The sequence below is a fragment of the Micromonospora sp. II genome (assembly GCF_001709195.1).
In the GTDB taxonomy this organism is placed as follows: Bacteria; Actinomycetota; Actinomycetes; order Mycobacteriales; family Micromonosporaceae; genus Micromonospora; species Micromonospora chalcea.
On sequence record NZ_LYXF01000024.1, the window covers coordinates 1 to 57,671 of the forward strand.

Genomic DNA, 57,671 nt, shown 5'->3' on the forward strand with positions numbered 1-57,671 from the left:
CCGGCTCTCCCTGACCACGCACCCGTGGCTGGCCGACCACACGGTCTCCGGGCTGACGCTCGTACCCGGCACGGCCCTGGTCGAGCTGGCCGTACGGGCCGGCGACGAGGTGGGCCTCTCCCGGCTGCGGGAGCTGACCATGGCCGCCCCGCTGGTGCTCCCCGAATCCGGCGGCGTACGCATTCAGGTGCGGGTGTCCACGTCGGAGTCGCCGCAACGTCCCGTCGCCGTCTACTCCCGCCCCGACGACGATCCCGAGTCGGGCTGGACCCGGCACGCGGAGGGTGTGCTGGAGGCGTCCACCGCCGACGAGCCCGACACGATCACCTGGCCCCCCGCCCCGACGTCGGAGGTGGACCTCGCGGGGTGGTACGCGACGCTGGCGGAGCACGGCCTGGCGTACGGGCCGGTCTTCCAGGGACTCCAGCGCGCCTGGGTCGGCCGCGACGAACTGTTCGCCGAGGTGGCCCTGCCGGAGGCCGCCGCCATGGAGAGCGCCGGATTCGGCGTGCACCCGGCGCTGCTGGACGCCGCCCTGCACCCGATCGGGCTGCTGCTCGGTGGCGAGGAATCGAGCGGACCACGGGTGCCGTTCGCCTTCGAGGGCGTGCAGGTCCACGCCGCAGGCGCGGGGACGCTGCGGGTGCGCCTGACCCGCGACGGCTCCGGGCTGCGGCTGGCCGCGTACGACGAGGTGGGCGCGCCGGTCGTGTCGATGGACTCCCTCGTCCTGCGAGAGCTGACCGGCGCGGCCGCGCCGGGCGTGGCCTCGCGGTCGCTGTTCGAGCTGCGGTGGCCGGCCGTGCAGACCGCACCCGCCGGGGAGCTTTCCGGATGGGCGCTGGTGACCGGCGGCCTGGAGCTGCCGGCACCGGTAGGAATGCCCACGTACGCCGACGTGGCGACGGTCACGGGGGAGGAGTCCGTCCCCCGGACGCTGCTGCTGCCGGTGTTCCCCGCGCCCGGCGCGGCGACGCCGGAGTCGGTCCGGGCAGTGACCTCGGACGTGCTGGCGACGGTGCAGTCCTGGCTCGCGGCGGATGCCCTGGCGGACTCGCGGCTCGTGGTCGTGACCCGGGGTGCGGTGTCGATCGGCGACGGCGACCGGGTGACCGACCTGGCGAGCGCTGCGGTATGGGGTCTACTGCGTTCGGCGCAGTCGGAGCACCCGGGCCGCATGGTCCTCGCGGACGTCGACGGCGACCTGGACGCCGCGCTGGTTGCCCTGCTGGACGGCGTCCTGCGGGAACCGGCCACGACCGGCGGCCAGCTCGCCGTCCGCGAGGGCGCGGTGTACTCGCCGCGCCTGGTCCGGGCCGGCGTCACGGCCGCGCAGACGCCCAGCTTGGGTGACGGCGCGGTGCTGGTGACCGGCGGTACGGGTGCGCTCGGGGCGCTGGTCGCGGAGCACCTGGTGTCGGTGCACGGCGTGCGGTCGCTGGTGCTCGTGTCGCGGCGCGGTCCGGAGGCCGCCGGTGCGGGCGAGCTGTCGGAGCGGCTGTCCGCGCTGGGCGCGTCCGTGCGGATCGCCGCCTGTGACGTGACCGACCGGGACCAGGTCGGCGCTTTGGTTGCCGAGGTCATCGCCGAGGGTCGGCTGGCGGGTGTCGTGCACACCGCCGGCGTCCTGGACGACGGTGTCCTGGAGGGGCTGACGGCGGCGCGGCTGGCCGGGGTGTTGGCGCCGAAGGTGTCGGCGGGTTGGTTCCTGCACGAGGCGACGGCGGGTCTGGATCTGGATCTGTTCGTGGTGTTCTCGTCGGTGGCGGGTGTGCTCGGCTCGCCCGGTCAGTCGGCGTACGCGGCGGGCAACGCCTTCCTCGACGGGCTTGCGGTCCACCGGCGGCAGTTGGGTCTGCCGGCCGTCAGTCTCGCGTGGGGCATGTGGGACACCGCCGGCATGGCCGCCTCGATCGAGGAGGCGGACCGGGCGCGGTCCGCGCGGGCGGGTCTGACGCCGATGAGCGCCGAGGTCGGGCTGGAACTCTTCGACGCCGCCCTGCGTGCCGACCGTCCGGCCCTCGTACCGGCCGTGATCGACGTGCCCGCGCTGCGGGCGGCGACCTCCGGCGGCCCCGTGCCGGCCGTGCTGCGCACCCTGATCGGCGTGACCGGCACCCGCCGCCAGGCGGGGCAGGGCGGTAGCGGCTGGGCCGACCGGCTCGCCGGGCTCACCGAGGACGAGGGCCGCGCCCAGGTCGACGTGCTGGTGCGGGGCCTGGTGGCGCAGGTGTTGGGGCACGGTGGTGCGGAGTCGGTGCCGGCGGACCGGGCGTTCCGGGAGCTGGGCTTCGACTCGCTGACGGCGGTGGACCTGCGTAACCGGTTGAACGCGGCCACCGGGCTGCGGCTGGCCTCGACGCTGGTGTTCGACTATCCGACCCCGGCCGTGCTCGCCGACCACCTGTGGTCGGAGCTGGCCGGCGTCAGCGCGTCGGCCAGCGCACAGGTCGCCGGCACGGTCGTCGGCGCCGACGAGCCGATCGCGATCGTGGGCATGGCCTGCCGTTACCCGGGCGGGGTGGAATCCCCCGACGAACTGTGGGAGTTGCTGGCCGGCGGCGGTGAGGGGATCGGGGAGTTCCCGGCGGATCGCGGCTGGGACCTGGAGTCGCTCTTCGACCCGGACCCGAACCGCAGCGGTACGTCGTACACGCGCCACGGCGGTTTCCTGTACGGGGCGGCAGAGTTCGACCCCGGTTTCTTCGGTATCTCGCCGCGTGAGGCCCTGGCGATGGATCCGCAGCAGCGGTTGCTGTTGGAGGCGTCGTGGGAGTCGTTCGAGTCGGCGGGGCTTGATCCGCAGCGGTTGCGGGGCAGCCGGACGGGTGTGTTCGCCGGTGTCATGTACCACGACTACGCCTCCCGGCTCATGGACCTGCCGACCGAGGTGGAGGGCTACGTCGGGACCGGCACCTCCGGCAGCGTGCTGTCCGGTCGGGTCGCCTACACCTTCGGGTTGGAGGGGCCGGCGGTCACCGTGGACACGGCGTGCTCGTCGTCGCTGGTGGCGCTGCACCTCGCCGCGCAGGCGCTGCGTTCCGGCGAGTGCGATCTGGCGTTGGCCGGTGGTGTGACGGTGATGGCGACGCCGGGCACGTTCATCGAGTTCTCCCGGCAGCGCGGCCTGTCGGCCGACGGCCGCTGCAAGTCGTTCGCGGCGTCGGCCGACGGCACCGGCTGGTCCGAGGGCGTCGGCGTGCTGCTGGTGCAGCGGCTCTCCGACGCCCAGCGCGAGGGCCGGAAGATCTACGCCGTGGTGCGGGGCACGGCCGTGAACCAGGACGGTGCGTCGAACGGGCTGACCGCGCCGAACGGTCCGTCGCAGCAGCGGGTGATCCGGCAGGCCCTCGCGAACGCGCGGCTCACTGCGGCCGACGTGGACGCCGTGGAGGCGCACGGCACGGGTACGACGCTGGGTGACCCGATCGAGGCGCAGGCCGTCCTGGCCACGTACGGGCAGGACCGGCAGGGGCGGGAGCCGTTGTGGCTCGGCTCGGTCAAGTCGAACATCGGGCACACGCAGGCCGCCGCCGGTGTGGCTGGTGTGATCAAGATGGTCATGGCGATGCGCCACGGCGTCGTCCCGCCGACCCTGCACGTGGATGAGCCGTCCCCACACATCGACTGGACGGCCGGGGCGGTAGCCCTCGCGACCGAGCCCACCCCGTGGCCGCGGGTGGACCGGCCGCGTCGGGCGGCGGTGTCGTCGTTCGGGATCTCCGGCACGAACGCGCACGTGATCATCGAGCAGCCGCCGGCTGAGACGATCGAGGGTGAGGTCGTCGCCCGCGACGTGCCGCCGGTCGTGCCGGTGCTGCTCTCCGCGCGCTCCGACGCGGCCCTGGCCGGCCAAGCGGGCCGGTGGGCGCGCTGGCTCGCCGCCGACGAGGCCCCGCGTCCGCTGGACGTGGCCTGGTCCTCCGTCACCACCCGGCCCGCGCTGGAACAGCGCGCCGTCGCCGTGGTGGCCGACGGCAACGACCTGCTCACCGCGCTTCGGGCCCTCGATGCGGGCGAGCCCTCCGGGACCGTCGTGACCGGCTCCACCGCCGCGCGCGGCCAGCTGGCGCTGCTGTTCTCCGGCCAGGGTGCGCAGCGTGCGGGGATGGGCCGGGAGTTGTCCGCTCTGTTCCCGGTGTTCGCCGCCGCGCTGGACGAGGTGTGTGCGCACCTCGATCCGCTGCTGCCGCGCCCGCTGCGGGAGGTGCTGTTCGCGTCGCCGGGGTCCGCCGAGGCGGAACTGCTGGACCAGACCGTGTTCACGCAGGCCGGGTTGTTCGCGGTCGAGGTGGCGCTGTTCCGCCTGGTGGAGTCGTTCGGGGTCGTGCCGGACATGCTGGCCGGTCACTCGATCGGTGAGGTGACGGCGGCGCATGTCGCGGGCGTGTTGTCCCTGGCCGACGCGTGTCAGCTCGTCGCCGCGCGGGGTCGGTTGATGCAGGCGTTGCCCACGGGCGGCGGCATGCTGGCCGTGGCCGCCGACGAGGCTGCGGTGGTCGAGTCGATCGCCGGGCTCGCCGACCGGGTGGGCGTCGCTGCGGTCAACGGACCCACCGCGGTGGTGGTGTCCGGTGGCGTCGAGGCCCTGGACGAGGTGGAGCGGCACTGGCGCGACCGGGGCGTGCGGACCCGTCGGCTGACGGTGAGCCATGCGTTCCACAGTCCGTTGATGGAGCCGATGCTGGCCGAGTTCCGCACGGTCCTGCACGGCCTCACCTTTGCCACGCCGCTGCTGCCGGTCGTGTCCAACGTGACCGGTGCCCTGGCCGGCGACGAGATCCGCACGGCCGACTACTGGGTGCGGCACGTCCGCGAGGCCGTCCGGTACGCCGACGGGATCGCCGCTCTGCGGGCTGCCGGTGTGGACACGTTCCTGGAGGTCGGGCCGCAGAGCGTCCTGACCGCGATGACCGCCGACGTGCTGCCCGACGACGACGGTGTGCTGGCGGTGGCTGTGCAGCGCCGGGACCGTCCGGAGGCGCACGCGCTGCTGCACGCCCTGGCCGAGTTGCACGTGCACGGGATGCCGGTGACCTGGACGCAGTGGTTCGCCGAGACCGGCGCACGCCGCGTCGACCTGCCCACGTACGCCTTCCAGCACCAGCGCTACTGGCCCGAGGGCACGGCCGAGAAGCGGGCCGCCCCGGACGGCGGCGACGTCGAGTTCTGGACCGCCGTCGAGCGTGGCGACCTGGCCGCCCTCGCCGCCGAACTCGGCGACGACCCCGACGCCCTGGACACGCTCGGCCCGGCCCTGCCGGTCCTCTCGCGCTGGCGTCGTCACCGGTCCCGGGACACCGCGCTGGACGGGTGGTCGTACCGGATCGGGTGGGAGCCGGTCCGGCCGAACCCGAAGACCAGGCTGTCCGGGCGGTGGCTGATCGTCACCGTCGACAGCGGCGCCGACGCGGGCGTGGCGAAGACCCTCACCCAGGCCGGCGCCCGGGTGGACACGCTCACCGTGTCGTCCACCCTCGACCGCGCCGACCTGGGCGAGCGGCTGCGCCGGATCAGCGGGGACGGCTGGGCCGGGGTGCTCTGCGTCCTGCCCCGCCAGGACCGGCCCCCGGCGCACACGCCGGTGCTGCCCGCTGGCACGGCCGCCCTGCTCACCCTCGTCCGGGCGCTCACCGACACCGGCCTGGCCGGACGGGTGTGGGCGCTCAGTCGGACCGCGATGCCCGTCACGGCCGGCGAACGGGTCGACGACGTCTGGGCGGCCCTGGCCTGGGGCCTGGGCCGGGTCGTCGCCCTCGAACAGCCGGACCGCTGGGGCGGCCTGGTCGACCTGCCCGCCCGCGCCGACCGCGGCGCCCGCGCCGGGCTCGTCGCGGTCCTCGCCGACGGCACCCTGGACCAGGTGGCCGTCCGGCGCAGCGGCATCTTCGGCCGGCGGCTGGTGCCGGCCGCGCCGCCCGCCGGGTCAGGTTGGCGGCCCGCCGGGACGGTGCTGGTGACCGGTGGTACAGGAGCGTTGGGTCGGCACGTGGCCCGCTGGTTGCTGGCGAACGGGGCCGGTGAGGTGGTCCTCGCCTCGCGGCGGGGTCCGGGGGCTCCGGGTGCGGCGGAGCTGGTGGCCGAGTTGGGTGCGGTGCGGGTCGTGGCGTGCGACGTCACCGACCGGGCCGCCGTCGACGCCCTCGTGGCGGACCTGCCGGAGCTGACCGCCGTCGTGCACACCGCCGGAGCGTCCGGCGGCACCACCCCGGCGTACGAGGTGACCGACGGCGAGCTGTCGGAGACCCTGGCCGGCAAGGTGCTCGGCGCCCTGCACCTCGACGCCGCCTGCCGGGGTCGCGACCTCGACGCGTTCGTGGTCTTCTCCTCGGTCGCCGGTGTCTGGGGCGGCGGCGGGCAGGCCGGCTACGCGGCCGGCAACGCCCTGCTCGACACCCTCGTCGCAGCCCGCCGGGCGAAGGGCCTGCCCGCCACCGCGCTGGCGTACGGCCCGTGGGCGGAGGACGGCATGGCCGCCGGGGAGACCGCCGACGGCCTGCGCCGCCGCGGGTTCAGCCCGCTCGCGCCCGACGCCGCCGTCGCGGCGCTCGGCCGCTGGGTGAACGCCCCCGAGGCGGCCCCGGTGATCGTGGACGTCGACTGGTCCCGGTTCGTCACGGCGTTCACCGCCGCACGGCCGAGCCACCTCTTCGACCGGGTCGCCCCCGCCGTCGCCGAGGAGCCGCAGCGGCCGGAGAGCGCCGCCGCCACCGACGGGCTGCGCAACCGGCTCGCCACGCTGCCGGCGACCGGCCAGGAGGCGCTGCTGGTCGACCTCGTCCGCGCGGAGGCGGCGGCCGTGCTCGGCCACCCCACCACCGACCAGGTGCCCGCCGGCCGGGCGTTCCGGGAACTGGGCTTCGACTCCCTCGCCGCCGTGCAACTGCGGGACCGGCTGGGCCGGGTCACCGGCCTGACCCTGCCGTCGACAGTGGTCTTCGACCACCCGTCGGCGGCGGAACTGGCCCGCTTCCTGCGTACCGAAATCGTCGTCGGCGCGGACGGCGGCCCGGTCACCGGCGGCGTGGCCTCTACCCGGCCGGCGGCCGACGAGCCGATCGCGATCGTCTCCATGGCCTGCCGCTTCCCGGGCGGCGTGTCGTCGCCGCAGGAGCTGTGGCGCCTGCTGGCCGAGGGGGTGGACGCGGTCACGCCGATGCCGGCCGACCGGGGCTGGGACCTCGACGGCCTGTTCGACAGCGACCCGGAGCGGGTCGGCACCAGCTACACCCGCAGCGGCGGCTTCCTGCACGACGTCGTCGGCTTCGACGCCGCGTTCTTCGGGATCAACCCGCGCGAGGCCCTCGCCATGGACCCGCAGCAGCGGCTGCTGCTGCACACCACCTGGGAGGTCTTCGAACGCGCCGGCATCGACCCGCACCGGGTACGCGGCTCCGCCACCGGCGTCTTCATGGGCACCAACGGGCAGGACTACGCCACGCTGCTGCTGGGCGCCCGCTCGCAGGTGGAGGGCTACCAGGCGACCGGCAACGGCGCGTCCGTGGTCTCGGGTCGCCTGGCGTACTCGTTCGGGCTGCACGGCCCGGCGGTCACCGTCGACACGGCCTGCTCGTCGTCGCTGGTGGCGCTGCACCTGGCCGCGCAGGCGCTGCGCAGCGGCGAGTGCGACCTCGCCCTCGCCGGCGGCGTGACGGTGATGTCGACCCCGGGCGCGTTCCTGGAGTTCTCCCGGCAGCGCGGCCTCGCGGCCGACGGGCGGGTCAAGGCGTTCGCCGAGGCCGCCGACGGCACGGGCTGGGGCGAGGGCGTCGGCGTCCTGCTGCTCCAGCGGCTCTCCGACGCCCAGCGCGACGGCAACCGGATCCTCGCCGTCGTACGGGGCAGCGCCGTCAACTCCGACGGCGCGAGCAACGGCCTCACCGCCCCGAACGGGCCCGCCCAGCAGCGGGTCATCCGGCACGCGCTGGACAACGCCGGCCTCACCCCCGCAGACGTGGACGTCGTCGAGGCACACGGCACCGGCACCACCCTCGGCGACCCGATCGAGGCGCAGGCGCTGCTGGCCACGTACGGCAGGGACCGGACCGCCGAGCGGCCGCTGTGGCTCGGGTCGGTGAAGTCGAACATCGGCCACACCCAGGCCGCGGCGGGCGCGGCGAGCCTGATGAAGATCGTGCTGGCCCTGCAACACGAGGTGCTGCCGAAGACCCTGCACGTCGACGCGCCGACCCCGCACGTCGACTGGTCCTCCGGCACGCTGGCGCTGCTCACCGAAGCACGACCGTGGGCCGCCACGGACGGACCCCGCCGGGCCGGCGTCTCCTCGTTCGGCATCAGCGGCACCAACGCCCACGTGATCATCGAGGAGGCCCCGGCGCCGGTCGCCGCCGCCGACACCGCAGCGTTCGACGTGACCGCGGGGCACGGCGAAGCGCGACGCGACCACCGCGCCGTGGCCCTGCCGTGGCCGGTCTCCGCCGCCGATCTGCCCGCCCTGCGCGAGCAGGCCGGGAGGCTGGCTGACCACGTCGCGACCGGCGACGACCCGGCCGGCTCGGTCGCCTGGGCGCTCGCCGACGGCCGCGCCCACCTCGGCCGGCGGGCCACCGTGATCGCCGCCGACCGGGAGACCCGGCTGGCCGCGCTGCGCGCCCTGGCCGCCGGGGAGGAGCACCCAGCGGTGGTCACCGCCCGGCGACGCGCCGGCGGCCTCGCCGTCCAGTTCTCCGGCCAGGGCGCCCAGCGCCCCGGCGCCGGCCGCCAGCTGTACGACACGTTCCCCGTCTTCGCGGCGGCCCTCGACGAGGTCTGCGCGGCCCTGGACCACCAGCTGCCGCAGCCGCTGAAGCCGGTGCTGTTCGCGGCCGAAGGCAGCGCCGAGGCGGCGCTGCTCGACGAGACGGTCTTCACCCAGGCGGGGCTGTTCGCGCTGGAGGTGGCCCTGTTCCGGCTGGTCGAGTCGTTCGGGGTGGTGCCCGGGCACGTCGCCGGGCACTCCATCGGCGAGATCACCGCCGCGCACGTCGCCGGCGTGCTGTCCCTCGCCGACGCCGCCACGCTGGTGGCCGCCCGGGGAAGGCTCATGCAGGCCCTGCCCGCCGGGGGCGGGATGCTCGCCGTCGCCGCCGACGAGGCTGCCGTCGTCGAGTCCCTGGCCGGGCTGGGTGACCGGGTCGGCGTCGCCGCCGTCAACGGCCCCACCGCCGTGGTGCTCGCCGGGGCCGTCGACTCCCTCGACGGGCTGGAGCGGCTCTGGCGGGAACGCGGGGTGCGCACCCGCCGGCTGCGGGTCAGCCACGCCTTCCACAGCCCGCTGATGGAGCCGATGCTGGCCGAGTTCCGGGCCGTCCTCGACGGGCTGGCGTTCGCCGCGCCGCTGCTGCCGATCGTGTCGAACCTGACCGGGCGGCTCGCCGAGCCCGACGAGATCCGTACGCCCGACTACTGGGTGCGCCACGTCCGCGAGGCCGTCCGGTACGCCGACGGGATCGCCGCGCTGCGCGACGCGGGCGTGGACACCTTCCTGGAGCTCGGACCGCAGGCGGTGCTGACGGCGGTGGCCGCCGGCCTGCTGCCCGGCGACGAGGACGGCACTGCCGTGGCGGCGCTGCGCGCCGGCGCCGACGAGCCGGCCGCCCTGCTCGCCGCGCTGGCCGTCGTGGACGGCACCGGGCGGGACGTCGACTGGGCGGCGGTGCTCGCCGCGCTGGCCGGCCCCCGCCCGGATCCCCGCCTGCTGCCCGAGCTGCCGACGTACGCGTTCCGGCCGCAGCGCTACTGGCCGACCCTCGACACGTCGCCGGCACCGGCCGCCGACCCGGTCGACGACGCGTTCTGGCGGGCCGTCACCGACGGCGACCTGGGCCGCCTCGGCCTCGACCCGGACCAGCCGATGCGCGAGCTGCTGCCGGAACTGGAGTCGTGGCGGCGTCGCCAGCAGCTCGACGGCACCCTGGCCGGCTGGCGGTACCGGGTCACCTGGGAACGCCGGGCGCTGACCGGCGCCGACCCGGGCACGTGGCTGGTCGTGGCCCCGCCGCACCAGGTCACCGACCGGGTGCTCGCCGCCCTCACGGCCGGCGCCGCGGCGGTGCACCTGCTGACCGTCGACCCGGCCACCGCCACCCGCGACGGTCTGGCCGCCGACCTCGACCGGCTCGCCGCCGCGCACCAGCCGACGGCGCTGCTGTCCCTGCTGGCGTTGGACGAGGCGCCGCACCCGGAGCAGACCGCACTGCCGACCGGCCTGGCGGCGAACCTGCTGCTGGTGCAGGCGCACACCGGCCGCTCCGGCCCGGCCGTACCGCTGTGGCTGGCCACCACCGGCGCCGTCGCCGTCGACGGGGAAGCGGTCGCGCACCCGGCGCAGGCCACCACGTGGGGCCTCGGCCTCGTCGCCGCGCTGGAACACCCCCGGCACGTCGGCGGAGTCGTCGACCTGCCGGCGGGCCCGGCCGAGGCGGCGTACGCGGCCCTGGTCGGGGCGCTGGTCAACGTCGACGGTGAGGACCAGCTCGCCGTCCGGGAGGCCGGCGTGCACACCCGGCGGCTGGTCCGCGACACCGGGCTGCCGGCGGCGGGCGACGGCTACCGGCCGAACGGAACCGTCCTGCTCACCGGCGGGACCGGCGCCCTCGCCCGGCACACCACCGACTGGCTGGGACGCCACGGCGCCGAGGTGCTCCCGCTGGCCGAGCCGGCCACGGGCAAGCTCGGCGACCTGATGGAGCAGCTCGCCGCCGAGGAACGGTCGGTGACCGCGCTCGTGCACGTCCCGGCCGAGACCGGCTCGGTGCCGCTCGCCGAGCTGACCCTCGCCGGCCTGGCCGCCGACCTGGCCGCCACCGTCGGCGACGTCCCCAGGTACGCCGACGAGCTGGCGCACCGCCCACTCGACGCGTTCGTGCTGTGCACCTCGACCACGGGGGTGTGGGGCGCGGGCGGCCGGGCCGGCCAGTCCGCCGGCGATGCGCTGCTGCACGCGCTCGCGGCGAACCGGCGGCACGGGGGACTGGCGGCCACCGCCGTGGCGTGGGGTCCGTGGAGCGACGACCCCGAGTCGCCCGAGCAGGCGCAGCTGCGTCGGCGGGGCCTGCCGGGGCTGCCCCCGGAGCTGGCCCTCGAGGCGTTCGGTCAGGCGCTGCGGGCGGAGGCGGGGCTGATCGTCGCCGACGTGCGCTGGGACCGGTTCGTGCCGACGTTCGCGTCGATGCGGCCGTGCCCGCTGCTGACGGGGGTCCCGGAGGCGGGCGCGGCGATGCCCGCCGACGACGAGCGTCAGCCGGCGGACGACGAGGCGGCGACCGCGCTGCGGGAGCGGCTGCGGCCGCTGAGCCCCGCCGAACGCGAAGGCGTCCTCGTCGACCTCGTGGGCGGCCTGGCGGCGACCGTGCTCGGCCACGGCGGGGACGCGGGGCTGGAGCCCGACCGGGCGTTCCGCGAGGTCGGGTTCGACTCGATGACGGCCGTGGAGCTGCGCAACCGGCTCCGCGCCGCCACCGGCGTCCAACTGCCCGCCGCCGTGGTGTTCGACTACCCCACGCCGGCGGCCCTCGCCCGGCACCTGCGCGACCGGCTCGCGGAGGACGGCGCCGCCGCGGCGGCCCCGCTGCTCGCCGAGCTGGAACGGCTCGACGGTGTCTTCGCGGCCGACGCGCCGGACCGGCTGACCCGGCAGAAGCTGCTGGTGCAGCTGCAGGCGTTCGTCGCCCGGTGGGGCGACGACCGTGGTCCCGTCGAGGAGAAATCGGCCACGCACACCCTCGACGACGCCACCGATGCCGAGATCTTCGATTTCATCCACCGCGAGCTGGGTGGCCCCGGCGGCAATTTGCCGGGGATCTAGGAATGGTGTCGTACGACCGTTGTCGACGGTCGTGACACGCTGGGCCGGGCGGGTCCGCGCACCCGCCCGGCCGCACCCCGCGAGGGCGGTGCGCCACACCGGTCGCGGGGCGGGTCGGCCCAGCCTGCGCCCCCGCCACCTAGGGGCACCCGTAGGGGCACGCTAGGGGTTGTGACCGCCGTCCGGCGACAATTACCTTTCGTCCGGCGCGTAAGACCTGGTGGGGGGCTGAAACGCCATTTTGTCTGGCAATTCGTGGTCGGCTGAATGGGTTTGGATCTTCGCGGCTTGTGGCGTCCGTGGACGGTATTGGGTCGCTGTTTCTCTCCGACCCGAAGAGGTGGCGTCAATGGCGACTGAAGATACGCTCCGGGAGTACCTGAAATGGGTGACGGCGGACCTTCACCAGACCCGGAGGAAGCTCGGCGAGCTTGAGGCGGCCAACCGCGAGCCGATCGCCATCGTCGGCATGGCCTGCCGCTTCCCGGGCGGGGTGGCCTCGCCCGAGGAACTGTGGGAGCTCGTCGACTCCCGCCGCGACGCCTACTCCGCGTTCCCCGCCGACCGCGGCTGGGACCTGGCCCGGCTGTTCCACCCGGACCCCGACCACCCCGGCACGTCGTACGTGGCCGAGGGCGGCTTCGTCGACTCCGCCACCGAGTTCGACGCCGCGTTCTTCGGCATCTCGCCGCGCGAGGCGCTGGCCATGGACCCCCAGCAGCGGCTGCTGCTGGAGACGTCGTGGGAGGCGTTCGAGCACGCCGGCATCGACCCCTCGACGCTGCGCGGCCACCAGGTCGGGGTGTTCGCCAGCACCACCGGCCAGGACTATGTGGGGCTGCTCCAGCAGCCGCCGCCCGGCACCGAGGGCTACATCCTCACCGGCACCGCGGCCAGCGTCGTGTCCGGCCGGATCTCGTACGCGCTCGGCATCGAGGGCCCCGCCGTCACCGTCGACACCGCCTGCTCGTCGTCGCTGGTCGCGCTGCACCTGGCCTGCCAGGCGCTGCGGCAGGGCGAGTGCACCCTGGCACTGGCCGGTGGGGCCACCGTCATGTCCACCCCGTCCGCCTTCATCGGCTTCAGCCGCCAGCGTGGCCTGGCCATGGACGGCCGGGTCAAGTCGTTCGCGGCCGCCGCCGACGGCACCGCCTGGGGCGAGGGGGCCGGCCTTCTGCTCGTCGAGCGGCTCTCCGACGCCCGCCGCAACGGCCACCCCGTCCTCGCGGTCGTACGCGGCAGCGCGGTCAATCAGGACGGCGCGAGCAACGGTCTGACCGCTCCCAACGGCCCGTCCCAGCAGCGGGTCGTGCTCCAGGCGCTGGCCAGCGCCCGGCTCGCGCCCGAGCAGGTCGACGTGGTGGAGGCGCACGGCACCGGCACCACCCTCGGCGACCCGATCGAGGCGCAGGCGCTGCTGTCGACGTACGGGCAGGGCCGGCCGGCCGACCGGCCGCTCTGGCTCGGCTCGGTGAAGTCGAACATCGGCCACACCCAGGCCGCCGCCGGCGTGGCCGGCGTGATCAAGATGGTGATGGCGTTGCGGCACGACACCGTGCCCGCCACCCTGCACGTCGACGAGCCGACGCCCAACGTGGACTGGACGGCCGGCGCGGTGTCGCTGGCGACCGAGCCGCAGCCGTGGCCCGCCGGGGAACAGCCCCGCCGCGCGGGCATCTCCTCCTTCGGCATGAGCGGCACCAACGCCCACGTGATCATCGAGGAGGCGCCCGCCGCCGACCCGGCGGACGCCCCGGACGGCCCCGCCGCCACGACCGACCCGGTCACCGCGCCCGTCACCGCCCCGGTCGACGGTGCCGGCCTGGTGCCGGTGCTGGTCTCCGCCCGCGACGCCGCGTCCCTGACCGTGCAGGCCACCCGCTGGGCCGACTGGCTCGACGAGCGCCCCGAGCCGCGGCTGACCGATGTCGGCTGGTCCTCGGCGAGCACCCGGGCCGGCCTGGAGCACCGCGCCGTGCTGCTCGCCGGCGACCGCGCCGACCTGGCCGCCGCCCTGCGCGCGCTGGCCACCGGCGGCGACGCCCCGGGCCTGGTCACCGGTGCGGGCCCGCGCGGCGGCAAGCTCGCGTTCCTCTTCTCCGGCCAGGGCGCGCAGCGCAGCGGCATGGGCCGCGAGCTGGCCGCCGCGTTCCCCGTCTTCGACCGGGCGCTGGCCGAGGTCTGCGCCGAGCTGGACCGGCACCTGCCCCGCCCGCTCGCCCCGGTGCTCTTCGCGCCCGAGGGCGACGAGGCGGCCGGGCTGCTCAACCAGACCCTCTACACCCAGGCCGGTCTGTTCGCCGTCGAGGTCGCGCTGTTCCGGCTCCTGGAGAGCTGGGGGGTCGTCCCGGACGTGCTGCTCGGCCACTCGATCGGCGAGCTCTCCGCCGCGCACGCGGCCGGTGTGCTGTCGCTGCCCGACGCCGCCACGCTGGTGGCCGCCCGGGGCCGGCTGATGCAGGCCCTGCCGGCCGGCGGCGCGATGCTGGCCGTCCAGCTCCCCGCCGACGCCGTCCGAGCCGCCCTGGCCGGCGTCGAGGACGCCGTCGCCGTGGCCGCCGTCAACGGGCCCACCGCCGTCGTCGTCTCCGGCTCCGCAGTCGTCGTCGAGGAACTCGAACGCCGCTGGGCCGACCAGGGCGTACGTACCAGGCCGCTGCGGGTCAGCCACGCCTTCCACAGCCCGCTGATGGAACCGATGCTCGCCGAGTTCGCCGCCGTGGTGCGCCGGCTGGAGCTGCAACCGCCGGCGCTGCCGATCGTGTCGAACCTGACCGGCGCCGTCGCCGACGCCGACGAGATCCGTACCGCCGAGTACTGGGTGCGGCACGTGCGGGAGGCGGTCCGCTTCGCCGACGGCGTCGAGCAGCTGCGGGCCCTGGGCGTGCGTACGTTCCTGGAGGTCGGCCCCAGCGGGGTGCTCACCGCGCTGGCCCGCGACGTCCTGGCCGACGACGAGACCGCCGCCGTGGCGCTGCTGCGCCGCGACCGCCCCGAGCCCACGTCGGCGCTCACCGCCCTCGCCGAGCTGCACGTCGGCGGGGTGGAGGTCGCCTGGACGCGGCTGTACGCGGGCGCCGAGACCGCGCGGGTGCCGCTGCCCGGGTACGCCTTCCGCCGCCAGCGCTTCTGGCCCGAGCCGCCGCCCGCCGGCCCCGACACCGCCTCCGCCGCCGGCGACGACGAGTTCTGGGCCGCCCTGGAGCAGGCGGACGTCGACACGCTGCGCGGCGAACTGGGCGACGACGACGAGCAGGTGCGGGCGCTGCTGCCGGCCCTGCCCGTGCTGTCCTCCTGGCGCCGGTCCCGGCGGGAACGCTCCCTCGTGGACGGCTGGTCGTACCAGGTGAGCTGGCAGCCCGTGCCGGTCGGGGACGGCGACGCCCCGGCGGGCCGCTGGCTGGTCGTGCTGCCCGCCGAGGACGCGCCGGCGTGGGCCGACGGCCTGGCCGGGCTCTTCGGCGACGCCGAGCCGCTGGTGCTGCGCGTCGGCGCCGCGGACCTGGACCGCGCGGCGCTCGCCGCCCGGCTCCGAGTGCTGACCGGCGGCCGCGCTGTCGACGGCGTGCTCGCCGTCGTCGCCGGCCAGGACCGGCTGCTGCCCGAGCACCCCGGCGTGACCCTCGCCGCCGCCGGCACCCTCGCCCTCGTCCAGGCGATGACCGACCTGGACCTGGTGGCGCCGCTGTGGTGCGTCACCAGCGGCGCGGTGGCGGCGGCCCCGGGCGACCGGGTCACGCACCCGCTGCAGACCGAGGTCTGGGGCCTCGGCCGCGCGGCGGCTGTCGAGCAACCGCACCGCTGGGGCGGCCTGGTCGACGTGCCGGCCACCGTCGACGCCGCCACCACCCGGCGGCTCGCCGCCGTGCTGGCCGGCCACGGCGGCGAGGACCAGGTGGCCGTGCGCCCCGGCGGCACCTGGGCCCGCAGGCTCACCCCGGCCCCGCCGCCGACCGACGAGAACCCGGCCGGTGACTGGTGGTCCGGCGCCGTCCTGGTCACCGGCGGCACCGGCGCCCTCGGCGGCCACGTCACCCGCTGGCTGCTCGACCGGGGCGCCGGGCGGGTGGTCCTGGCCAGCCGCCGGGGCGCCGCCGCCCCCGCCGTGGCGGACCTGCTCGACCGGTACGGCGCCGACGGGCGGGTCACCGCCGCCACCTGCGACGTCACCGACCGGCGGTCCGTGGCGGACCTGGTCGGCTCGCTGCCCGACCTGACGGCGGTCGTGCACGCCGCCGGCACCGACCAGCTCACCCCGATCACCGACACCACCCTCGACGAGTTCTCCCACGTCGTCGCGGGCAAGGTACTCGGCGCCCTGCACCTCGACGCCTGCCTCGCCGAGCGCGACCTCGCCGCGTTCGTCATGTTCTCCTCCATCTCCGGCGTGTGGGGCAGCGCCGGGCAGTGCGCGTACGGCGCCGGCAACTCCCTGCTGGACGCCCTGGCCGTCAACCGGCGCGACCGGGGCCGGCCGGCCACCGCCGTCTCCTGGACGGCCTGGGGCGGCGCGCACGGCATGGCCGCCGAGAACGTCGCCACCGAGCAGCTCAACCGGATGGGCCTGCCGCCCGTCGATCCGGAGAAGGCGCTCGTCGCCCTCGACCGGGCGCTGCGGCGGCCCACGCCCTGCGTGACCGTCGCCGACGTCGACTGGAGCCGGTTCCACCCCGCGTTCACGGTGGCCCGGCCCAGCCCGTTCCTCGGCGACCTGCCGCAGGTGCGGGCGCTCGTCGCGCAGGAGGAGGCCGCCGCGCCGGCGGACGGGGTCGCGGCGCCGCTGCGCCACCTCGCGGCGCTCCCGGCGGCGGAGCAGGAGCGGGAGCTGCTGCGGCTGGTCAACGAGCAGACCGCGGCGGTGCTGGGCCACGCCACCCCCGACGAGCTGCGCGGGCGCCCGTTCAAGGACCTCGGCTTCGACTCGCTGACCGCCGTGGACTTCCGGGGGCGGCTCAACGCGGCCACCGGCCTGCGGCTGCCCACCACGCTGGTCTTCGACTACCCGACCCCCGCCGAGCTGGCCGCGCACCTGCGCGAGCTGGTCTCCGGCGCCGCCCCGGCCGACGCCCCGCAGGCCGTCGTCGTCGACGCCGACGAGCCCGTCGCGATCGTCGGCATGGCCTGCCGCTACCCCGGGGGCGTCGACGGGCCGGAGGCGTTCTGGCGGCTGGTCGCCGACGGCGTGGACGCCATCTCGCCGTTCCCCACCGACCGGGGCTGGGAGATCCCCGAGCCGGCCGAGGGGACGCACCCGCCGGCGGGCGGCTTCCTCCACGACGTGGCGGACTTCGACCCCGCGTTCTTCGAGATCTCGCCCCGCGAGGCCCTCGCCATGGACCCGCAGCAGCGGCTCACCCTGGAGACGTCCTGGGAGGCGCTGGAGCGGGCCGGGGTGGACCCGGCGTCGCTGCGGGGCACCCGTACGGGCGTCTTCGTGGGCGCCTCCACCTCCGGCTACGGCACGGGGCTGACCGAGGTACCCGAGGGCGTCGAGGGCTATCTGATGACGGGCGCCGCGCACAGCGTCATCTCCGGCCGGGTCGCGTACGCCCTCGGGCTGGAGGGCCCCGCCGTCACCGTCGACACGGCCTGCTCCTCGTCCCTGGTGGCGCTGCACCTCGCCGGGGCGGCGCTGCGGCGCGGCGAGTGCGACCTGGCGCTGGCCGGCGGCGTGGCCGTGATGGCCACCCCGACGGCGTTCCAGGAGTTCTCCCGCCAGGGCGGACTCGCCTCCGACGGGCGGTGCAAGTCCTTCGCCGCGACGGCGGACGGCACCGGCTGGTCCGAGGGCGTCGGCATGCTGCTCGTGCAGCGGCTCTCCGACGCCCGGCGGCAGGGCCGCCGCGTCCTCGCCGTGGTACGCGGCTCCGCCGTCAACTCCGACGGCGCGTCGAACGGGCTGACCGCCCCCAACGGCCCCTCCCAGCAGCGGGTGATCCGGCAGGCGCTGGCCGGCGCCGGGCTGGCGGTCACCGACGTGGACGTCGTCGAGGCGCACGGTACCGGCACCGTCCTCGGTGACCCGATCGAGGCGCAGGCGCTGCTGGCGACGTACGGGCAGGACCGGGGCGACGCCGGCCCGCTGCTGCTGGGCTCGGTCAAGTCGAACATGGGCCACGCGCAGGCCGCCGCCGGCGTGGCCGGCGTGATCAAGATGGTGCTGGCGATGCGGGAGGGCACCGTACCGGCGACGCTGCACGTGGACGAGCCGTCGCCGCACATCGACTGGTCGGCCGGCGACGTGGAGCTGGTGACCCGGTCCCGGCCGTGGCCGGCCGCCGACCGGCCCCGCCGCGCGGCGGTCTCCTCGTTCGGTATCTCCGGCACGAACGCCCACGTGGTCGTCGAGCTGCCCGCCGACGCGCCCGCCGGCGCCGAGGCGGCCGACGCACCGATGCCGCCGCCAGCCGCTGCGGCGGGGGAACGCCCCGCCGGGCTGCTCACCGCCGACGTGGTGGCCTGGCCCGTCTCGGCCCGCTCCGCCTCGGCCCTGGCCGCGCAGGCGTCCCGGCTGGCCCGGCACCTGCGCGCGCACCCCGGCCTCGCCCCGGCAGCGGTCGGCTGGTCGCTCGCCGCGACCCGCTCGGCGTTCGACCGGCGCGCCGCCGTGCTCGGCGCGACCCCCGGCGAGCTGCTGGCCGGCCTGGACGCGCTCGCCGCCGGCACCCCGGCCGGCAACGTCGTGACCGGCACCGTCGCCAACCACGGGGCGGGACCGGTGTTCGTCTTCCCGGGCGCCGCCCCGGCGGGCGCGGTGGCCGAACTGGTGGGCCGCTGCCCGGTCTTCGACGACACCCTCGCCGAGTGCCGGCAGGCCCTCGCGCCCTGGGTCGACGTCGATCCGGCCGCCCTGCTCACCGGCGCGGACGCTGCCTGGGCCGACCGGCCGGAGCTGGCCCGGCCCGTCCGGTTCGCCGTCGGCGTGGCACTCGCCGCCGTCTGGCGGCACGCCGGTGTCACTCCCGCCGCTGTCGTCGGCACCGGCGACGGCGAGGTCGTGGCCGCGTACGTGGCGGGCCTGCTGTCCCTGCCCGACGCCGCCCGCACGGTGGCGATGCGGGCCCGCGCCGCCGCCGGCGGCCTGGACCACGACGGCCTCCGCGCCGCCCTGGCGGGGCTCGCGCCGCAGCCCGGGACCGCCCGGCTGGCCTCCACTGTCACCGGGGACTGGGCCGACGCGGCGGGCCTCGGCGTCGACCACTGGACCGACCCGGCCACCCCGGGCACCGACCCGGCCACCCCGGGCACCGACCCGGCCACCCCGGGCACCGACCCGGCCGTCCCCGGCGCCGGGGACGGGGGGCCGGAGCGGCTCGACGCCGCCCTGCGTGCCGCCGTCGCGGCCGGCCACCTGACCTTCGTGGAGGTCTCACCGGAGCCGGCACTGGCCGCCGGGATCGCCGCCGCGCTCGACGCCGCCGGCACCCCCGGACACGTCCTGGACACCCTCGGCGGCTCGGCCGACGCCGCCACCCGGCTGCTGACCGGCCTCGCCACCGCGCATGCCCTCGGTCTGCCGGTGGAGCACCGCCGGCTGCTGCCCGAGTCCGAACCGGTCGACCTGCCCACGTACGCCTTCGACCGGCACCGCTACTGGCTGGAGCGCACCGGCGCGCACCGCTCCGTCCTGCCCGCCGTGGGCCTCGACGTGGTGGACCACCCGCTGCTCAGCGCGGTGGCCGACCTGCCCGGCGACGAGGGCCTGCTGTTCACCGGCCGGATCACCCTCACCACCCACCCCTGGCTCGCCGACCACGCCGTGCTGGGCACGGTGCTGCTGCCCGGGACGGCCCTGGTGGAGCTCGCGTCCTGGACCGGCCGGCAGGCCGGCGCGGCGACCGTCGCCGAGCTGAACCTGGAGGCGCCCCTGGCGATCCCCACCGAGGGAGGAATCGACCTGCGGGTACGCGTCGGCCCGCCGGACGAGACCGGGCACCGGCCCGTCGCCATTCACACCCGGCGCGACGACGACACCGCGGCCGACGGTTCCCGGCCCTGGCAGCGGCACGCCTCCGGGCAACTCGCCGACACCGCCGACCCGGACCCCGCGCCGGCCGCCGTGTGGCCGCCGGCCGACGCCGAGCCGATCGCCCTCGACGGGCTCTACGCCCGGCTCGCCGCCCAGGGCTACCACTACGGCCCCACCTTCCGGGCGCTGCGTGCCGCCTGGCGCTCGGGCCCGGACATCCTCGCCGAGGTCGCACTGGACGCCGACGCGTCCACCGACACCACGGCGTTCTCGGTGCACCCGGCCCTGATGGACGCGGCGCTGCACGCCATCGGCGCCAGCGCCACGGCCGACGACCCGGCCGGCGACCCCGCCGGCGGCGCGTCGGGCACCGACGGCGGCCCCGGCATCCGCCCGGGCCTGCCGTTCACCTGGTCGGGCGTCACCATCCGGCCCACCCGTGCCCGCGAGCTGCGGATCCGGCTGCGCGCCACCGACGCCGGCTCCGTGGCCCTGACCGTCACCGACACGGGCGCGACCCCGGTCGCCTCCGTCGACGGTCTGGTCCTGCGGCCCATCTCCGGCGAGCAGCTCAGCGCCGCCCGCCGCTCCGCCAGCCGGTCCCTGCACCGCCTCGACTGGCTCGCCCCCACCACCGGCCGCGCGGACACCGCCTTCCGGCTGGTCGTCCTCGGCGCCGACTGGTCCGGCGCCGACCGGTACCCGGACCTGTCGACGCTGGTCGCCGACGTACGCGCCGGCGCCGCCGCGCCCGACGCGGTGGTGGTGACCTGCGCCGGAGCCGCCGCCGACGAGCCGCACCCGGCCGCCCAGGCGCACCGGGTCGCCCACCGGATGCTCGCACTGGCCCAGCAGTGGCTCGCCGAGGAGGCCCTGACCGCCGCCCGGCTGGTGGTGGTCACCCGCGGCGCGGTCCGGGTCGACCCGGACGAGCGGATCGCCGACGTGCCGGCCGCCACCGCCTGGGGCCTGCTGCGCTCCGCCCAGTCGGAGAACCCCGACCGGATCGTGCTCCTCGACGTCGACGACGACGCCCCGGCCGCCGCGCTGCTGCCGGCCGCCCTCGCCACGGGCGAACCCCAGCTCGCCGTACGCGCCGGGCAGCTCCGGGTGCCCCGGCTGACCCGCCTCGGGCCGCCCCCGGCCGAGGCGTCCGGCCCCGACCTGGCCGCCGGCACCGTCCTGGTGACCGGGGCGACCGGCCTGCTCGGGCGGCTCGTGGCCCGCCGGCTCGTCACCCGGCACGACGTACGGCACCTGCTGCTGGTCAGCCGCAGCGGAGCGGACGCCCCGGGCGTCGCCGCGCTGGTCGACGAGCTGGCCGGACTGGGAGCCACCGTCCGGGTCGCCGCCTGCGACGTCACCGACCGCGAGGCGCTCGCCCTGCTGGTCGACCAGCTCCCCGCCGACCTGCCACTGACCGGCGTGGTGCACGCCGCCGGGGTGCTCGACGACGGTGTCCTGCCGGCGCTCACCCCGGAGCGCTTCGACACCGTGCTGCGACCCAAGGTCGACGCGGCCTGGCACCTGCACGAGCTGACCGAGAAGCTGGACCTGGCCGCGTTCGTGCTCTTCTCCTCGGCGGCCGGCCTCTTCGGCGGCCCCGGGCAGGCCAACCACGCGGCGGCGAACTGCTTCCTCGACGCCCTCGCCCAGCACCGGCACGACCGGGGACTCCCGGCGCTCTCGCTGGCGTGGGGCCCGTGGGTCAACGACACCGGCGACGGGCAGACCGGGCACGTCGACGAGGCCCGGATGAACCGGGGCGGCTTCGTGCCGCTCGGCGCCGAGGAGGGCATGGACCTGTTCAGCGAGGCCCTGCGCTTCGCCGAGCCGGTGGTCGTACCGGTCGACCTGGACCTCGCGTTGATCGGCCGGCACGGGCCGGCGGCGGTGCCGCCGGTGCTGCGGTCGCTGGTGCGGCCGGCGACCGGCGCGGCCCGGGCCGCCGAGCGGAACCCGGCCGAGGCGCTGCGGGAGACCCTCGCCGCCACGGCGGAGGCCGACCGCGACCAGGTGCTCTCCGACCTGGTGCGGACCCACGCCGCGGCCGTCCTCGGCTACGCGTCGATCCGCTCGATCGACGCCGAGCGCGGCTTCGTCGAGCTGGGCTTCGACTCGCTGACCGCTGTCGAGTTCCGCAACCGGCTCAACGCGGCCACCGGCCTGCGGCTGCCCTCCACGCTGATCTACGACCGGCCGACCACGGCCGCGCTCGTCGAGTACCTGCGCGGCGCGCTGCTGGCGGAGCGCAGCACGTCCGCGCTGACGGTGCTCGGCGAGCTGAACAAGCTGGAGCACGCCATGCGCGCGGTGTCCACCGGCGACACCGACCGGGCCGCCGTCGGCGTCCGGTTGCGCGAACTGCTCTCCCTGTGGACCTACACCGAGGCCGGTGCGGACTCCGCCGCCGACGAGGGCACCAGCCTCGAGTCGGCCTCCGCCGAGGAGATCTTCAGCCTGCTGGACGAAGAGTTCGGCTCGGCCTGATCCGGCATGTCGCACACCTCGAACCCCGATACGGAGTGGCCCGATGCCCACTGAGGCAGAGTTCCTCGACTACCTCCGGCGTGCCACTGCCGACCTGCGCGACGCGCGCCGGCGGGTACGCGAGGTGGAGGCCAAGGACCGCGAGCCGATGGCCGTCATCGGCATGGCGTGCCGGTTCCCGGGCGGGGTGTCCAGCCCGGCCGAGCTGTGGGACCTCGTCGACCGGGGCGGCGACGGGGTGGGCGACTTCCCGACCGACCGGGGCTGGGACCTGGAGCGGCTCTTCAACGTCGACCCGGACAACCCGGGCACGTCGACCAGCAACCAGGGCGGCTTCCTCTACGACGCGCCACAGTTCGACCCGGGCTTCTTCGGCATCAGCCCCCGCGAGGCCCTGGCGATGGACCCGCACCAGCGGCTGCTGCTGGAGACCTCCTGGGAGGCGTTCGAGCACGCCGGCATCGACCCGCAGGCGCTGCGTGGCAGCCGGACCGGCGTCTTCGCCGGGGTCATGTACCACGACTACGCGTCGCGGGTGCTGGACCTGCCCGACGGCGTCGAGGGCTACATCGGCACCGGCAACTCCGGCAGCGTGGTGTCCGGCCGGGTGGCGTACACCTTCGGGCTGGAGGGCCCGGCCGTCACTGTGGACACGGCATGCTCGTCGTCGCTGGTCGCCGTGCACCTCGCGACGCAGGCGCTGCGCCAGCGGGACTGCGACTTCGCGCTCGCCGGCGGTGTGACGGTCATGTCCACCCCGGGCACCTTCGCCGACTTCTCCCGCCAGCGGGGCCTGGCCTCCGACGGCCGGTGCAAGTCGTTCGCCGCCGCCGCCGACGGCACCGGCTGGTCCGAAGGCGTCGGCGTGCTGCTCCTGCAACGGCTCTCCGACGCCCGCCGCGACGGCCGGCGCATCCTCGCCGTCGTCCGGGGCAGCGCGGTCAACCAGGACGGCGCCAGCAGCGGACTCACCGCCCCCAACGGCCCGTCGCAGGAGCGGGTGATCCGGCAGGCCCTCGCCAACGCCCGGCTCTCGCCGGCCGACGTCGACGTGGTCGAGGCGCACGGTACCGGCACCACCCTCGGCGACCCCATCGAGGCGCAGGCGCTGCTGGCCACGTACGGGCAGGACCGGGGCGACGGCGGGCCGCTCTGGCTGGGCTCGGTCAAGTCGAACCTGGGTCACACCCAGGCCGCCGCGGGCGCCGCCGGCCTGATCAAGATGATCGAGGCGATCCGCCACCGCACCATGCCCGCCACCCTGCACGTCGACGAGCCGTCCCCGCACATCGACTGGTCCGCCGGGCAGGTCTCGCTGCTGACCGAGGCGCGCGCGTGGTCGGCCACCGACCGGCCGCGCCGGGCCGCCGTGTCGTCCTTCGGCATCAGCGGTACGAACGCGCACGTCATCCTGGAGGAGGCGCCCGGCGACGACGCCCCGTCCACCGACGAGGCACCCCCCGCCGTCGACGCGCCGGTCGCGCTCCCGCTCGCCCCGGTGTTCCTCTCCGCCCGTACGCCAGAGGCGCTCGCGGGGCAGGCCGGCCGCTGGGCCGACCACCTCGCCCGCATCGACGCCCCACGTCCGGTGGACGTCGCGGTCTCCTCGGTCAGCCGCGCGGGGCTCGAACACCGCGCGGTCGTCCTGGCCGGCGACGCCGACGACCTGCTCGCCGGGCTGCGGGCCCTCGCCGCGGGCGAGCCGACCGGCGCCGTCATCACCGGCGCGTCGGCCCCGCGTGGCCGGGTGGCCTTCCTCTTCTCCGGCCAGGGCGCGCAGCGCGCCGGCATGGGTCGCGGGTTGTACGCGGCGTTCCCGGTCTTCGCCGCCGCGCTGGACGAGGTGTGCGGTCACCTGGATCCGCTGCTGTCGCGTCCGTTGCGGGAGGTGCTCTTCGCCGGGGCGGGCACGCCCGGGGCGGAGCTGCTGGACCAGACGGTGTTCACCCAGGCGGGCCTGTTCGCCGTCGAGGTGGCGTTGTTCCGCCTGATCGAGTCGTTCGGTGTGGTGCCGGACCTGGTGGCCGGGCACTCCATCGGCGAGATCGCGGCGGCGCATGTGGCGGGCGTGCTCTCCCTGGCCGACGCGTGCGCGCTGGTCGCCGCGCGGGGCAGGCTCATGCAGGCCCTGCCGGCGGGCGGCGGCATGCTCGCCGTGGCCGCCGACGAGGCCGCGGTGGCCGCCTCCCTGGCGGGGCTGCCCGGCCGGCTGGACGTGGCCGCCGTGAACGGCCCCGCCGCCGTGGTGGTCGCGGGCGACGTCGAGGCGCTCGACGAGGTGCAGCGGGTGTGGTCCGAGCGGGGTGTGCAGACCCGCCGCCTGCGGGTGAGCCACGCCTTCCACAGCGCCCGGATGGACCCGATGCTGGCCGAGTTCGCGGCCGTCGCCGAGGGACTGACGTTCCGGCCGCCGACTATCCCGGTGGTGTCGAACCTGACCGGCCGCGTCGCCGACGCCGACCAGCTCTGCGACCCGGGCTACTGGGTGCGCCACGTACGCGGCACCGTTCGCTTCGCCGACGCCGTCGACTGCCTGCGCGCCGAGGAGGTCGACACCTACCTGGAGGTGGGACCGAACGGCGTCCTCACCGCCATGACGCAGAACTGCCTCGCCGAGCGCGCGGAGGACGAGCCGGCGCCCCTGCTGGTGCCGGTGTCGCGCCACGACCGGCCTGAGCCGCAGGCCCTCCTGGAGGCCCTCGCGTCGCTGCACGTGCACGGCCGCGCCGTCGGCTGGGCGGGCCTGCTCGACCGGGCCGGCGGCCGGCACGTCGACCTGCCGACGTACGCCTTCGAGCACCAGCGCTACTGGCTGGAGCCGGCGGGCCGCTGGACGGACGTCTCCGGTGCCGGCCTCGGCGCGGCCGGGCACCCGCTGCTCGGCGCGGCGGTCTCCGTGGCCGGCGAGGACATGGTGGTGCTGACCGGCCGTCTCTCGACATCGACGCACGCGTGGCTCGCCGACCACGTCGTCTCCGGCGCGGTGATCGTGCCGGGCGCTGCCCTGGTGGAGTTGGCGGTGCGGGCGGGTGACGAGGTGGGTGCGTCGCGGGTGCGGGAGCTGACCGTGGSCGCGCCGCTGGTGCTGCCGGAGTCCGGCGCGGTGCGGGTGCAGGTGCGCGTCGGTGCGGCCGACGAGACCGGCACCCGGGTCGTGGCGGTGCACTCGCAGCCCGAGGGTGATCCCGAGGCGGAGTGGGTTTCGCACGCGGAGGGTGTGCTGGAGCCGGCGTCGGCCGACGAGCCGGGCGTGGGGGAGTGGCCGCCGGTCGACGGTGTCGAGGTGGACGTGGCGGGCTGGTATCCGGCCCTGGCCGAGCGCGGCCTGTCGTACGGGCCGGTGTTCCGAGGGCTGCGCCGGGTGTGGGCGTGCGGTGACGAGGTGTTCGCCGAGGTGGTGTTGCCGGACGAGGTGGCCGGTGACGCTGCGGGGTTCGGCGTGCACCCGGCGCTGCTGGACGCCGCCCTGCACCCGATCGGGCTGCTGTCCGGCTCGGAGGGCTCGGGCGGGGCGCGGGTGCCGTTCGCGTTCGAGGGTGTGCAGGTGTGGGCCTCGGGTGCGCGGGTGCTGCGGGTGCGGTTGACCCGCAACGGTTCGGCGGTGCGCCTGGTCGCGTGCGACGAGTCGGGCGCGGCCGTGGTGTCGGTGGACACCCTCGCCCTGCGCGAGCTGACCGGGGTGTCGGCGTCCCCGGACGCGTCGGCCCGGTCGCTGTTCGAGGTCGCCTGGCAGGCCCAGGAGGTCGCCCCGGCCGGGGACGCCTCCGGGTGGGCGCTGCTCGGCTCGCCCGCCGCCGACCTGCCGGCCGTCGCTGAGCTGCCGGTGTACGCCGACGTCGAGGCGGTCGCCGTGGCGTCGGGTGTGGCGCCGCGTCTGTTGCTGGTGCCGGCGGGTGGCCTGCGCCGGGCCCTGCACGTCGAGACGGAACCTGCTTCGGTCCCCGGTGAGATGCACGCCGCCGCCGTCGACAATGGCCCCGAGTCGGTGCGGGCGGCGACGTCGCAGGTGCTGGCGACGGTGCGGTCCTGGCTGGCGGCCGACGCGCTGGCGGAGTCGCGGTTGGTCGTGGTGACCCGGGGTGCGGTGTCGATCGGGGACGGAGACCGGGTCACCGACCTGGCCGCGGCGGCGGTCTGGGGTCTGCTGCGGTCGGCGCAGTCGGAGCATCCGGGCCGCATCGTGCTGGCGGACGTCGACGGTGACGCGGACGCCGGGCTGCTGGCTGTGCTGGGTTCCGTGGCCGACGAGCCGGTGACGTTCGGTGGTCAGGTCGCGGTGCGCTCGGGTGAGGTGTTCGTGCCGCGTCTGGTGCGCGCGGTAGCGCCCTCGTCGGCGGACGGCGCCGTGGTGGGTGACGGCGCGGTGCTGGTGACCGGCGGTACGGGCGCGTTGGGCGCGCTGGCGGCGGAGCATCTGGTGTTGGCGCACGGGGTGCGGTCTCTCGTGCTGGTGTCTCGGCGTGGCCCGGCGGCTGCGGGTGCGGGTGAGTTGTCGGAGCGGTTGTCCGCGCTGGGTGCGTCGGTGCGGGTGGTCGCCTGCGACGTGACGGACCGGGACCAGGTGTTCGGGCTGGTCGGTGAGGTTTCCGCCGGTGGCCGGCTGGCGGGTGTGGTGCACACGGCTGGTGTCCTGGATGACGGGGTGATCGAGCGGGTCACCGAGGAGCGTCTGGCGGGGGTGTTGGCGCCGAAGGTGTCGGCGGGTTGGTTGTTGCACGAGGCGACGGCGGGTCTGGGTCTCGACTTGTTCGTGGTGTTCTCGTCGGTGGCGGGTGTGTTGGGTTCGCCGGGTCAGTCGGCGTACGCGGCGGGTAACGCGTTCCTGGACGGGCTGGCGGTGTACCGGCGGCAGCTCGGGTTGCCTGCGGTCAGCCTCGCCTGGGGCATGTGGGACACCCCCGGCATGGCCGCGTCCCTCGACGAGGCGGACCGGGCGCGATCGACCCGGGGTGGCATCACCGCGATGAGCGCCGAGACCGGGCTGCGGCTGTTCGACGCCGCCCTGACCGCCGGCCGGCCGGCCCTGGTGCCCGCCGTGATCGACCTGGCCGCCCTCCGGGCCGCTGCCGGCGCCGGCCTGGTGCCGCCGATGCTTCGTAACCTGGTCGGTACGACCACGACCCGCCGCCAGGCGGGACAGGGCACCACCTGGGCGACCCGCATCGGCGGCCTGACCGCCGACGAGGCGCGCGCCCAGCTCGACGTGCTGGTACGCGGCCTCGTCGCGCAGGTGCTCGGGCACGGCGGGGCGGAAGCCGTGCCCGCCGACCGGGCGTTCCGGGAGCTGGGCTTCGACTCGCTGACCGCCGTCGACCTGCGTAACCGCGTGAACGCGGCCACCGGCCTGCGGCTGCCCTCGACGCTCGTGTTCGACTACCCGACGCCGCAGGCGCTCACCGCCCATGTGCACGCCGAACTTGCCGGCGCCGCAGGTCGCCCCGCCGCGCCGGGCGCGCGGACCACCACCCGCGCCGACGAGCCGCTCGCGATCGTGGGCATGGCCTGCCGTTACCCGGGCGGCGTCGAGACGCCCGACCAGCTGTGGGCGCTGCTGGCCGCCGGCGGGGAGGGGATCGGGGAGTTCCCCACCGACCGCGGGTGGGACCTGGAGAGCCTGTTCGACCCCGACCCCGACCACCCCGGCACGTCGTACACCCGCCACGGCGGTTTCCTGTACGACGCCGGCGCGTTCGACCCCGCCTTCTTCGGCATCTCGCCCCGCGAGGCCCTCGCCATGGACCCCCAGCAGCGGCTGCTGCTGGAGGCGTCGTGGGAGACGTTCGAGTCCGCCGGGCTGGACCCGCAGCGGCTGCGGGGCAGCCGGACCGGTGTCTTCGCCGGCGTCATGTACCACGACTACGCCTCCCAGCTGATGGAGCTTGCCGACGAGGTCGAGGGCTACGTCGGCACCGGCAACTCGGGCAGCGTGCTGTCCGGCCGGGTCGCGTACACGTTCGGCCTCGAAGGCCCGGCGGTCACCGTCGACACGGCGTGCTCGTCGTCGCTGGTGGCGTTGCACCTCGCGGTGCAGGCGTTGCGGTCGGGTGAGTGTGATTTGGCGTTGGCCGGTGGTGTGACGGTGATGGCGACGCCCGGCACGTTCGTGGAGTTCTCGCGGCAGCGGGGTCTGTCGGCCGACGGCCGCTGCAGGTCGTTCGCCGCGTCGGCCGACGGCACGGGCTGGTCCGAGGGCGTCGGCGTGCTGCTCGTGCAACGACTCTCCGACGCGCAGCGGGAGGGCCGGCGTATCCACGCCGTCCTGCGCGGCACGGCCGTCAACCAGGACGGCGCGTCGAACGGGCTCACCGCCCCGAACGGCCCGTCGCAGCAGCGCGTGATCCACCAAGCCCTCGCGAACGCCCGCCTGACCCCGGCCGACGTGGACGCCGTCGAGGCGCACGGCACCGGCACGACGCTGGGTGATCCGATCGAGGCGCAGGCTCTGCTGGCCACGTACGGGCAGGAGCGTCCCGTCGACCGGCCGCTGCTGTTGGGGTCGGTGAAGTCGAACATCGGGCACACGCAGGCCGCCGCCGGTGTCGCTGGTGTGATCAAGATGGTCATGGCGATGCGGCACGGCCTCGTCCCGCCGACCCTGCACGTGGACGAGCCCTCCCCGCACGTCGACTGGACCGCCGGGGCGGTCGCACTCGCCACCGAGCCCACCCCCTGGCCGGCCGTGGACCGGCCGCGTCGGGCGGCGGTGTCGTCGTTCGGGATCTCCGGCACCAACGCGCACGTCATCATCGAGCAGCCGCCCGCCGAGACGGTCGGCGCGCGGCCCACCGACCGGCCGCGCGCCGACGTCGTACCCCTCGTGCTCTCCGCCGTGGACGCCCCCGCGCTGCGCGACCAGGCGGCCCGGCTGAAGGCGCACCTCGCGGCACACCCGGAGCTGGCGCCGGCCGACGTCGCGCACGCCCTGGTCACCACCCGGGCCACGTTCGACCACCGCGCCGTCGTCCTCGGCCGCGACACCGTCGACCTGATGCGGGCCCTGGAGTCGTTCCACCTCGGCGAGGCCACCGCCGCCGTCACCGGCGTCGCGGCGCGCGCCGCCGACCCGGTCCTCGTCTTCCCCGGCCACGGCGACCCGTGGCCCGCCGCGACCGTCGAGCTGCTGGACCGGGCACCGGAGTTCGCCACCGCGATCGCCGCCTGCGAGGCGGCCCTCGCCCCCCACGTGGACTGGTCGCTCGCCGCCGTGCTGCGCGGCGCGGACGGCGCTCCCACCCCGGCCGACCCCGGGGTGGCGCCGGCCGTCCGGTGGGCCGTGGCCGTCTCGCTGGGACGCTGGTGGCGCTCCCTCGGCGTACGACCCGCCGCCGTGCTCGGGCACGCTCACGGCGCGCTCGCGGCCGCCTGCGTGGCCGGCGCGCTGTCGCTGGAGGACGCGGCGAGGACGATCGCCCTCGCCAGCCCGGCGGAGGACGGCCCGGACGCGCTGGCCGGGATCACCCTCCGGGCGGCCGACGTGCCGCTGTACTCGGCGACGACCGGCGGCCCGGTCGACACCGACGGCCTCGACGCCGCCCGGTGGTATCGGGACCTGACCACCGACGCCGACGCCGAACCGGCCGTACGCGCCCTGCTCGACCAGGGCCACCGGGTCCTCCTCGAGGCTGCCCCGGCGACCGTGCTCGCCGCCGGCATCCGCGAGAGCGCGCGGGCCGACGACGCCGTCGTGGTGGCCGCCGACGACACCGTGGCCGGCGGCTGGCAGCGCATGCTGACGGTCCTCGCCGGACTGCACGTGCACGGCGTGCCCGTCGACTGGACGGCGATCCTGGGCGCCCCCACCGGCCCGCCGCCCCCGCTGCCCACGTACGCCTTCCAGCGCCGGCGCTACTGGCCGCAGCCGACGGCGGTGACCGCCCCCGCCCCCGCCGGCACCGACGAGGCGGACCGGCGCTTCTGGGAGGCCGTGGAACGCGCCGACGCGTCTGCGCTGGCCGCCGCCATGCGCATCGACGAGGCCACGGTCAGCTCCCTCGACCCCGCGCTGCCGCTGCTCTCCTCCTGGCGCCGGCGCCGCCGCGACGAGTCCACCGTGGACTCGTGGCGCTACCGGGTGACCTGGAAGCCGCTGGCCGTCGCGCCGGAGGCCACCCTCGCCGGTACGTGGCTGCTGGTCGTGCCGGCCGCCGAAGCCGAGCACCCCCTGGTCGACGGCGTCGCCCGGACGCTGGGCGAGGGCGGGGCCGAGGTCATCCGGATCGACGTGCCGGAGACGGGCCGGCCGGTGCTGGCCGAGCGGCTGGCGCGTACCGGCGGGCCCGTCGCCGGGGTGCTCTCCCTGCTCGGCCTGGACGACGCGCCGCACCCGGCCCACCCGGTCGTCCCGGCGGGTCTCGCCGCCACGTACGCCCTGGTCCAGGCCCTCGGCGACACCGGCGTCACCGCCCCGCTGTGGTGCGCCACCGCCGGCGCGGTCTCGACCGGCCGCGCCGACCAGCTCGACCGCCCCCGCCAGGCGATGCTCTGGGGGCTCGGCCGGGTGGTCGCCCTGGAGCACCCGGACCGCTGGGGCGGACTGCTGGACCTGCCCGCCGAGCTGGACCCCCGGGACCGGGCCCGGCTCGTGGCGGTGCTGGCCGGCGTCGACGCGGAGGACCAGTTGGCGCTGCGCCCCTCCGGGGTGTTCGCCCGGCGACTGGTCCGCGCCCGCGCCGAGCGCACCGCGACGCAGGACTGGCGTCCCGCCAGCGGCGCCGTCCTGGTCACCGGCGGCCTCGGGTCCATCGGGGCCCAGGTGGCGCGCTGGCTGGCCCGCGAGGGCGTGGGTGAGCTGGTGCTGACCGGCCGCCAGGGCCCCGCCACGCCCGGCGCCGACGAGCTGGCCGACGAACTGCGCGCCGCCGGCGCCACAGTCACCGTGGCCGCCTGCGACGTCGCCGACGCGGCCGCCGTACGGGCCCTCGTCGAGCGGCTCGCCGGGCAGGGCACCCACATCGGGGCCGTGTTCCACACCGCCGGTGTCGCCCACGCCGCGCCCGTCGCGGCCACCGACGTCGCCGACCTCGCCGACGCCCTGCGGGCCAAGGTGGCCGGCGCGGTCAACCTCGACGAGGCGTGCGGCGACGAACTGTCGGCGTTCGTGCTCTTCTCCTCCGGCGCGGGCGTCTGGGGCGGCGGGCACCAGGGCGGCTACGCCGCCGCCAACGCCTTCCTCGACGCGCTCGCCGAGGATCGGCGACGGCGCGGACGGGCCGCCACCGCCGTCGCCTGGGGTGCCTGGGACGGCGGCGGCATGGTCGACGCCGAGGGCGCCGCCGACCAGATGTTCCGCTCGGGCGTCCGGGCCATGCGCCCCGACCTCGCGGTCTCCGTCCTGGCCGAGGCGCTCGACCACGGCGACACCACGCTCACCGTGGCGGACATCGCCTGGGACCGGTTCCTGCAGACCTACACGCTGGCCCGCCCCCGGCCGCTGATCGCCGACATCCCCGAGGTGGCCCGGCTGCTCGCGGCCGGGCAGCGCGACGGCGGCACGCCCGACGCGGCGTCCCCGCTCCGCGGCCGGCTGGCCGGCCTCGCCGCACCGGAACGCCGTCGGGTCCTGCTCGACCTCGTACGCGTCCACGCGGCGGCGGTGCTGCGCCTGTCCTCGCCGCAGGCGCTGGCGGCGGACCGGTCGTTCCGGGAGATCGGCTTCGACTCGCTCAGCGCCGTCGAGATGCGCAACCGTCTCGCCGAGGCGGTGGGACTGAACCTGCCGGCGACCCTGGTGTTCGACCGCCCGACGCCCGACGCCCTCGCCGAGCACCTGGCGGGCAGGCTCGCGGGCGACGACACCCCGGCGGCCGAGCCCGTGCGGGCCGCCACCGCGCTGGACGAGCCGATCGCCATCGTCTCGATGAGCTGCCGCTACCCCGGCGGCGTCGCCGGCCCCGAGGACCTGTGGCGACTCGTCGCCGAGGGACGCGACGGCATAGCGGAGTTCCCGACCGACCGGGGCTGGGACCTGGCAGCCATCTACGACCCCGATCCCGACCGGCCCGGCACCTCGTACGTGCGCGAGGGCGGCTTCCTCACCGACGCCGCCGGCTTCGACGCCGCCCTGTTCGGCATCTCCCCGCGTGAGGCGATGGTGATGGACCCGCAGCAACGGGTGCTGCTGGAGAGCGCCTGGGAGCTGTTCGAGCGGGCCGGCACCGCGCCCGCCGACATGCGGGAGACCAACACCGGCGTCTTCGTCGGCACCAACGGCCAGGACTACGCGACGCTGCTGATGGCCGCCCGGGTCGAGACCGAGGGCTACCAGGCCACCGGCAACGTCGCCGCCGTCATCAGCGGTCGGCTGGCGTACCACTTCGGGTTGCAGGGGCCCGCCGTCAGCGTCGACACCGCCTGCTCGTCGTCGCTGGTGGCGCTGCACCTGGCCTGCCAGTCCCTGCGGCAGGGCGAGTGCGACGTCGCGGTTGCCGGCGGCGTGACGGTGATGGCCACCCCCGGCCCGTTCCTGGAGTTCGCCCGGCAACGGGGGCTCGCCCTCGACGGCCGGTGCAAGTCGTTCGCCGGGGCCGCCGACGGCACCGGCTGGGGCGAGGGCGTCGGCTTGGTGATGTTGCAGCGGCTCTCCGACGCCCAGCGCGACGGCCGGCGGATCCTCGCCGTCGTGCGCGGCTCGGCGATGAACCAGGACGGCGCCAGCAACGGCCTGACCGCCCCCAACGGGCCCGCGCAGGAGCGGGTGATCAACCAGGCGCTGGCCAACGCGCGGCTGAGCGCCGCCGACGTGGACGCCGTCGACGGGCACGGCACCGGCACCCGGCTCGGCGACCCGATCGAGGCGCAGGCCCTGCTGGCCACGTACGGGCGGCAGCGCCCCGCCGACCGGCCGCTCTGGCTCGGCTCCGTGAAGTCGAACATCGGCCACACCCAGGCCGCCGCCGGCGTCTCCGGCGTGATCAAGATGGTGCTGGCCCTCCAGCACGACCTGCTGCCGCCCACCCTGCACGTGGACGAGCCGTCGCCGCACGTGGACTGGTCGTCCGGTGCCGTCGCGCTGCTGACCGAGGCGCAGCCGTGGCCGGACGTGGACCGGCCGCGCCGCGCCGGCGTGTCGTCGTTCGGGGTCAGCGGCACCAACGTGCACGTGATCCTCGAACAGGCGCCCGCCACGCCCTCGGCCGACACCGCCGCCCCCCGTCCGGCCGGCGCCGCCGCGCCCACGACCAGCTCCAGCCGCGGCACGCCCGGCGCCGCCGACGGGACGCCGCTGCTGCCGTGGGTCGTATCGGCAGACACCGCCGACAGCCTGCGGGCGCAGGCGGCCCGGCTGGCCGACTGGCTGCCGGGCAGCGGAACGCCCGCGGCCGACGCGGCCCGGGCACTGGCCACCGGACGGTCCCCGCTGCGGCACCGCGCGGTGCTGCTCGCCGCCGACGCCGACGCCGCCCTCGCCGGCCTGCGGGCCCTGGCGGCCGGGCAGGACCACCCCGGGCTCACCCGGGGCGCCGCCGAGCCCGGCGGCGCGCTGGCGGCGCTCTTCTCCGGCCAGGGCGCGCAGCACGCCGGGATGGGCCGACGCCTGTGGGAGACGTTCCCCGTCTTCGCGGCGACCCTCGACGAGGCGTGCCAGCACCTGGACGCGTACCTGCCGCGGCCGCTGCGCGGGGTGCTGTTCGCCGAGCCCGGCACCGCCGAGGCCGACCTGCTCGACCAGACCGTCTTCACCCAGGCCGGGCTCTTCGCCGTCGAGGTGGCGCTGTTCCGGCTGCTCGAACACTGGGGGATCCGGCCCGACTTCGTGGCCGGGCACTCCGTCGGGGAGATCAGCGCGGCCCACGTCGCCGGAGTGCTCGACCTGGCCGACGCCTGCGCGCTCGTCGGCAACCGGGGGCGCCTGATGCAGGCCCTGCCACCCGGCGGCGGGATGCTCGCCGTCGCCGCGCCCGAGGTCGACGTGCTGCGGGCCCTGTCCGGCACGCCGGGACAGCCCGCCGTCGCCGCCGTCAACGGGCCGGCCGCCGTCGTCGTCGCCGGCGCCGAGGACGTGCTGACCGAACTGGCCGCCCACTTCGCCGACCTCGGCGTACGCACCAAGCGGCTGCGGGTCAGCCACGCCTTCCACAGCCCGCTGATGGAGCCCATGCTCGCCGAGTTCGCGGCCGTCGCGGCGACCCTGTCGTACGCCCCGCCGACGGTGCCGCTGGTGTCGAACCTGACCGGCACGGTCGTCGACCCCGAGCAGCTCTGCACACCCGACTACTGGGTCCGCCACGTCCGCGAGGCGGTGCGCTTCGCCGACACCGTCACCCACCTGCACTCCCACGGGGTGACCCGGTTCCTGGAGATCGGGCCGGACACCGTGCTGACCGCACTGACCGCCGACGCGCTGCCGGTGGACGCGCCGGTCGTCGTGACCGGCGTGCAGCGGCCCGGCCAGGACGAGGTGGCCACCCTGCTCGGCGCGGTGGCCCGGCTGCACTGCCACGGCGTGCCCGTACGCTTCCCGGCACTGCTGCCCGGCACCGCCGCCCCGGTGGACCTGCCCACGTACGCGTTCGCCCACCAGCGGTTCTGGCCGACCCTCGACGCGGCGGCGACCCACACACCCGCCGCCGCGCACGACGACGTCGACTCGGCGTTCTGGCGGGCCGTGGCGTCCGGCGACGGCGACGCGCTCGCCGGCCGGCTCGGCCTCGACGCGGACCGGCCGCTGCGGGAACTGCTGCCGGACCTGGACCGGTGGCGGCGCCAGCAGCAGGAGGACACCCTCGCCGGCGGCTGGCGCTACCGGATCACCTGGCGCCCGCGGGCTCTCGTCGCGGGTGCCGTCGACGGCACGTGGACCCTGGTGCACAGCGGTACGGACCAGCCGGTCGTCGACCGGCTCGCCGAACTGCTCACCGCGCGGGGCGGCACCGTGCGGCAGCTCGCCGTCGACCCGGCGACGACCGACCGGAGCACGCTCGCCGGGCAGCTCGCCGCCGCGGCGCCCACCCGGATCGTGTCGCTGCTCGCCCTCGACGAGCGGGCGCACCCCGACCGCTCGGCCGTGCCGCTGGGCCTGACCGCGAACCTGGCCCTGGTGCAGGCGGTCACGGACGCCCTGCCACCGGTGCCGCTTTGGCTGCTCACCCGGCAGGCCGTGGCCACCGGCGCCGACGACCCCGTAGCCCACCCCGCCCAGGCCACCACGTGGGGCCTCGGCCTGGTGACCGCGCTGGAACACCCCCGGCACTGGGGGGGCCTGCTGGACCTGCCCGCCACCCTGGACACCGCCGCCGCCGAGGGAGTCCTGGCGGCCCTCACCGCCGCCGGTGACGAGGACCAGCTCGCGGTGCGTGACTCCGGGACGTACCTGCGGCGGCTGGAGCGCGCGCCCCGCGCCGAGGCGCCGGCCGGCTGGCAGGCGCCGGGCACCGTCCTGGTCACCGGCGGCACCGGCGCCGTCGGCCGGTACGCCGCCGGCTGGTTCGCCCGGCACGGCGCGCGGCGGCTGCTGCTGGTCAGCCGGCGCGGCGCGGCGGCCCCCGGCGCGGACGAGGCGGTGGCGGAACTGGCCGCCCTCGGCGCCGAGGCGCGGGTGCTGGCCTGCGACCTGGCCGACCGGGACGCGGTCGCCGACCTGGTCCGTGGCCTGCGCGCCGACGGTGAGGCCGTGCACGCCGTGGTGCACGCCGCCGGGGTGGGCCGGCTCAACCCGGTCGCCGCCGTGACCGAGGCGGAACTCGCCGACGTCGTCTCCGGCAAGATCGCCGGCGCGCGGCACCTCGACGAGTTCCTCGACCCGGAGGCGCTCGACCTGGTCGTGCACTTCTCCTCCATCGCGGCCGTCTGGGGCGTCGGCGACCACGGGGCGTACGCCGCCGGCAACGCCTTCCTGGACGCCTGGGCGCAGTCCCGGCCGGCCGGGCGGGCCCGGCACCTCTCGGTGAACTGGGGACCGTGGGCCGGCGGCGGCATGGTGACCGACGCGCACGCGGCGGCCATGAGCCGGCGCGGGGTGTCCCTGCTCGACCGGGAACCGGCGATGGCCGCCCTGCGCGCCGGCCTCGACGGCGACGACACCGCCCTCACCGTCGCCGACATCGACTGGGAACGCTTCGCGCCGGTGTTCGCCTCCGCCCGGCCCCGGCCGCTGATCAGCGAGATCGCCGAGGTGGCCGCCCAGGCCGCGGCGGCGCGCGCCGACGCCGAGGACGGCGACCAGGTCGCCGGCGAACTGCGCAAGCGGCTCGGCGAGTTGTCGCAGGCCGAACAGGCACGGCTGCTGGTCGATCTCATCCGCACCGCCGCGGGCGAGGTCATCGGCCACGACAGCCCGTACGCCGTGGAGGCCGGGCGGCCCTTCCGGGACCTCGGCTTCGACTCGCTCACCGCCGTGGAGCTGCGGGGCCGGCTGGCCCGCTCGACCGGGCTCAGCCTGCCCAGCTCGGTGGTGTTCGACCACCCGACCCCGCAGGCGCTGGCCGAGCACCTGCGGGCCGAACTGCTCGACGAAGCGTCGGTGGAGGCGCTACCCACCCTCGCGGAGCTGGACCAGTTGGAGGGCGCCCTCGCGCTGCGCGACCCGGACGACATCGGCCGGGTGCGGATCACGATGCGCCTGCACAGCCTGCTCGAACGGCTCGGCGCCGCCGAGGAACGCCGGGAGGACACCGCCGAGGTGGCCGGCCGGCTGCGGGCGGCCAGCAACCAGGAGCTGTTCGACCTCATCGACCAGGACCTCGGGCTCTCCTGAGCCGCCCGGGGATCTGTGGTGTCACGAGAAAGCGAGATGTCATGGCGGACGAAGATCGGCTGCGCGAATACCTGACGCGCGTCGTCGCCGAGCTGCAGCAGACCCGCCAACGGCTGCGCGAGGTCACCGCCGAGGAGTCCGAGCCGGTGGCGATCGTGGCGATGAGCTGCCGCTACCCGGGCGGCATCAGCTCGCCGGAGGAGCTCTGGGAGTTCGTCTCGTCCGGCGGGGACGCCATCGGCGACTTTCCCACCGACCGCGGCTGGGACCTGGACCGGCTCTACCACGCCGACCCGGACAACGCCGGCACCTCGTACACCACCGCCGGCGGGTTCCTGCGCGACGCGGGGCAGTTCGACGCTGCGCTCTTCGGCATCTCGCCGCGTGAGGCGGTCGCCATGGACCCGCAGCAGCGGCTGCTGCTGGAGGTCACCTGGGAGCTGTTCGAACGCGCCGGCATCGCCCCGCTGTCGCTGCGTGGCAGCCGCTCCGGCGTCTTCGTGGGCACCTCCGGGCAGGACTACGCCGCCGTGCTGCACCGGGCGCCCGGCGTCGAGGGGTACGTGCTGACCGGCACCGCCGCCAGTGTCGTGTCCGGTCGGCTGGCGTACACGTTCGGCCTCGAAGGCCCGTCGGTCACCGTGGACACCGCCTGCTCGTCGGCGTCGGTCGCCATCCATCTCGCCTGCCAGGCGCTGCGCCAGCGCGAGTGCGGCCTCGCCCTGGCCGGCGGCGCGACCGTGCTGGCCACCCCCGGCCCGTTCGTCGAGTTCTCCCGGCAGCGCGGCCTCGCCGCCGACGGCCGGTGCAAGTCGTTCGCCGCCTCCGCCGACGGCACCGGCTGGTCCGAGGGCGTCGGCATGCTGCTGCTGGAGCGGCTCAGCGACGCCCGCCGCAACGGCCACCCCGTGCTCGGCGTCATCCGCAGCTCGGCGGTCAACTCCGACGGCGCGTCGAACGGCCTCACCGCCCCCAACGGCCCGTCCCAGCAGCGGGTCATCCGGCAGGCCCTGGCCGGCGCGAAGCTCACCCCCGACATGGTCGACGTGGTGGAGGCGCACGGCACCGGCACCACCCTCGGCGATCCGATCGAGGCTCAGGCGCTGCTCGCCACGTACGGCCGGGAGCGGGGCGACGCCGCGCCGCTGCTGCTCGGCTCGATCAAGTCCAACATCGGGCACACCCAGGCCGCCGCCGGCATCGCCGGTGTGATCAAGATGGTGCTGGCGATGCGGCACGGCGTCGTGCCGGCCACCCTGCACGTCGACGAGCCCACCCCGCACGTGGACTGGGCCGCCGGCGCGGTCACCCTCGTCACCGAGGCCACGCCGTGGCCGGCCGTGGACCGGCCGCGCCGGGCCGCCGTCTCGTCGTTCGGGATGAGCGGCACCAACACCCACCTCATCCTCGAACAGCCCGAACCGGCCGGCGTCGAGGCGGACCACCCGGTGCCGCCCGCGCCCGCGCCGGTGCTGCTCACCGGCCGCACCCGCACCGCGCTGCGCCGCCAGGCCGAGCGCTGGTCGGCCTACGTCGCCGACGACGCGCACCTGCGCCCGGCCGACGTCGCCTGGACCTCGGCGGTCTCCCGCTCGCCCCTGGAGCACCGGGCGGTCGTGCTCGCCGACGACCGCGACGGCCTGCTCGCCGCGCTGCACGCCCTCGCCGACGACCGGCCCGCCCCCGGGCTGGTCACCGGCGCCGCCGCCGAACGCGGCGGGGTCGCGTTCCTGTTCTCCGGCCAGGGCGCCCAGCGCGCCGGCGCCGGCCGGGAGCTGTACGAGGCGTACCCGGTCTTCGCGGAGGCGCTCGACGAGGTCTGCGGCCACCTCGACCACCGGCTGCCCCGGCCGCTGAAGCCGCTGCTGTTCGCCGAGCCCGGCACCGCCGAGGCCGACCTGCTCGACCGGACCGTCTTCACCCAGGCCGCGCTGTTCGCCGTCGAGGTGGCGCTGCACCGGCTGCTCGGCTCCTGGGGCCTGGCCCCCGACATGGTCGCCGGGCACTCCGTCGGCGAGCTGACCGCCGCCCACGTGGCCGGCGTGCTCAGCCTCGACGACGCGTGCGCCCTCGTCGCCGCCCGGGGGCGGCTCATGCAGGACCTGCCCACCGGCGGCGCGATGCTCGCCGTGGCCGCCGACGAGGCCCGGGTCGCCGAGTCGATCGCCGCGCTGACCGGCCGGGTCGCCGTCGCCGCCGTCAACGGCCCCGACGCCGTCGTCGTCTCCGGCGACGCGGCGGCCATCGACGAGCTGGCGGAACTCTGGACCGGCCGGGGGTTGAAGGTGCGGCGGCTGCGGGTCAGCCACGCCTTCCACAGCCCGCTGATGGAGCCGATGCTCGCCGAGTTCGCTGCCGTCGCCGGCCGCCTCGACCTGCGCGCCCCCACCCTGCCGGTGGTGTCCAACGTGACCGGCGAGCTGGCCGACCCGGCGCAGCTCACCGACCCCGGCTACTGGGTGCGCCACGTCCGGGAGGCGGTCCGCTTCGCCGACGGCGTACGCGCCCTGCGCGCCCACGGCGTCGGCACCTTCGTGGAGGTCGGGCCGGACGCCGTGCTCACCGCCAGCGTCCAGGAGACCCTCGCCGGGATCGGGACCGACGCCGCCTCCGCCGTGGTGGTGCCGGTGCTGCGCCGGGACCGCCCGGACCGCCGTGCCCTGCTCGCCGCCCTCTCCCAGCTGCACGTCGCCGGCACGCCGCCGCACTGGGCGGACGTCCTCGCCGGCCGGCCCGGCCGGCTCGTCGACCTGCCCACCTACCCGTTCGAGCGGCAGCACTACTGGGTGCCGGCCGAGGCGCCCGCCGACGACACCACGACGGGCGGGGCCGGCGCGCTCGACCGCCGGTTCTGGGCGGCCGTCGAACGCGCCGACCTCGACGCGCTGCGCGACACCCTCGCCGTCACCGACACCGCCGCCGCCGAGTCGCTGCGTACCCTGCTGCCCGTCCTCGCCGACTGGCGGCGGCAGCGGCAGGAACACTCGGTCCTCGACGGCTGGCGGTACCGGGAGGAATGGCAGGTGGCCCCCGAGCCCGCCCCCGCCCGGCTGGCCGGCACCTGGCTGCTGGCGCTGCCCGCCGACGACGCCGACGACCCGGTGGCGCGGGCCGTCCGGGCCGCGCTGACCGGCGCCGGCGCCGACGTGCTGCCGCTGACGGTGGAGCCGGACGCCGACCGGGCCGGCCTCGCGGCGGCCCTCGCCGGCACCGAGCCCGCCGGCGTCGTGTCCCTGCTCGCCGGGGAACCACGCACCGCCGACGGCACCGTCCTGCCCGGCCTGACCACCACCCTCGCCCTCGTGCAGGCGCTCGGCGACGCCGGCGTGGCAGCGCCGCTGTGGCTGGTCACCCGGGGCGCGGTCGCCGCCGCCTCGTACGACCGGCTCGCCGACCCGGCGCAGGCCGCGATCTGGGGCCTCGGCCGGGTCGTCGGCGTCGAGGCGCCGCACCGCTGGGGCGGCCTGGTCGACCTGCCGTCCGACCCCGACGACCGGGCCGCCTTCCGGCTCGCCGCGATCCTCACCGGCTCGACCGGCGAGGACCAGCTCGCCGTGCGCGGCCCCGGCGTCTTCGCCCGCCGCCTCGTCCGCGCCGCCCTCGGCGACCGTCCGCCGGCGCGCCGGTTCACGCCCACCGGCACCGCCCTGGTCACCGGCGGCACCGGCGGGCTCGGCGCGCGCGCCGCCCGCTGGCTCGCCGCCGCCGGAGCCGAGCACGTCGTGCTGGTCAGCCGGCGCGGACCCGACGCCCCCGGCGCCGCCGAGCTGGAGGCCGAGCTGGCCGCCCTCGGGGCCCGGGTCACCGTCGCCGCCTGCGACATCGCCGACCGGGCCGCCCTCGCCGACCTGCTCGACCGGGTCGAGGCCGACGGCCCGCCGGTGCGCACCGTCGTGCACACCGCCGGCGTCGCGCAGGCCACCCCGCTGGCCGAGGTCACCCCCGCCGAGCTGGCCGAGGTGACAGTCGGCAAGACCGCCGGGGCCACCCACCTCGCCGACCTGCTCGCCGACCGGGGGCTGGACGCCTTCGTCGTCTACTCGTCCATCGCCGCCACCTGGGGCAGTGGCGGGCAGGCCGGGTACGCGGCCGGCAACGCCTACCTGGACGCGCTGGTGCGGCGGCGGCGCGCCGACGGCCGGGCCGGCACCGCCATCGCCTGGGGCCCATGGTCCGACGGCGGCATGCACGCCGCCGACGCCGAGCGCAACCTGCGCCGCCGGGGCCTGCCCGCCATGGACCCGGCCGTCGCCATGGCCGCGTTGCAGCAGGCCCTCGACCACGACGACGTCACAGTGACGGTGGCCGACGTGGACTGGACCCGGTTCGCCCCCGCGTACGCCTCCGCGCGCCGCCGGCCGCTGCTGGAGGGCGTACCGGAGGCGCGGGCCGCCCTCGACGGCGGCGCCGCGGCCGACGACGGCGACGACGGCCCGGCGGCCACGCTGCGCCGGCGCCTCGCCGCGCTGACCCCGGCCCGCCGCGAGGAGACCGTCGCCGACCTGGTCCGCGAACTCGCCGCCGACGTGCTCGGCCACGACGGCGGGGCTGCCGCCGTGGGCGCGACCACCGCGTTCCGCGACCTCGGCTTCGACTCGCTGACCGCCGTGGAGCTGCGCAACCGGCTCGTCGCCGCCACCGGGCAGGCGCTGCCCACCACCCTGGTCTTCGACCACCCCACCCCGGTGGTGCTGTCCCGCTTCCTGCTCGCCGGCCTCTTCGGCGCCGACGCCGGGGCGGCTCCCGTCGCTGTCCCGGCCGCCGTGGGCGACGACGAGCCGGTGGCCATCGTCGCCATGGCCTGCCGCTACCCCGGCGGCGTCGACGGCCCCGAACGGCTGTGGCGCCTCGTCGCCGACGGCGTCGACGCGATCGGCGACTTCCCGACCGACCGGGGCTGGGACCTCGACCGGCTCTACGACCCCGACCCGGCCAACCCCGGCACCACGTACGCCGACAAGGGCGGCTTCCTGCACGGGGCCGGCGAGTTCGATCCCGGTTTCTTCGGGATCTCGCCGCGCGAGGCGGCGGCGATGGATCCGCAGCAGCGGTTGCTGCTGGAGGTTTCGTGGGAGGCGGTCGAGCGGGCAGGGGTTGCGCCTGGGGTTCTGCGGGGTTCGCGAACAGGGGTGTTCGTGGGCACGAATGGTCAGGACTATGGGGCCCTGCTGATGGCTGCGGGGGAGCAGGCCGAAGGGTTCGGGGCCACGGGCAACGCCGCCAGTGTGGTGTCGGGCCGGGTGGCGTACGCGTTGGGGTTGGAGGGTCCGGCGGTGTCGGTGGACACGGCGTGTTCGTCGTCGCTTGTGGCGTTGCACCTGGCGGTGCAGGCGCTGCGGCGTGGCGAGTGCGACCTCGCCCTCGCCGGCGGCGTCACGGTCATGGCCACCCCCGGCACCTTCTTCGAGTTCTCCCGGCAGCGGGGCCTGGCGGCCGACGGCCGGTGCAAGGCGTTCGCGGCGGGTGCGGACGGCACGGGCTGGGGCGAGGGTGTGGGCGTGCTGCTGGTGGAGCGGCTGTCGGACGCGCGGCGCAACGGGCACCGGGTCCTGGCGGTGGTGCGTGGGTCGGCGGTCAACCAGGACGGCGCCTCGAACGGGCTGACCGCGCCGAACGGCCCGTCGCAGCAGCGGGTGATCCGCCAGGCCCTCGCGGGGGCCCGGCTGGGCAGCGCGGATGTGGACGTGGTCGAGGCGCACGGCACGGGCACCACGCTGGGTGACCCGATCGAGGCGCAGGCCCTGCTGGCGACCTACGGCCAGGGCCGCGAGGGCGGCGAGCCGCTGCTGCTCGGCTCGATCAAGTCCAACATCGGCCACACGCAGGCCGCCTCGGGCGTCGCCGGTGTAATCAAGATGGTGCTGGCGATGCGGGAGGGCGTGGTACCGGCGACGCTGCACGTGGACGAGCCGTCGCCGCACATCGACTGGACCTCCGGCGCGGTGGAACTGGCCACGCAGTCGCGGCCCTGGCCGGTGGTGGACCGGCCGCGCCGGGCGGCGGTGTCGTCGTTCGGCATGTCCGGCACGAACGCCCACGTGATCATCGAGCAGGCCGACGAGCCGCAGGCCGTGGCTGCCGCTCCGGCCGAGCAGGGCCCCGGGCTCGTGGCCTCCGACGTCGTGGTGTGGCCGCTGTCGGGGCGGTCGAAGGGTGCCCTGACCGGCCAGGCGGCTCGCCTGGCGGAGTACGTGCGCGAGCACGGCGAGGTGGACGCGGCGGCGGTGGGCTGGTCCCTGACGACGACCCGGTCGACGTTCGACCAGCGGGCGGTCGTGGTCGGGTCGAGCGCGGAGGAGTTGCTGGCGGGGCTGGACGCTCTGGCGTCGGGGTCGCCGGCCGGCAACGTGGTCGCGGCGGCGGCTCTGTCGCATGGCGCGGGTGCGGTGTTCGTGTTCCCGGGTCAGGGTGCGCAGTCGGCGCGGATGGCGGCGGGTCTGGTGGGTCGTGCGCCGGTTTTCGACGCGCGTCTGGCGGAGTGTCAGCGGGCCCTGGCCCCGTACCTCGATGTGGACCTCGTTGCGGTGTTGACCGGTGACGACGAGTCGTGGCTGGCGCGGGTGGAGGTCGTGCAGCCGGTGCTGTGGGCTGTGGGTGTGGCGCTGGCGGCGGTGTGGCAGCACGCCGGGGTCACCCCGGCGGCGGTGGTCGGTCACTCGCAGGGCGAGATCGGCGCGGCGTGCGTGGCCGGGATCCTGTCGCTGGGGGACGCGGCGAAGGCGGTGGCGTTGCGCTCCCGGGCCCTGACGGTGCTGCGGGGCACGGGAACGATGGCGTCGGTGGACCTGTCGGCGGAGGCGGTGGCTGAGCGGCTGTCGGCGTTCCCGGGTGTCGGGGTGGCGGCGGTGAACGGTCCGTCGACGGTGGTGGTGTCGGGTCCGCCGCAGCCGGTCGCGGATCTGGTGGAGGCGTGTCAGGCCGACGGGGTGCGGGCGCGGTTGATTCCGGTGGACTATGCGTCGCACTCGGTGGCGGTGCAGGACGTCGCGGAGCAGTTGCGCGCGGACCTGGCCGACGTGAGCCCGCAGCCGGGGCACACTCGGCTCGTCTCGACGTTGACGGGGGACTGGGTCGACCCGTCCTCGATGGACGCCGGCTACTGGTACGACAACCTGCGGCAGACCGTGCAGTTCGACGCCGCCGTGCGCGTCGCTGTCGCCGCCGGGCACACCACGTTCATCGAGATCAGCCCCCACCCGGTGCTGACGATGCCGGTCACGGCGATCCTGGACGACGCCGGCGCGACCGGGCACACGCTGGGCAGCCTGCGGCGCGGTGACGACGACGCGACGCGGCTGCTGACCAACCTGGCTACCGCCCACGCGATCGGCCTGCCCGTCGACCTGACGGCCGTCCTCGCCGAGACCGACGTGGTGGCACTGCCCACCTACGCCTTCGAACGGGGACGCTACTGGCTGGACGCGCCCGCGCACCGCGTACGCGACGTCGGCTCGGCCGGCCTCCAGGACACCGGGCACCCGCTGCTCAGCGCGGCCGTACCCGTCGCCGACGACCGGACGGTGGTGCTGACCGGGCGGCTGTCGGTGCGTACCCACCCGTGGCTGGCCGACCACGCCGTCGGCGGGGCGGTGATCGTCCCCGGCACCGGCGTCGTCGACATGGTGGTCCGGGCCGGCGACGAGGTCGACGCCGGCCAGGTGGGCGACCTGACGCTGATCAACCCGCTGGTGCTCCCCGCGACCGGCGCGGTGCAGGTGCAGGTACGCGTGGGCCCGCCCGCCGACACCGGCGAGCGGAGCGTCACCGTGCACTCCCGCCCCGAAGAGGACGCCGACGCCGAGTGGACCCGGCACGCCGAGGGACTCCTGCTGCCGCAGCTGCCCGCCCCGACCGCCGTTCCGGGGCAGTGGCCGCCGGCCGACGCCGTCGAGGTCGACGCCGACCTGGACGCCTGGTACGCGCAGACGGCCGAGGGCGGCCTCGGCTACGGCCCCTCCTTCCGGGGGCTGCGCCGGGTGTGGCGCGGCGACGGCGAGGTCTACGCCGAGGTGGCCCTGCCCGAGGAGGCGAGCGCCGACGCGTCCCGCTTCGGGCTGCACCCGGCCCTGTTCGACGCGGCCCTCCAGGCCAGCGGCGTCACCGCCCTGCTCGGCGACGCGGCGGACACCTCGGGGGCGGGCTGGATGCCGTTCGCCTTCCGCTCGGTCGCCCTGCACGCCCACGGCGCCACCCGGCTGCGGGCGCGGCTGCGCCCGCTCGGCCCGGACACCGTCGCGGTCACGCTCGCCGACACCGCCGGCCAGCCGGTCGCCACCGTCGAGTCGCTGACGTTCCGCCCGGTCGCCGCGGGCCGGGCCGACGAGGCCGCCGCCCTGCGCCGCACGTCGGTGTTCCACCTGGACTGGACGCCTTTGACGGACACCGGGGCGGCGGCCGGGGAGGCCCGCTGGGCGCTGCTCGGCGACGACACCCTCGGCCTCGCCGGGGCGCTCGCCGCCGCCGGGCACCCGGTGCGGTCCCACGCCGACCTGGCGGCGCTGATCGCCGAGATCGGGGAGTCCGGGGACGTACCCGATGTGGTGCTGGACCTGCGCTCCGGCGCGGAGTCGGACCCGCAGCGGGCCGGTGAGGCCGCGCACGACGCGGCCCGCGACGCCCTCGCGCTGGTGCGGCAGTGGCTGGGCGAGCCCCGGCTGGAGCGGTCCCGGCTCGTGCTGCACACCCGGGGCGCGGTCGGCGCGGCCCCGGGCGAGGCCCCCTGCGACCTGGCCCGGGCGAGCCTGTGGGGGCTGGTCCGCTCGGCGCAGTCCGAGCACCCCGGCCGGTTCACGCTGCTCGACACCGACGACGCCGCCGCCTCCCTGGCGGCCGTCCCGGCGGCCGTCGCCTCCGGCGAGCCGCAGCTCGCGCTGCGCGACGGCGCGCCGCTCGTGCCCCGGCTGGCCCGGGCCCGCGACGCCGGTGTGTTGCCGCTGCCCGCCGACGAGGTGCCGTGGCGCCTCGACGTCACCGAGAAGGGCACGCTGGAGAACCTCGCCCTGCTGCCCGGTCCCGAGGGGGGCGGGGAACTGCCGGCGGGCCACGTCCTGGTCGGGATGCGCGCCTCCGGGCTGAACTTCCGCGACGTGGTGCTGGCCCTCGGCATGGTCCCCGACCAGGAGGTGCTGGGCAACGAGGGCGCCGGCGTGGTGCTCGGCGTGGGGCCGGGCGTCGCCGACCTCGCCCCCGGCGACCGGGTGATGGGCATCTTCTCCGGCTCGTTCGCCTCGGCGGCGGTCACCGACCGCCGGCTGGTCACCCGCATCCCCGACGGCTGGTCCTACACCGACGCCGCCGCCGTGCCCGTGGTCTTCCTGACCGCGTGGTACGGGCTGGTGGAGCTGGCCCGGCTGCGCGCGGGCGAGTCCGTGCTCGTGCACGCGGCGGCCGGCGGCGTGGGCATGGCCGCCGTGCAGATCGCCCGCCACCTCGGCGCGGAGGTCTACGGCACGGCCGGCCCCGGCAAGTGGCCGGCGCTGCGCGACACCGGCTTCGACGACGCGCACCTCGCCTCCTCCCGCAGCCTCGACTTCGCCGACGAGTTCGCCCACCGCACCGGCGGGCGGGGCGTCGACGTGGTGCTCAACGCCCTGCGCGGCGAGTACGTCGACGCGTCGCTGCGGCTGCTCGCCGACGGCGGCCGGTTCGTCGAGATGGGCAAGACCGACAAGCGGGACCCGCGGCGGGTCGCCGCCGACCACCCGGGCGTCAGCTACCAGGTCTTCGATCTCATCGAGGCCAGCCCGGAGAAGATCGGCGCGATGCTGGGCGAACTGATGGCGCTTTTCGCCGCCGGTGCGCTGCGGCCCCTGCCCCGGCGCACCTGGGACGTCCGGCGTGCCCCCGAGGCGTTCCGCTTCCTCAGCCAGGCCCGGCACGTCGGCAAGCTGGCCCTGAGCATTCCGCAGGCGCCCCGGCTCGACGGCACGGTCCTGGTCTCCGGGGCGACCGGCACCCTCGGCGCGCTGCTCTGCCGGCACCTGGTCACCGCGCACGGCGCCCGGCAGTTGCTGCTGGTCAGCCGGCGCGGCCCGGACGCCGAGGGCGCCGACGAACTGCTCGCCGACCTGAAGGCGCTCGGCGCGGACGTGTCGATCGTCGCCGCCGACCTGGCCGACCCGGACGCCGTGGCGGACGTGCTGTCCATGGTGGACCGGCGGCATCCGCTGCGCGCCGTCGTGCACGCCGCCGGCGTCCTCGACGACGCCACCGTCGAGTCGCTCACCCCCGACCGCCTCGCCGCGGTGCTGCGGCCCAAGGTCGACGTGGCGTGGAATCTGCACCGGGCCACCCTCGGCCACGACCTGAGCGCGTTCGTGCTCTTCTCCGCCGCCGCGGGCGTGTTCGGCGGTCCGGGCCAGGGCAACTACGCCGCCGGCAACGCGTTCCTCGACGCGCTGGCGGAGCACCGGCGGGCCCTCGGCCTGCCGGCGGTCGCGCTGGCGTGGGGCCGCTGGGCACAGGCCAGCGGCATGACGGGCCACCTCGACTCGGCCGACATCCGCCGCCTCGACCGGGGCGGCATGGCGGCGCTCTCCGACGCCGAGGGGCTCGCCCTGTTCGACGCTCTCTGGCGCTCGGAGCGGGCGACACTCATGCCCGCCAAGATCGCCACCGGCGTGGCCGCGCCCGGGTCGCCCGTACACCCGCTGCTGACCAACCTGGTCCGCGCCGCCGGCCGCCGGGCCGCGGCCGGCGAGGCCGCCGACGGGCAGGCGTACGCCGAGACGCTGCGCGCCCTGCCCGACGACAAGCGGGTACGCGCCCTGCGCGACCTGGTGCTGGCGCACGTGGCGGTCGTTCTCGGCCACGGCGACCCGGCCGGCATCGAGCCGACCCGCGCGTTCCGGGAACTCGGCTTCGACTCGCTGACCGCCGTGGAGCTGCGCAACCGGCTCGGCGCGGCCACCGGGCTGCGGCTGCCGGCGACGCTGGTCTTCGACAACCCGACGCCCGAGGCGCTCGCCGTCCACCTGGCCGGGCAGTTCGCCCCGGTGAGCCCGGCCGGCGAGCCGTCGGCGGCGGGCCGGGAACTCGACCGGCTGGAGGCGGCGCTCGTCGGGCTGGACCCGGCCGACGACGAGTTCCGCCGGATCACCGACCGGCTGCACGGCCTGCTGGGCCGGCTGACCGAGCGGCAGGCGGACGCGGACGGCGACGACGACCTGGAGTCGGCCACCGCCGAGAACATCTTCGACCTGATCGACCGCGAGCTGGAGACGTCGTGACCACCAGCCGCAACGACATCGGCATGCCGAGTGAGGTAGGTCCACGGTGAGCAACGAGGACGAGAGGTACGTCGAGTACCTGAAGCGTACGACCTCGGAGCTGCGGCGTACCCGGCGTCGGCTGCGCGAGCTGGAGAGCCGGGACTCCGAGCCCATCGCCATCGTGGCGATGAGCTGCCGCTACCCGGGCGGCGTCGACAGCCCCGAGGCGCTGTGGCAGCTCGTGCACGACGGCGGCGACGGGATCGGGCCGTTCCCCGCCGACCGGGGCTGGGACCTGGAGAACCTCTTCCACCCCGATCCCGACCACCCGGGCACCAGTTACGTGCGCGAGGGCGGCTTCGTCTACTCCGCCGCCGACTTCGACGCCGACCTGTTCGGCATCTCGCCCCGCGAGGCCCTCGCCATGGACCCGCAGCAGCGGCTGCTGCTGGAGACCTCCTGGGAGGCGTTCGAGCGGGCCGGGCTGCCGCTGCCGGCCGTCCGGGGCAGCCGTACCGGCGTCTTCGTCGGGGCGTCGTCGCACGGCTACGACGGCATGATGGCGCAGGCCGAGAACGGCGAGGGCCACCTGCTCACCGGCAACGCCACCAGTGTCATCTCCGGCCGCGTCGCGTACACCCTCGGGCTGGAGGGGCCGGCGGTCACGGTCGACACCGCCTGCTCGTCCTCGCTCGTCGCCATCCACCTGGCCGCGCAGGCCCTGCGCAACGGCGACTGCGAGCTGGCCCTGGCGGGCGGCGTGACGGTGATGCCCACCCCGGCGGTCTTCGTCGGCTTCAGCCGGCAGCGCGGTCTCGCCGCCGACGGGCGGTGCAAGGCGTTCGCCGCCGGCGCGGACGGCACCTCGTGGTCCGAGGGCATCGGCATGCTGCTGCTCACCCGGCTCTCCGACGCGCAGCGGCACGGCTACCCGGTGCTCGCCGTGGTACGCGGCAGCGCGGTCAACTCCGACGGCGCGTCCAACGGGCTCAGCGCCCCGCACGGCCCCTCCCAGGTGCGGGTCATCCGCCAGGCCCTCGGCAACGCCCGGCTCACGCCCGAGCAGGTCGACGTGGTGGAGGCGCACGGCACGGGCACCCGGCTCGGCGACCCGATCGAGGCGCAGGCGCTGCTGGCCACGTACGGGCAGGACCGCGACGAGGCCGCGCCGCTGCTGCTCGGGTCGGTGAAGTCGAACATCGGGCACACCCAGGCAGCCGCCGGCGTGGCCGGTGTGATCAAGATGGTGATGGCGATGCGGCACGGCGTCGTGCCGCCCACCCTGCACGTCGACGAGCCGTCGCCGCAGATCGACTGGACCGCCGGGGCCGTCACCCTCGCCACCGCCGTCACGCCGTGGCCGGCCGTGGACCGGCCGCGCCGGGCCGCCGTGTCGTCGTTCGGCGTCTCCGGCACCAACGCGCACACCATCATCGAGCAGGCCCCGGCTCCCGCCGAGGTCGAGGCCGAGGCCGAGCCGACCACGCCGCAGGCCCGCACGGTGGCCCCCGTGCTGCTCTCCGCCCGTTCCGACGCCGCGCTCGCCGCGCAGGCCGGCCGCTGGGCCGCCCGGTTCGCCGCCGACGACACCCTCCGCCCGCTCGACGTGGCCTTCTCGTCGGTCACCTCCCGATCCACCCTGGACCGTCGGGCCGTGCTGTCCGCGACCGGCCGCGACGACCTGCTCGCGGGGCTGCGCGCCCTCGCCGCCGGGGAACCGGCCGGTACGGTCGTGCTCGGTGCCGGCGCGCCGCGCGGCCAGCTCGCGGTGCTCTTCTCGGGCCAGGGTGCGCAGCGCGCCGGCATGGGCCGGGAGTTGTACGCCGAGTTCCCGGTGTTCGCCGCCGCCCTAGACGAGGCGTGCGGGCACCTGGACAGAGCCCTGCCGCGCCCGCTGCGTGAGGTGCTCTTCGCCGCCGAGGGCTCGGCCGACGCCGACCTGCTGGACCAGACCGTGTTCACGCAGGCCGGTCTGTTCGCGGTCGAGGTGGCGCTGTTCCGTCTCGTCGAGTCCTTCGGCGTCGCCCCCGACCTGGTCGGCGGCCACTCGATCGGTGAGGTCACGGCCGCGTACGTGGCGGGGGTGCTGTCGCTGGAGCACGCCTGTGCGTTGGTGGCGGCGCGGGGCCGGTTGATGCAGGCGCTGCCCGCCGGGGGTGGGATGCTGGCGGTCGCGGCGGCCGAGGCCGACGTGGCGGCCACGCTGGACGGGTTGGCCGGAGTGGGGATCGCGGCGGTCAACGGTCCGCAGGCCGTCGTGGTCTCCGGCGCCGTCGAGGCCCTCGACGAGGTGGAGCGGGTCTGGCGTGAGCGGGGCGTACGCGTCCGCCGCCTCACCGTCAGCCACGCGTTCCACAGTCCGCTGATGGAGCCGATGCTCGCCCGGTTCCGCGCGGTGCTCGACAAGCTCACCTTCGCCGCGCCGTCGCTGCCGGTCGTGTCGAACGTGACCGGGGCACTGGCCGACGCCGACGAGATCCGCACGCCCGACTACTGGGTGCGCCACGTCCGCGAGGCCGTCCGCTTCGCCGACGGGGTCGCCGCGCTGCGCGCCGCCGGGGCGGACACGTTCCTGGAGATCGGCCCGCGCAGCGTACTGACCGCGATGGCGGCCGACATCCTGCCCGCCGACGACGCCGTGCTCGCCGTGCCGGCGCAGCGCGCCGACCGGCCCGAGGCGCACGGGCTGCTGGCCGGGCTGGCCGAGCTGCACGTGCGCGGGGTGGCGGTCGACTGGCTGCAGTGGTTCGCCGACACCGGCGCGCGCCGCGTGGACCTGCCCACGTACGCCTTCCAGCACCAGCGCTACTGGCCCGAGGTCGGCGGCACCGCCGTGACGGCCGTGCCGGGTGACGCCGCCGAGGGGGACTTCTGGGCGGCCGTGGAGCGTGGCGACCTGACCGGGGTCGCCGCCCACCTGGCCGTGCAGGACGACCCCGCGGCAGTGGAGGCGCTCGCCCCGGCCGTACCGGTGCTGTCGTCGTGGCGGCGGGCCCGGCAGCGCGACGCCGTGGTGGACGGCTGGACCTACCGGGTCGAGTGGGAACCCGTACGCCCCGCCGCCGTTCCGGCGCTGACCGGCCGCTGGCTCGTCGTCACCGCCGACAACGACGACGCCGGGGTGGCCGGCACGCTGACCGGTGCCGGCGCCCACGTCGACACCCTGACCGTCGCCCCGGGCGTCGATCGCGCCGAGCTGACCGGGCTGCTGCGCGGCCACGGCGAGCAGGGCTGGGCCGGCGTGCTCTGCGTGCTGCCCGCGACCGACCGGGCGCTGCCGGACGCCCCGGCCGTCTCCGTCGGCGCCGCGCTGCTGCTCACCCTCACCCAGGCGCTCGCCGACGCGGGCCTGCCCGGCCGGCTCTGGTGCCTCACCCGGGGCGCCGTGCGCGCCGGGGTCAGCGAGACCCTCACCGACCCGTGGGCCGCCCTGGCCTGGGGCCTCGGGCGGGTCGTCGCCCTCGAACAGCCGGACCGCTGGGGCGGCCTGGTCGACCTGCCCGCCCGCGCCGACCGCGCCACGGCCGACGCGCTGCTCGCCGTCCTCGCCGACGCCGGGCACGACCAGGTGGCGATCCGCCCCCAGGGCGTCCTCGGCCGGCGGCTGGTGCCGGCCGTGCCGCCGGTGGGTGTGGGGTGGCGGCCTGCCGGGACGGTGCTGGTGACCGGTGGTACGGGTGCGTTGGGTCGGCATGTGGCGCGGTGGTTGCTGGCGAACGGGGCCGGTGAGGTGGTCCTCGCCTCGCGGCGGGGTCCGGGGGCGCCGGGTGCGGCGGAGTTGGTGGCCGAGTTGGGTGCGGTGCGGGTGGTGGGGTGCGACGTCACCGACCGGGCCGCCGTCGAGGCTCTGGTCTCCGGGCTGCCGGAGCTGACCGCCGTCGTGCACACCGCCGGCGTGATCGACGACGGCGTCCTCGACGGGCTCGACCTGACCCGGATGCAGGCCGTCCTCGACGGCAAGGTCCGCGCCGCCCGGGTCCTGCACGAGGCCACCGCCCACCGCGACCTCGACGCGTTCGTGCTCTTCTCCTCCCTCGCCGGCGTCATCGGCAGTGCCGGGCAGGGCAACTACGCGGCGGCCAACGCCTATCTCGACGCGTTCGCGGCCTGGCGACGCGACCAGGGCCTGCCCGCCACCGCCATCGCCTGGGGCGCCTGGGCTGAGGACGGCATGGCCGCCGCCCTGACCGCCCGGCTCGCCCGGGGCGGGGTCGACGCGCTCCCCGCCGCCGAGGCCGTCACCGCCCTCGGCCGGCTGGTCAACACCGCCGAGCCGGCGGTCACCGTCGCCGCCGTCGACTGGGGACGCCTCGCCGCGTCCTGGGGCCGGCCCACGCCACTGATCGCCGCCCTGCCCGGGGTGCCCGCCGTGCCCACCGGTCCCGTCCGCGCCGTGGTGGTCGGCCGGTCCCTGCCGCAGCTCGCCGACCTCGTACGCACCCAGGCCGCCGTCGTGCTCGGCTACCCGGCCGGGCGGCCGCTGCCCGAGCGCACCTTCCGTGACCTCGGCTTCGACTCGCTCACCGCCGTCGAGCTGCGCAACCGGCTGACCGCCGAGACCGGTATGACCCTGCCCGCCACGCTGGTCTTCGACCACCCCACGGTCGCCGAACTCGCCGCCCACCTGCACGGCCTCACCGCCGGGCACACCACCGGCGAGGTGGTCGCCGACGGCACCGGCCGTGACCGCGAACCGATCGCCATCGTCGCCATGAGCTGCCGCTTCCCCGGCGGAGTCACCTCGCCCGAGCAGCTCTGGGACCTGCTGGCCACCGGCACCGACGCGCTGAGCCTGATGCCCGGCGAGCGCGGCTGGAACCTCGCCGAGCTGTACCACCCCGACCCCGAGCACCTCGGTACCAGCTACGTCCGGGAGGGCGGCTTCGTCGCCGGTGCCGGCGAGTTCGACCCGGCGTTCTTCGGCATCAGCCCCCGCGAGGCCCTCGCCATGGACCCGCAGCAGCGGCTGCTGCTGGAGACCACCTGGGAGGCGTTCGAGCGGGCCCGGATCGACCCGACCGCCCTGCGCGGCAGCCGCACCGGCGTGTACGTCGGCACCAACGGCCAGGACTACGGCTCGCTGCTGATGGCCACCGGGGACGTCGACGAGAACTACCTCGCCACCGGCACCTCCGCCAGCGTCATCTCCGGCCGGCTGGCGTACACCTTCGGGCTGCACGGCCCGGCCGTCACCGTCGACACGGCCTGCTCGTCGTCGCTGGTCGCGATGCACCTGGCCGCGCAGGCCCTGCAGACGGGGGAGTGCGACCTGGCCCTGGCCGGCGGCGCCACCGTGATGGCCACCCCCGGCATCTTCGTCGGCTTCTCCCGCCAGCGCGGTCTCGCCGCCGACGGCCGGTGCAAGCCGTTCGCCGGAGCCGCGGACGGCACCGGCTGGGGCGAGGGCGTCGGCCTGCTGGTGCTCCAGCGGCTCTCCGACGCCCGCCGCGACGGCAACCCGGTCCTCGCCGTGCTGCGCGGCAGCGCCGTCAACCAGGACGGCGCCTCCAACGGCCTCACCGCCCCCAACGGCCCCGCCCAGCAGCGGGTGATCCGGCAGGCCCTCGCGAACGCCGGACTCACCGCCGAGCAGGTGGACGCCGTCGAGGCGCACGGCACCGGCACCACCCTCGGCGACCCGATCGAGGCGCAGGCCCTCATCGCCACGTACGGCCAGGACCGGCCCGCCGACCGGCCGTTGTGGCTCGGCTCGATCAAGTCGAACATCGGGCACACCCAGGCGGCGGCGGGTGTGGCCGGGGTGATGAAGATGGTGCTGGCGATGCGGCACGGGGTGCTGCCGCCCACGCTGCACGTGGACGAGCCCACCCCGCACGTCGACTGGACCGGCGGCAGCGTCGAGCTGCTCACCTCCGCCCGGCCGTGGGAGCCGGCCGACGGGGTACGCCGCGCCGCCGTCTCCTCGTTCGGGATCAGCGGCACCAACGTGCACACCATCCTCGAACAGGCCCCCGCCGACGAGCCGGAGCCCGGACCGGCGGCCGACGTGCCGACCGGGGAGCTGCCCTGGGTGCTCTCCGGGCGCACCGTCGACGCCCTCACCGCCCGCACCCGGGACCTGCGCGAGCACCTCGGCACAGTGGACGACGACGCGCTCGCCGACGTCGGCTGGTCGCTGGCCGCCACCCGCGCCGCCCACGACCACCGGGCCGTCGTCTTCGCCGCCGACCGCGACGACCTGGCCGCGTCCCTCGACGCGCTCGCCGCCGGCCGGCCCGGCCCGCAGACCGTCACCCGCGCCCCCGGCACGCCGGGCGAGGTCGCGTTCGTCTTCCCGGGCCAGGGATCGCAGTGGGCCGGGATGGCCGCCGAGCTGCTCGACACCGCCCCCGTCTTCGCGGAGACGTTCGCCGCCTGCGCCGAGGCACTGCGCCCGTACGTCGACTGGTCACCGACCGACGTGGTGCGCGGCGCGCCCGACGCCCCGTCGCTGGAGCGCGTCGACGTCGTGCAGCCCACCCTGTTCGCGGTCAGCGTCTCGCTCGCCGCGCTCTGGGAGTCGTACGGGGTGCGCCCCGGAGCCGTCGTCGGCCACTCCCAGGGGGAGATCGCCGCCGCGTACGTCGCCGGTGGCCTCACCCTCGACGACGCGGCGGCCGTGGTCGCGCTGCGCAGCCGGATCATCGCCGGCATCGCCGGGGACGGCGGCATGGTCTCGGTCGCCACCACCGCCGACGAGGCCACCGCGACGATCGCCCGCTGGGCCGGCCGCATCGCCCTGGCCGCCGTCAACGGACCCACCTCCGTCGTGGTCTCCGGCGACGGCGCCGCCCTCGACGAGCTCGTCGCCCACTACGAGTCCCACGAGGTGCGGGTGCGCCGCGTCCCCGTGGACTACGCCTCCCACTCCGCGCACGTCGAGCAACTGCGCGAGCAGCTCCTGGAACTGCTCGCCGGGCTGCGGCCCCGCACCGGCGAGGTCCGGTTCCGCTCCACCGTCGAGGGGGACTGGCTTGACACCGCCGCCCTCGACGCCGACTACTGGTACCGCAACCTGCGGCAGACCGTCCGCTTCGACGAAGCGGTACGCAGCCTCGTCGCCGCCGGCTACCAGACCTTCGTCGAGGTCAGCGCCCACCCCGTGCTGACGATGGCCACGCAGGAGAGCGTCGAGCTGGCCGCCGCCGACCCGGACGCGGTCACCGTCACCGGCAGCCTGCGCCGGGGCGAGGGCGGCCTCGGCCGCTTCCTGCGCGCCCTGGCCGAGGTCTGGGCCGGAGGTACGGCCGTGGACTGGCGGCCCGCCTTCGCCGGCCTCGCCGGGCGTCGCCTCGACCTGCCCACGTACCCGTTCCAGCGGCAGCTCTACTGGCCGCAGCCGTCGACCGCGCCCGCCCCCGCGGTCGGGACCGCCGGTGCCGTGGCCGACGACGAGGTCGACGCCCGGTTCTGGGCGGCCGTCGAGGCGGAGGACCTGACCGCGCTCACGGCTGAACTCTCCGCCACGACCGAGCCGGGGCCCGTCCCGGAGACGGCGTTCGCCGACGTGCTGCCGGTGCTCGCCGCCTGGCGTCGCCGGCACCGCGACCAGGCCACCGTGGACTCGTGGCGGTACCGGGACAGTTGGACGCCCGTCGCCCCCGACGCCTCCGGCGAGCCGGCCGTCACCGGCACCTGGTGGCTGCTGACCGGCCCCGACGACACCGGCGCGGCCGAGGCCGGCTTCTGCGCCGAGGCGTTGCGGCGCCATGGCGGCACCGTCGTACCGCTGGCGCTGGACGCCGACCGCACGGACCGCGCGGCGCTCGCCGCCCGGCTGCGCGACCTCGCCGACGGCGGCCCCCGCCCCGCCGGGATCGTGTCGCTGCTGCCGCTCGACGAGACGCCCGCCCCGGCGTACCCGTCCGTGCCGGTCGGTTTCGCCGGCACCGTCACCCTCGTGCAGGCGCTCGGCGACGCCGGCGTCCGCGCGCCCCTGTGGTGCCTCACCCGGGGCGCCGTCGCGACCGGCCCGGCCGACCCGCTGCCGCACCCGCTCCAGCAGCTCACCTGGGGCTTCGGCCGGGTCGCCGCGCTGGAGCACCCGGACCGCTGGGGCGGCCTCGTCGACCTGCCCGACGAGCTCGACGACGCGGCCGGCCGCCGGCTCGTGCGCGTCCTCGCCGGTGCCGACGGGGAGGACCAGGTCGCGCTGCGGTGGGCCGGCGCGTTCGGCCGGCGACTGCTGCACGCCCCGCTCGGCGACACGCCCGCCCCGCGCGCCTGGCGGCCCTCCGGCACCGCCCTGGTCACCGGCGGCACCGGCGCGCTCGGCGGGCACATGGCCCGCTGGCTCGCCGCCAACGGCGCCGCCCACCTGGTGCTGGTGAGCCGGCGCGGCCGGCAGGCCGAGGGCATCGCCGACCTCGAGGCTGAGTTGGTCGCACTGGGCGCCCGGGTGACCGTCGCCGCCTGCGACGCCGCCGACCGCTCGGCGCTCGCCGCCGTCCTCGCCGACCTGCCGTCCGAGCACCCGCTGACCACAGTCGTGCACACCGCAGCCGTGCTCGACGACTCGGTGATCAACTCGCTGACGCTGGACCAGGTCGACTACGCGCTCAGCGCGAAGGTCACCGCCGCACTGAACCTGCACGAGCTGACCCGCGAGCTGGACCTCGACGCGTTCATCCTGTTCTCGTCGATGGCCGGCACCGTCGGCAGCTCCGGCGTGGGCAACTACGCCCCCGGCAACGCGTTCCTCAACGCCCTCGCCGAGCACCGCCGCGCCCTCGGCCTGCCCGCCACCTCCATCGGTTGGGGCGCCTGGGGCGGCGGCGGCATGGCCGACGGCGAGTTCGGCCGGATGCTGCACCGCCACGGCGCGCCCGAGATGCCGCCGCGGCTCGCCGTCGCGGCCCTGCACCAGGCCGTCGAGCACGACGAGACGTTCCTGACCATCTCGAACATCGCCTGGGAGCGGTTCTTCGTCGCGTTCACCGCCACCCGGCCCGGCCCGCTGATCTCGGAGATCCCCGAGGCGCAGCGGTTGCAGGCCACCAAGGGACTGGCCGAGACGAAGGAGACCGACGAGGCCGGCCCGGCCGGCGCGTTCACCCGGATGAGCGCCGCCGAGCGCCAGCAGGCGCTGCTCGACCTGGTCCGCGACCAGGCGGCCACGGTCCTCAGGTACGCCGACGGCCAGGCCGTCGACCCGCACCACGCGTTCCGCGACCTCGGCTTCGACTCGGTGACCGCGGTGGAACTGCGCAACCGGCTCGCCACCGCCACCTCGCTGCGGCTGCCGGTGACCCTGGTCTTCGACTACCCGTCGCCGACCGCGCTCGCCCGGCACCTGCACGAGGAACTGGGCGGGGAGGCCGCCGTGGCCGTCGAGGCCGCCCCGGTGGCGTTCGGCGACGACGAGCCGGTGGCCATCGTGGCCATGTCCTGCCGCTTCCCCGGCGGGGCCAACGATCCCGAGCGGTTCTGGCAGATGCTGCACGCCGGCCGCGACGCGGTGTCGGACCTCCCCGGCGATCGGGGTTGGGACGTCGAGCGCCTCTA

At 76.5% G+C, this 57,671-nt stretch carries 5 protein-coding genes (1 of these 5 running past the window's edge); all 5 read left to right on the plus strand.

Annotated elements, in window-relative coordinates; all coding sequences use genetic code 11:
- On the plus strand, positions 1–11,806 hold an 11,806-nt coding region (locus A8711_RS12360), incomplete at its 5' end, for a type I polyketide synthase (protein ID WP_141707661.1).
- 349 nt (positions 11,807–12,155) lie between these two features.
- A complete protein-coding gene (locus A8711_RS12365; protein WP_069088278.1) occupies positions 12,156–22,265 on the plus strand; it encodes a type I polyketide synthase in 10,110 nt (3,369 codons plus the stop codon).
- A gap of 43 nt (positions 22,266–22,308) precedes the next feature.
- Positions 22,309–36,957 (plus strand): type I polyketide synthase, encoded by a 14,649-nt coding sequence (locus A8711_RS12370; protein ID WP_069088279.1) that lies wholly within the window; start codon positions 22,309–22,311, stop codon positions 36,955–36,957.
- Positions 36,958–36,998: 41 nt separating this feature from the next.
- Entirely contained in the window at positions 36,999–48,185 is an 11,187-nt protein-coding gene (locus tag A8711_RS12375; protein ID WP_069088280.1) for a type I polyketide synthase, read from the plus strand.
- 46 nt (positions 48,186–48,231) lie between these two features.
- On the plus strand, positions 48,232–57,671 hold the 5' portion of the coding sequence (locus tag A8711_RS12380) for a type I polyketide synthase (protein ID WP_069088281.1). The gene runs 4,693 nt beyond the window's last position; the window shows 9,440 of its 14,133 coding nt (coding positions 1–9,440); it begins with the start codon at positions 48,232–48,234; the stop codon falls past the right edge of the window.

What these genes read in the sequence shown, in the direction of transcription:
- A8711_RS12365 (WP_069088278.1), top strand. Translation starts at nt 12,156, where the DNA reads ATGGCGACTGAAGATACGCTCCGGGAGTACCTGAAATGGGTGACGGCG.
- A8711_RS12375 (WP_069088280.1), top strand. Translation starts at nt 36,999, where the DNA reads ATGGCGGACGAAGATCGGCTGCGCGAATACCTGACGCGCGTCGTCGCC.